Raw genomic sequence first — 57671 nt, 5'->3', positions numbered from 1 at the left:
ATAATCCGCGTCGTGCAGTTCCGGCAACGCTTTACCATCAAGGCGAATGTAGACTGGGCCAACGTGTTCCAGCGCGTAGTCAATAATCTGGCGGCATTCAATCGGGCACGATGGCGCATAGATTTCAATGTTGCCAAAACCGCGCAGCACGGCGATGTCGTCAATACTGTGGTGGGTGCTGGCGAGCGGCCCATAACTGGCCCCGGCATTGAGGCCAAACAGTTTTACGTTGCTGTTGTTGTAGCAGACGTCGACTTTGATCTGTTCATTGGCGCGGGAAATTAAAAACGGTGCCGCGTTGCAGGTCACGGCAATTTTTCCGCCCATCGACAGGCCGACCGCGGTGCCCACCAGCGTCTGCTCTGCAATCCCGACGTTCACCAGTCGGTCGGGAAACTGTTTCATAAACGGGGATATTTTTGCCGTGGAAGTTGAGTCTGCAACCACCGGTACCAGGTCTACGCCGCGCTCCACGGCGTCAATAAAGGCATTCACCATTACGGTTGCCAGATGTTCGCTATTACTCATCTTTCAGTTCCTCCAGCGCCAGTTCGATTTCGTCACCTTTCGGTATCCGGTGGTGCCATTCCGCGCGCCCCTGAATAAAGGAGATGCCCGCGCCTTTGGTGGTGTTGGCAATCACGACGTGCGGTTTGCCGTGCGGCTGTAACCCTTCGAGTGTGGCGACCACATCAGCCATATCGTTGCCACGGCACTCGGTGACTTCCATGCCGAACGCACGCCATTTCTCATCCAGCGGGTCGGTATTGAGAATGTCTTTGGTCGAGCCTGCGAGTTGCAGATTGTTTTTGTCGTTAATAATGATCAGGTTATCGAGCTGGTAATGCGCCGCGACTAACGCCGCTTCCCAGTTGCTGCCTTCTGCCAGCTCGCCATCGCCGGTCACCACAAAGACGCGACGTTTGCTGTTGTTGCGTTTGGCGGCAAGCGCAATGCCAACGGCGACCGGCAGACCGTGCCCGAGCGCGCCAGTGTTCAGCTCCACACCTGGCGTTTTGTGTTTCACCGGGTGGCCGGGCAGGTGAGAGTCGGCATGCTGATAAGTCGGCAGCCACTCCACGGGAATAAACCCGGCTTCAGCCAGCACGCAGTAATAACCGCCAACCGCATGGCCTTTGGACTGAATGTAGATGTCACGTTCGTCGCTGTTGATAAGCTGTGGCGAACAATTCAGTATCCGGAAGTACAGGGCGGTTAAGATTTCCACCTGCGATAAATCGGCCCCGGTATGGCCGCCGGCCGGGCTATTGGCATTGAGCAGGACGATGCGGCGACGGACGGCGCGTGCTCTCTTTTCAAGATCCGTAACTGACAGTGCGAACGGATTCATAGTGTTACCTCTTGCATTAAAAATCATAGATGAATAATTATTCCGTGCGGGTAAAAAAATACCCGCCATTCAGGATCTGTGACGCGCTACACCTTCCCGCTACTTTCCATGATCGCTTTCTGGGCCACGACCGCCGCTTTTTGCTGCATGCGGTTTTGCATCTGGTCGATGATGACCGCCACAATAATCACGATGCCCTTGATGACCATTTGCCAGAATTCACTCACGCCCATCATCACCAGGCCGTCAGCGAGGAAGCCAATCACGAATGCGCCGACGAGGGTGCCAAGAATGGTGCCGCGCCCGCCTGCCAGCGACGTTCCGCCGAGCACAACCGCAGCGATGGCGTTCATCTCAAATGCCGTGCCGTTTGCCGGGTGGCTGGCAACCAGTTGAGCGGAAACCACGATCCCGGCAATAGCGGCGCAAAAACCGGACAACGTGTAGACCCAAATTTTCACCTGGCGAACTTTGACACCTGAAAGTTCAGCAGCGCGTTCGTTATCACCAATCGCATAAACATGGCGGCCAAAGGGCAGGCGGCGAGCCACATAAGCAATGGCGACGGCGAGCACAATCATCATCCAGATCGCCCACGGGATACCGAACAAATTGCCGGAGCCAATCAGGTCGAAACCGGTGTTGCCAAGCTGTGGGTTGCCGGAAAGTCCGGGGAAGGTTTCACCACCCGAGGTCAACATGGCGGCCCCGCGCAGCACGTACATGGTGCCGAGGGTGCAGATAAACGGTGCGACGTTATAGCGGGTGATAATCCAGCCATTTCCCGCGCCAATCAGCCCGCCAATCAGTAATACCAGCGGCACAATCACCCACACGCTTGGGAAAATGGCGATGCCGAACATCGGCAGCACAATGCCTTTGGTGATAAGCCAACCGGCAATCATGCCGCACAGGCCGAGGGTTGCGCCAATCGACAGGTCAATGCCAGCCGTGATGATCACAAAGGTGATGCCGAGCGCCAGGAAGGCGTTGATAGCAATGTGTTTAATCATGATCACCATGCTGCCCATGGCGAGGAAGTCCGGCACCATGATGGCGAAGAAGCCGACTATCAAAAACAGCGCAATAAAAGTGCGGAGTTTAAGCAGTAACAGCAGCAGATTTTCCCGCGAGCTAAACGGCGAGCCTGGTCTGGCGTTGAGCGCGACAGTATCATTCGTTTTCATATCAGAACCCTTGTGCACTAGCGGAAACCAATGCCGATTCTTCGGCGTGTTCGCGGGGAATATCAGCGGTAATTTTCCCGCCTGACATCACCAGAATGCGGTCGGAAACCGCCATGATCTCTTTGAGATCGGAGGTGGAAAACACCACCGCAATCCCTTGCTCCGATAGCTGAACCATCATGCGGAACACGTCGGCTTTCGCGCCCACGTCGATCCCACGAGTTGGTTCATCGAGCAGCAGCAATTTCGGGTTGGTCAGCAGCGAGCGGCCAATCACCACTTTTTGCTGGTTCCCACCGCTCAGCGCCTGAATTTCCACTTCCGGTGATGAAACTTTAATCGAGAGGTTGCCAATGGTGCTGGCAACCACCGCCGTTTCATCGGCCTGCGAAATCGCAAAACCACGCTGTAAACGCCGCCATAAACTGGCAATCGTCAGGTTGCTGGCGACCGACGATATCGGGAAAATTCCGGTACGTTTGCGGTCTTCAGGCACCAGACTCATTCCCATGCGAATGCGTTCGGCGGTGGCAAGGCGCGGCGGCACCGGTTTGCTGTCGAGCCATAATTTGCCCAGATAATTGCGCTGCGTGCCCAACAGGCATTCAAACAACTCCGTGCGCCCGGCGCCCATCAACCCATAGATGCCGACGATTTCGCCCGCGCGTACCTGAAAACTGACGTCGTTCACCACCGTGTTTCCTGCCGAATTGACGCAGGTGATATGTTCGGCTTCCAGAATCGCGGCACCAAAATCACGCCCGGGTTTCAGGAAACTGGACACCGGCTCGCTGCCTAACATTTCGCGCACAATCCACGGCACGTCGATATCACTGACCTGCGCTTCGGCCTGGAATTTGCCATCTCGCAGAATGGTAATCACATCGCCAATCGCCATTAACTCTTCCAGACGGTGGGAGATATAAATAATGGTGACGCCCTGGCGGGTGAGTTCGCGAATCACCCGGAAAAGAATATCCACTTCGGTTTTGCTTAACGCCGAGGTCGGTTCATCAAGAATTAAGATGTCCGCGTCTTCAGCCAGCGCTTTGGCGATTTCGACCAGTTGCTGTTGACCGACTTTCAGGTTTGCGACTATCTCTTTCGGGGAAATCGGCTGATCCAGGCGCTGGAGCAATTCCGCGCTGCGTGCCTGCTGCTTGGCTTCATCAATTGGTGACAAACCGTGTTGCAGTTCACGCCCGAGAAAAATGTTCTCGGCAACCGTCAGGTTTTCGAACAGGTTTAACTCCTGGTGAACCATGCCGATGCCATGCGCGGCGGCCTGGCGGGTGCTGTTAAACTGCACAACTTCACCATTCAGGCGCATTTCACCGAGGCTCGGTTGTTGAACGCCCGCCAGAATCTTCATCAGCGTTGATTTACCCGCGCCATTCTCACCGATGATGACATTCACTTTGCCGCGCCAGACGTTGTAATCAATGTTGTCCAGCGCCACGGTGCCGGGGAACAGCATCGAAATACCACGGGTGCGCAGAATGATAGGATCTTGCGACATTATGGTTGCCCCCGTTCCAGTGAAATTGCCGCCGCGTCACTCAGTGCGCCATTGCGCATTGTCACCGCCATCACTACGGTGACGGGTTGCTGCTGCCAGCTTTCATCGACTTTCGGCAGGTGTTTTGCTGCTTCGCGGTTATAGGCTTTTGACAGCTGCGCGAACTGCACCTGGTTAGTGAAATCTTCGAACTTGTAGCCGGTCGCATCGCGGATTGCGTTGCCGCGAATCATCGGCCCAACTTGCACCTGCAGTGGTTGGTCATTGACGGTCACGGTCAACGTGCGTTCGCGTTCGTTATCCAGGGAAACGCTGTCGACTTTGCCTTGAACTTTGACGAATACACTTTCGTTGTTGGCGTTGGCAGCGCGGGTTTTCAGGGCAGTACTATCCAGTGCATGGCTCTGCGCGGGAGTCAGTACTTTGCTGTTCCAGGTTTGTTGCGCTATCTGCGCGGGTGTCTGGTTTGCGAAACTCGCTTTCGCATTCGGATCGGGAGGAATAATCGGTTGCCCGTTTTCATCCAGATCCACCACCCGGCAGGCAGTGAGCAACAGGGCACTGCAACATAACCAGCCAATACCCCATTGTTTGAGCGACATACAGCCTCCTGGACTACTTAGCCAGCTTGAAGGTTTTCAGCTGATTGGCATTGCTATCGTCAATTAACACGCAGTCCATCAACTGTTTTTCCTGTAGCTGTGGTTTGCCGTTTTTCAGGAAATAATCTGCTTGCACCACCGCCATTTGCGCTTGCTCCCAACCCGGTTGCAGCACGGTGGCTTTGATATTGCTCTTGGCGATAATCGAGTCGCGCACATAGTCGCTACCGTCAAAACCCACCACGATGACATTGGTCTTGCCAGCTGCTTTTAAGGCGGCTTCTGCACCCAGGGCCATAGTGTCGTTACCCGAAATCACACCGACGATGTCAGGTTGAGTTTGTAAGATGGATTCCATGCGGGTGAAGGCTTCGGTCTGACTCCAGTTTGCGGTTTGCTGGGCCACCATTTTCATATCCGGGTAGTCGTCGAGAATGTCGTGATAGCCCTGCGAACGCACGTGGGCGTTGGTGTCTGACTGGCGGCCCAGCAATTCAACGTATTTGCCTTTGCCGTTGAGCAATTTGGCAAACTTCTCGGCACCCAACTGCGCGCCCTGGTAGTTATTGGAAACAATCTGCGCCACGGCGACGCCAGTTTTGTTGATTTCACGATCGATAAGGAAAGTAGGGACTCCAGCGGCTTTGGCTTTTTCTAATGGGCCGACGGTGGCATCCGCTCCCGCGTTATCCAGAATGATGGCTTTTGCTTTGCGGGCAATAGCGGTTTCAATCAGTTGGTTTTGTTTATTCACATCATCATCGTGCGACGCGACCAACGTTGTGTAGCCCAGCTCTTTTGCCTTCGCCATCGCGCCATCGGCTTCAGCTTTAAAGAATGGGTTGTCATGCGATGGGGTAATAATGGCAATCAGCCCATTATCAGCGGCATAGAGACTGGCAGATGAAGCAAGCAGAGCGGCAACGAGTGAGGTCTTCAGTAGGGTACGTTTCATTTTTATCTCCACATTGAATATATATTCAAGCATGATTTATTATTCAATGTAACGATATGCCCCACTCATGGTTCTGTCCATGTGGAATTGATCAAAATGATAAAAAGGCGAATGTGATCACAAATTGTACAAATTAACGGCAAAAGGAATGCTGTCTTGTTATTTATGCAGGCTTGAATAAAAATATCAGGTAGAGAATCAGGAGGCGCATATGTCAAAGCAGGATGAACAACGTTTGTTGGTCAAGATTGCGACGCTCTACTTTGTAGAAGGGATGAAGCAGTCAGAAATCGCCGGGTTATTGCACCTGTCGCAGTCATTTGTCTCACGCGCCATCACACGCTGCCAGAAAGAGGGCGTGGTAAAAATCAGTGTTATCCAGCCCGCCAATATTTTTCTCTCGCTCGAACAGGCGCTGGAGAAAAAGTACGGTATTCGCCAGGCGATTGTGGTGGATGTCGACGAATCAGCTCCAGCCTCGCAAATCAAACACGCGATTGGCAGTGCGGCGGCGCATTATGTGGAAACACGTTTGCGGCCAAACGATCTGGTGGGGATTTCATCCTGGAGTTCCACCATTCGCGCGATGGTTGATGAGCTGCACCCGCAAAGTATTAAAGCGCGTGGCGTGATTCAACTTCTCGGAGGCGTGGGGCCGAACGGCAACGTGCAGGCGACGATTCTGACGCAAAATCTCGCCGCGCAACTCGACTGCCCGGCCTGGCTGCTGCCGTCGCAAAGCATCGAGCATTCTGTTGAAGAACGCGCAAAACTGGTCGCCAGCGACGATGTCGCCGAAGTAGTGAATAAATTCGCCGAAGTGGACGTGGCTATTCTGGGTATCGGTGAGCTTGAACCGTCGCAATTGCTGAAAAATTCGGGCAACTATTATGGCGAAGCAATGCTGAAAACCCTCGCCGAACGCGGTGCGGTGGGGGATATCTGCCTGCATTATTTCAATGCGCAGGGCGAGCCGGTTTTGAGCAAAGAAGAAGATCCGGTTATCGGCATGGAACTGAGCCAGGTTCACGACTGCCCGCATGTGGTGGCACTTGCAGGCGGGAATGACAAAGCCAATGCCATTCGTGGTGCGCTGCACGGCGGTTATATCGACGTGCTGATAACTGACTATCCGACAGCCCGCCAACTGCTCTAATTCTCACATCATGACCGTTTTCTGCTGAAGATTCTTAAAACGGTCATTTTTCTCCTCTCCAGCTATAACCAAACGGCTTCTTTTCCGTTGTTTTTATTGAGATCCATCACAGTTCATGACCATTTTGGCTGACTGGCTGTTTGTGATACCTAAGGTGTTTACATTGATTTCACATAAGCGAAACATAAAAACAGCAAACACAGAGGAACCGGTCATGACAGCACCTGTACAACACCCGATGTATATTGATGGTCAATTTGTTCAGTGGCAGGGCGATCAGTGGATTGATGTGATTAACCCTGCAACAGAAGAACTGATTTCTCGCATTCCTGACGGTGACGCAAAGCACGCCCGTGATGCGATTGACGCGGCGGAAAAAGCGCAGGATGGTTGGGAATCTTTGCCCGCCATTGAGCGCGCAGGGTGGCTGCGTAAAATTTCTGCCGGGATTCGTGAACGTGCAAAAACCATCAGCGCATTGATTGTTGCCGAAGGCGGGAAAACCCAGCAACTGGCTGAAGTGGAAGTGGCCTTCACCGCAGATTATCTCGATTACATGGCGGAATGGGCGCGCCGTTACGAAGGTGAAATTCTGCAAAGTGACCGCCCTGGGGAAAACATTCTGGTGTTCAAACGTGCTTTAGGCGTGACTACCGGGATTTTGCCGTGGAACTTCCCGTTCTTCCTGATTGCGCGCAAACTCGCACCAGCGCTGATTACCGGCAACACCATTGTTATCAAACCGAGCGAATTTACGCCAAACAACGCCATCGCTTTTGCGGAGATTGTCCATGATATCGGGCTGCCAAAAGGGGTGTTTAACCTGGTGCTGGGGCGCGGTGAAACGGTAGGGCAAGAACTGGCGGGTAACCCGAAAGTCGCGATGGTCAGCATGACCGGGAGCGTTGGCGCGGGTGAAAAAATCATGGCGGCGGCGGCTAAAAACATCACCAAAGTGTGCCTTGAGCTGGGCGGCAAAGCGCCAGCCATTGTGATGGACGATGCTGACCTTAATATCGCGGTGAAATCGATTGTTGATTCACGCATGATCAACACCGGGCAGGTGTGCAACTGTGCGGAACGTGTGTACGTGCAAAAAGGCATTTACGACGAATTTATTACCCGTCTAAGCGAAGCGTTTAAACAGGTGAGTTTTGGGAATACTGGCGAGCGCAATGATGTGTCGATGGGGCCACTAATTAACGCCGCAGCGCTGGAACGCGTCGAGCAGAAAGTGGCGCGTGCGGTCAGCGAAGGCGCACGAGTGGTGCTGGGTGGTAAAGCGCCGGAAGGCAAAGGGTATTTCTACCCGCCAACGCTGCTGGTGGATGTGCGCCAGGATATGGCAATCATGCATGACGAAACTTTCGGCCCGGTGCTGCCCGTCACCACCTTTGAAACGCTGGAACAAGCGCTTGAGATGGCAAATGATAGCGATTACGGCCTGACGTCTTCGATTTACACGCGTGATTTAAATGTCGCGATGAAGGCCATTAAGGGCCTTAAGTTCGGCGAAACCTACATCAACCGTGAAAACTTTGAAGCAATGCAGGGCTTCCATGCCGGGTGGCGTAAATCAGGTATTGGGGGTGCCGATGGTCGCCACGGTTTGAATGAATATCTGCAAACACAGGTGGTCTATTTGAAGGTGTAGTTTTGTTTTTTTGCAGGGAAGTCGCGGCTTCCCTGAGCTTTTCCCCTCCATTTTCTCCCATCATGCAATCCAGATCACATTTCATCTCATGCAGCAGATTTCTACAGGAAACATAGCGTGATAGTGAAGTCGCTTTTTTAGCCATCGGCCTATATTAACCAGACGGAATAAGCACCGATGGAGATCACTGAATATGTCCGGACTTTATTATGGCGTCGCGTATTACGATGAATATATACGTGAAGATCGGCTGGGAAAAGATATTGAAATGATGCTGGCAGCAGGTATCAATGTTGTCCGAATCGCTGAGTCAACCTGGAGCACGCTAGAACCAGTAGAAAAGCAATATAACTTTTACCACATTGACCGTGTGCTGGATGCTATGCATCACGCGGGGATTTCCGTCATTATCGGTACACCAACCTATGCCGTGCCTTATTGGCTGGCTAAGAAACATCCTGACATTTTGCTGACTTCCCCACAGGGACATGAAATTTATGGTCGCCGTCAGATCATGGATATTATGGACTCGCATTTTCTTGGCTATGCAGAAAATATTATTCGCGTCTTGCTGGAGCATGTTTGCCATCATCCAGCGGTTATTGGTTACCAAGTAGATAATGAAACCAAGCATTATGACAATGTTGGTGAGGCTATTCAGTGCGCATTTAAACAATCGCTGAAAAAGCGTTATCCCGATATCCGCCAGTTAAATGATGCGTTTGGCTTGGAATACTGGAGTAACCGTATTAATAGCTGGGACGACTTCCCGCCGATTCACGGCACCATTAATGCGAGCCTTGGCTGTGCCTTTGCGCATTTTCGCCGCAAAAAGGTGGCTGAGTATTTAGCCTGGCAAGCCGATATCGTGCGGGAATATGCACAACCGCAGCAGTTTGTGACGCAGAACTTCGATTTTGAATGGCGCGGTTGGTCGTTTGGCATGCAGCCGCAAGTCGATCATTTTGCCGCGGCCAAAGCCTTGAGCGTGGCAAGTATTGACGTTTACCACCCAACGCAAGACAAGCTGACAGGCCGTGAAATTGCCTTTAGCGGCGATGTGGCAAGGAACCTGAAAGGCGGACAAAACTATTATGTGATGGAAACTCAGGCACAGGGTTTTGCTAAATGGACGCCGTATCCTGGCCAATTACGCTTGCAGGCATTCAGCCATATCGCCAGCGGAGCCAGCATGGTGGCGTACTGGCACTGGCATTCTATTCACAACTCTTATGAAACTTACTGGAAAGGGTTGCTGAGCCACGATTTTTCCTCTGGCCCCACCTACCAGGAAGCCGCGACCATTGGCCACGATATGGCCCGTTTATCAGCCACACTTGACGAATTTAGTGTTGTAAACGAAGTGGCAATTCTGGTGAGCAACAACGCAATGGAAGCCATGAACTGGTTCCGGCCAGACATACCGCAGACTGAGCTGAACAATCATGGGCATTACGTTTATAACGACATTCTGCGCCGCTTCTGGGACGCGCTGTTTGACCGAAATGTGGGCGTGGACATCATCAATTCAATTGATGCGGAAACCTCTAAATATCGTGTGATTGTGATCCCGGCGCTTTATTCGGCCTCCGATGCAGAACTGGAAGCTATAAATCAGTATGTTGAAAGCGGCGGCCGAGTGCTGGTTGGTTTCAAAACGGGCTTTTGTGATGAAGATGTCAAAGTCCGTAGCGTTACTCAGCCGGGCGTGATTAGCCAATGTTGTGGTGTGAGTTACAGCCAGTTCACCATCCCGGAAAATGTCGGTCTTAAAGGCTTAAATTGCCAGCCGGACGAAACTGCAGAAATGTGGATGGAGCTGTTAACACCGGCAACCGCAAGCACCGAAGTGTTGCTGCGTTATCAGCATCCACAATGGGGAGATTACGCGGCGGCAACTCTTGCTGATTATGGCCTTGGGCAGGCGTTGTATGTGGGTTTCCTACCGTCAAAAGAGCTGATCTTTAGCCTGTTTTCTCAACTGACTGCGGCAACTTCAAACAGCCGTTGGCCAGTGATTGTGCGCAACGGCGTAAACAAAAAGGGTGACGCTATACAGTTTGTTTTCAACTATAGCGACACAACGCAACGCATTGTGATGAAAGACGATGTTACTGAACCGCTTGATAGTTGCTGTTTACGAGCAGGAGAAACAGCAACTATTGATGCGTGGGGCATGCGCATTTTTGTTAAAAAAGGCTGATTTCGAGGAGGTGGCAGATGTGTTTTACCTTTGATGCGTATTTGGTGGCTGGATTTACGCCGGTCATCGTTAACGGTCCGCATGATATTCCCATTGACCGCCCGAATGGGATGGAAGGGTTTATCATCAACATTACGGTCAATGGTAAAGCTTGGGTGAGAAGCGCAGAAGGTAAAACGCTGATTTGTGGGAAAAACGATGTGCTGATTTTCCCGCCAGGTGTTGCGCACCATTACGGGCGACACGAATCGAGCGACTGTTGGGATCACTTCTGGATTTACTTCATCCCGCGCCCTTACTGGACTGAATGGTTGCGCTGGCAAAAATCTGAAGACGAAATTGGCAAAATGACGCTGGAAAACGATGCGCAAGGTGACATGTTCAAGGGGTTATTTAGCGAAACGATCTGCTGGTTTTCTGAAAGTAATGCGCTTTCAGAAGCGATGGCGATGAACGTGCTGGAGCGCATTATTCTTTCTTGCTATCGCTTACAGGCTGAAAGCCTGAATAAAACTCAGGATCATCGAGTAAAAGAAATCTGCCAGTATCTGGATAATCATTTGGCGGAAGATGAAAGCCTGGCAGATCTCGCTGCACGAGTTTGTTTATCTCCATCGCGTTTATCACATTTATTCCGCCGGGATACCGGAAAAACGATTAATGAATGGAAAGAAAATCAACGGGTATATCGGGCAAAAAACATGCTGCAAAATACTACGCTGCCGGTTGCGGACATTGCACTATTAAATGGTTACGCTGATGCCTTTTATTTCTCGCGAATATTCCGTCGCCATAGTGGCATGTCGCCCAGCGGATACCGAAAGAATTATGTGAAACAGCCGTTGGGCGAGGTTATTGCATCCGATGGACAATCATAGAATTAATTTAATTCCGTAAACAACTCTAAAATGGGTTAATTAAAAATGAATAGTGAAACCAAGGTTAATGGCGGCTGGGTTGCGTCTGTTATAAATGAACAGCAACCAAAGGCGCCGGTATTATTAGGTGTAGCGGTAGGCGTTGGGGCACTTTTATGGCTTGGACCATTTATGGGAATTAACTCGGTGCTTAATCCCGCAAAATTAAGCCACATTATTGGGCAAGGTTCTGAGGTGAATAATTTTCTCGCACTGCTTGGAACGCTGGGCGCAATAACATCAACCATAACCACGATTATTATCGGCGCCTTGTCAGATTTGACGCGCTCAAGATGGGGACGCAGAACGCCGTGGATACTCGTCGGTTCGGTAATGACCGCAGCCGTGATGGTGGGGTTAGGCACGATTAACTCACCGGAACAACTGGGGATTTTCATCACACTGTGGTGTCTGCTGCAAACGTTTATCAACTTTGTGGTGGCACCGCTTTTGGCGGTGATTGCTGACCAAATCGCCCCCAAACATCGCGGATTAATCTCTTCTATTTATGCCGCTGGTTTTATTGTTGGGCAATATGGCGGCCCGGTGGTGGGCGGTTTGTTCCTGAGCGATGTCGATCCGCAACTGATCAACACCGGTTATTACGTGCTGGCAGTGGCGATGCTGCTTTCCGGCCCGATTGCGGCGCTGCTGATAAAAGAAAAATCGAGCCTGGGTATGCCGCGCCAGCGCATTAATAAAGCTAACTTTGTGCAGTATTTTGTGTTCCCGCTGAAAAACGCCCGCGATTTCTATTTGGCGCTGTTTGGCAAAATGCTGGTGACCATCACGATCACTGCTTTCAGCGTGTATCAGCTGTTCTTTTTGACCAGCGGAATGGGGCTGAATAATTCGTCTGCCGGGCATTATATTTCGCTGATGGGTATCGCAACGATGGTAACTGCGCTCATTTTTGCGCCGATTTCCGGCCCAATCTCCGACAAACTGTGTACCCGCAAAAAGCCCGTATTTCTCGCCGCCTTATTAATTGCCGCTGGTACAGTGATCCCCTTTTTCTACGGCCAGCCAGCCGCGATGATTTGCTACGGCGTGGTTGCGGGAATCGGTTCGGGCATATTCTTCTCGGTTGACCAGGCGCTGAATCTGGAAGTTTTGCCAAACTCGGAAAACTCAGCAAAAGATCTGGGTATTCTGAATTTTGCTAATACCGGAGCGCAGATCCTTGGCCCGGTGTTAGGCGCGGTATTGTTCAATCTGGTAGGGCAGCAATATCTGCCGGTTTTACCAATTCTTTCAGTTATTGCCCTCGGTGGTGGTTGTTTAGTTATGATGATCAAGACGGTTGATTAGTTTTCCCCATGTCGGATTAGCGGCAGCGACATCCGACAATTTCTCATTTATATAAATGATAATCATTTACTTTTTATGGTGAAAATGATAATTAATATCAACAACAGAATTTCTACTCTTTTGCTAACGTTTTGTTAGCTAAAGAAATTCACCTGCTGTTGATAAGGATATTTATGTCTGCTTTACCACAAACCCGCCTGCGTGCATTGCCTGCTTTAATGCTCACCAGCCTGCTGTTTTCCAGTTCACTGTTTGCTGATACCTCATTCACGGTCGAAAGAAAACCCGTTGGCAAAGGTGTGTACGAAATGGCCTATAGCGCAGACCAATCCGCGCTGTACGTTGCTACTTCGCAAAGCCGTAAACTGGATAAAGGCGGGGTGGTTTACCGCCTTGACCCGGCAACGCTCGAAGTGACTCAGGCTATTCATAACAACCTGAAGCCGTTCGGCGTGGCGTTCAACAAAACCACCGGTACGTTGTTCCTTGGCAACACCACCAGCAGCGCGGTGACGGCAATCAACAGCAAAACAGGTGATGTGATTAAATCACTGGTGGTGGATGAGACTAAACGAACTGAAACTGTGCGCCCGCTAATGCCGCGCCAGTTAGTGGTTAACGAAGCCACCAACACGCTGTATATGGGTGGGTTGGGTGAGTCCAGCGTACTGTGGGTGATTGATGGCGATAAGCTCACGCTGCGCGATACCATTAAAGATCTGGGCAAAATGGCGACAGGGCTGGCTATTGATGAGAAATCATCGCGTATTTATATGACCAATGCCGACAACGAATTTATTGTTATCGACAGCAAAACCAACAAGGTTATCTCGCGCACAAAACTGGATACCGAAGGCGAGCATTTTTATCTGAATATTGCGCTGGATACCGCCAACAACCGTGCGTTTGTCAGCGATTCCAAGACACCGCAGCTACTGGTTGTGGATACCCAAACCAGCAAAGTGCTGAATAAAGTGGATGTGCCGCTGGGTCTGGATGTGCTGTTTAACCCGGTGCGCAACGAGATTTACGTGACGCATCGCAAAGCAGGCAAAGTCAGCGTGATTGATGCGAAAAGCTACAAAGTGCTGGAAACCATCGACACGCCTGCATTGCCAAATAGCCTGGCGTTGTCACCAGATGGGCAGCAGCTGTTTGTCAGCGTGAAGCAACCGGGTAGCCGTGAGAAAGAACCGACCAGCCCGGATGATGTTGTGCGTATTAGCTTTAAGTAATACCTTTCTTAACACGAGTTGCAGCGGTGTTGGCTATGTTCCCTTGTCGCCTGGCTGCAACTCGAATTATTCAGAAGCGGGCAACGCCTTAATCCAGTTCATCAATAATTCCGGCCAGCTGGCGGCAGGCAAACCGGCTGCACCGCGAATCCCAAACCCATGTTTACCTTCCTGGAAAAGATGCATTTCCACCGGAACGTGCTGGGCGCGTAAGGCCGAGAACATCACCAGGCTGTTATCAACTGGCACAGAAGGGTCATCCACCGCATGAACGATAAACGTTGGCGGCGTCTGGGCCGTCACATTTTGCTCCGGTGAATATTTCTTTATCTGCTCAGGCGTGGGTTTCTCACCAATCAAGGCTTTACGCGACCCGGGATGGGCGATGCTTTCCTGCATGGTGATCACCGGATATATCAGTGCCATAAAGTCAGGGCGCGCACTGAGTTTGTCTGTTTCATCCGTTACTGGGTAAACGGACTCGTTGTAACGCGTTCCCAGGCTTGCTGCGACATGGCCGCCCGCCGAAAACCCCAGTACCCCAATGCGGTGTGGATCGATTTTCCACTTTTCAGCATCGGCACGCAGGGTACGAATAGCTCGTTGAGCATCGACCAGTGGCGTGTCTGAACCTTCCGCATGTCCATCAGCCGGCATACGGTAAGTCATCACAAATAGGGTGTAGCCGTGGGCATTGAAAATGGGGGCCAGATCGCTGCCTTCTTTGTCCAGAACCACGCGTTGGTAGGAGCCGCCAGGCGTGACTAACAACGCCACACCGTTGGGTTTTTTAGGCAAATAAGCAGTGATGGTTGGGGTACGAATACCTGTTACCGCGCGGTCAGCCAGCCCGCCATCCTTGCGTCTGTCGACCGTTTCTTGTTTAACCAGACTGTTTTTTGCACCCGGTGCTTCACCCTGGGGCCAGACAGGAAATTCAGGTAGTGCCAGTGCGGCACCACTCATAGACAGCAATATTGACGTTGCGAGTAGAGAGCGACCTAACATAACCTTTCCTTTTTCGAATGATTAACTGAGATATAACATGCCGTTAATAAGAAAAAGGCGAGGTGGTGCTCATTTATGAATCAAGAGGCCGATTAAGTTGAAATGTTGTTTTGAAATGATGCTCGCGCTTATCTTCACTCCATTATTGAGAGGAAGATAAGCGCGAAACAGAGCGGTTACTCGCTGTCAGCCTTTTCCGCTTTTCCTGCCATCTGAGCCAGGAAGTCGTAGCGTTTTTGCAGATCTACAGCGGCATCTTTCCATAACTGTTCGGCAACTTCTGGCTGCTGTGCATTCAGGCGGCGGAAACGTTGCTCTTTCATCAACGTATCAGCCAATGCATCCGACGGTGGGCGAGAGTCGAGTGCCAGCGGCAGTTTGCCTTCATCGGCACGACGCGGGTCGAAGCGATATAGCGGCCAGAAGCCGGTCGCCGTCAACTGGCGCATCTGATCGTGACTGAGCGCCAGGTCATAACCGTGCTCTTCACATGGGCTGTAGGCGATAATTAGCGATGGGCCCGGATAGGCTTCCGCTTCCTGAATCGCTTTCACCGTCTGGTTAAGCTGCGCGCCGAGCGAAATCTGCGCCACATAAACATGCCCGTACATCATCATGCTGACGCCGAGATCTTTACGTGCTTTACGCTTGCCGTGTTCGCCGAACTTGGTCACCGCGCCCAGCGGCGTGGCTTTCGACGCCTGGCCGCCGGTGTTGGAATAACACTGGGTATCGAGCACCAGAATGTTGACGTTTTCGGTCAGGCTTAACACGTGATCGAGGCCGCCAAAACCGATGTCATACGCCCAGCCGTCGCCGCCGATTAGCCAGATTGATTTTTCGACCATCGCGTCGGCGTCGGTGATTAACTGGCGCGCGTCCGGATCGTCGATATTTGCCAGATGCTGGCGCAGGGCAGCAACCTGCTCGCGGCGCACTTCTGGAGTGGCCTCGGCGTGAAGCTGTTCGTTCAGTTCAGCAGGCAGTTTGTCGGCAAACTTACCGACCAGACGCATCACGCGGGCGCGATGTTGATCGACGGTCAGACGGAAACCTAAACCAAATTCGGCATTGTCTTCAAACAGTGAGTTCGCCCAGGCCGGACCGCGCCCATTGGCATCGGTGGTGTACGGTGTTGAAGGCAAGTTACCGCCATAAATTGACGAGCAACCTGTGGCGTTGGCAATTAACATGCGATCGCCGTAAAGCTGGGTCAGCAGTTTGATATACGGTGTTTCGCCACAACCAGAACAGGCGCCGGAGTATTCGAACAGCGGCGTCAGCAGCTGAGAAGTACGAATATCAATGCGTTCGAGGCTGGTGCGATCCATTTCTGGCAGCTTGAGGAAGAAATCGTAATTCTCTTTTTCTTCTTCAACGTGCTCAAGGCGCGACATCATATTGATGGCCTTGATTTCCGGGTTCTGGCGGTCTTTCGCCGGGCAAACTTCGACGCACAAATTACAGCCGGTGCAATCTTCCGGTGCCACTTGCAGTACGTATTTCTGCCCGCGCATATCGCGGGATTTCACATCCAGAGATTGCAAGGCGGAAGGGGCGTTTTCCATCGCTTCTGGCTGCACCACTTTGGCGCGAATCGCCGAGTGCGGGCAGGCGGCAACGCAGTGGTTACACTGGGTACAAATGTCCGGCTTCCAGATAGGAATTTCTTCGGCGATGTTGCGTTTTTCCCACTGCGTGGTGCCCATCGGCCAGGTGCCGTCTGGCGGCAACGCAGAAACTGGCAACGCGTCGCCAAGCCCAGCGAGCATCGCGGCGGTGACGGTTTTGACGAAATCCGGTGCCGCATCGGAAACAACTGGCGGGCGCATCGGGCTGGATTCGTTCACTTCCTGCAAGGTCACTTCGGCAAGCGACTCACGGGCTAAGGCTAAAGCCTGCCAGTTGCGCTCCACCAGTTCCTGACCTTTGCTGCTGTAACTTTTAGCAATCGCACCTTGCAGTTCCGCCAGCGCGCTGTCGCCCGGCAGAATATTGGTGAGGTGGAAGAATGCCATCTGCATAACGGTGTTGATACGCGCACCAAGCTGGCATTCACGGGCGATTTTAGCCGCGTTCACCACGAAGAAACGCGCCTTTTTCTGGTTCAGAACTGCCTGCACTTCTTGTGGCAGGCGGTGCCACACTTCGTCCGCGCTATAAGGCGTGTTGAGCAGGAAAATACCGCCCGGTTTCAGGCGCTCGGTCATCTGATACTTGTCGATAAACTGCAACTGGTGGCAGCCAACAAAGTCTGCTTTATCAATCAGGTAGGTTGAGTTAATCGGCTGCTCGCTGACGCGCAGGTGAGAGACAGTCAGGCCACCGGCTTTTTTCGAGTCATAGACGAAATAACCCTGGGTGAAGAACGGCGTTGAGTTACCGATGATTTTGATGTTGTTTTTGGTGGCTGACACGCTGCCGTCGCTGCCCAGGCCGTAAAACAGTGCTTCGAGTTTGGCGCGGTTCGGCAGAGTGTTTTCTGGCAATGGCAGGGATAAATTAGTGACGTCGTCGTAAATCCCGACCGTAAAGCGTGGGCGCGGTTTAGCTTCTTTCAGTTCGTTAAATACCGCCAGCACACAATCCGGACCAAATTCTTTTGAAGAGAGGCCGTAACGCCCGCCAATCACGCGCGGCAACGTTTCACGCTCGCCACGGTTAAATGCTTCGGCAAGTGAAGTCATCACGTCGAGATACAACGGCTCTGCCAGCGCACCGGGTTCTTTGGTGCGGTCGAGCACGGCAATCTGGCGCGCGCTTTCTGGCAGCACTTCTAATAGATGGTCGGCGGAGAAAGGGCGGAACAGGCGAACTTTCAGCACGCCGACTTTCTCGCCGCGCGTCAGTAATTCGTCGACGACTTCTTCACATGTCCCGATGGCAGAGCCCATCAGGATAATCACGCGTTCGGCTTGCGGGTGGCCGTAGTATTCAAACGGGCGATACTGGCGGCCTGTGGTGGCGGCGAAGCTGTTCATCGCCTGCTCAACGTGCTCGTACACCGCGTCGTACCAAAGGTTGCTGGCTTCCCGTGACTGGAAATAGGTATCCGGATTAGCGGAGGTGCCCCGGATCACCGGATGCTCAGGATTTAGCGCACGGGCGCGGTGCTCATCAATCTCTTTTTGCGGCAGCAGTTCCAGAATGGTGCTGTCGGCCATCGGGACAATTTTATTGATTTCATGTGATGTGCGGAAACCATCGAAGAAATGAATAAATGGCACGCGACTCTTTAGGGTAGCGATATGCGAAATCAGCGCGAAGTCTTGTGCTTCCTGAACGCTGCTGGCGCACAACATAGCGCAGCCGGTCTGGCGAATCGCCATCACGTCCGAGTGATCACCAAAAATAGAGAGCGCGTGGGTTGCAACAGTACGCGCCGCGACATGTAGCACAAACGGTGTCAGTTGACCTGCCAGTTTGTAGAGTGTCGGGATCATCAGCAGTAAACCCTGCGATGAAGTAAATGATGTGGAAAGCGCGCCGGTTTGCAAAGCGCCGTGAACGGCGGCGATGGCGCCTGCTTCGGACTGCATTTCTACGACGCGTGGCGTATCGCCCCACACGTTTTTGCGATCGTCCCCCGACCATGCATCAGCAAGCTCTGCCATGGTTGAACTGGGAGTAATCGGGTAGATGGCAATTACTTCACTGGCGCGAAACGCCACTGACGCGACTGCACCATTGCCGTCGATTGTGATCATGGAGACACCCTTACATTGCGCAATAAATACTGAAAAAGACCCGCATGCCTGCGCGAGTCGAAGAATAATCTTTTAATTCTAGCAAAGCTCACAGGAGGTGATTTTCGCTTTTGTGTCTTGTGTTGAACCTTGATTGAAGTCGTGAAAAGGGGTAGGTGGTTATGTTTTGCGCAATAAAGTGATCTCTATTGCAAAATCACACACATTTTATGGCTTTACGGCCTCGACGCAACGCAACGCCTGCGCTTATGATTCTTAGGTTTTGCAACGTTCAGGGGGAGAAGAGTAATGCGAGCTGCGTTTTTAGCGGGATTTGCCGTACTGTTATTGTCGGCATGTAGTAGTGAACCACCTCAACAAGCCACTGCAGCTCACGTACCGCCTGGTATGCGCGCAGCAATGTCGAATCAGGGGCAGGCGAGTTGTGCAATGATTGGTGGGACGTTGAGTGTTGCTCGTCAGCTTGATGGTTCGGCAATCGGAATGTGCGCGATGCCGAACGGCAAACGCTGTAGTGAAAATGCGCTTGCCGCCGGAACTTGTGGGGCGTACTAGCCTAATCAGTTGACCAGATCGGCCAGTTTATAAACTAAAGTATGCTGGCTGGTTTTGAGCGTCAGTTGTTGCGGAGCTAAGTCAACTTTTGCGCCCGTAGTCAGCATGTCGTTAATCATGTGATCCAGCCCGTTAAGCTGCGGTTCCGCGCACATCATCATGGTCATTCCCAGACCTTTCGCTTTCAGCGTATCGCCTTCAAGCGTCGCCTGGCCCATAAAGCGGTTACACATGCTGCCTGCAATGTGCATGTTCTCACCGAAACTCAGTTCCGGTGTGCGATCAATGCCGGTTAACGGCTTGCCGTCAACGCTTTGCAGAACATAACGATGGTGTTGCAGATCTTGCGCGGTGACAGAGGATTTGTCGTTCGATTGGGCGCAACCGGCCAGTACCATTGCAGCCAGAGCAATTGAAGCTAATTTTTTCATCTTCTTTTCCCTAAGTTATTCAGTTCATCAATGAGTTGCTGGGGATTGTAGCAAATTTATGGATTCATCCACTGGGTATAATCTTAAAAATGGCGGATGACGTTGCGCCATCCGCCATTGATTAGCTCACCTGATTAACACAAGGCTCGCCGTTCTCTAACTGACGCAAATTTTCCAGCGTCGTTTCGGAAATGCTGGTTAACGCTTCCGCAGTCAGGAATGCCTGGTGGCCGGTAAACAGCACGTTATGGCAGGCCGACAGGCGGCGGAACACGTCATCCTGAATCACATCGTTAGATTTATCTTCAAAGAACAGATCGCGTTCGTTCTCGTAAACGTCCATTCCCAGTGCACCAATTTTTTGGTTCTTCAGTGCATCAATAGCGGCTTGGGAATCAATCAAAGCGCCACGACTGGTGTTGATAATCATCACGCCATCTTTCATCTGTGCAAATGCAGCCTGGTCAAGTAAATGATAGTTCTCAGGCGTCAGAGGGCAGTGCAGTGAAATAACATCTGACTGTGCGAACAGCGTTGGCAAATCGACATATTCCACACCCAGTTCAAGTGCGGCTGCACTTGGGTACGGATCGAACGCCAGCAAGCGCATCCCGAAGCCTTTCAAAATTCTCAGCGCGGCAATACCAATCTTACCGGTGCCAATCACACCGGCAGTTTTGCCGTACATGGTGAAGCCAGTCAGCCCTTCCAGAGAGAAGTTCGCATCGCGGGTACGCTGATAAGCGCGGTGAATACGACGGTTCAGGCACATCATCATGCCGAGTGCATGTTCTGCTACGGCTTCTGGTGAATAAGCTGGAACTCGCACCACCGGCAGGCCTAACTCTTTAGCAGCGTCGAGATCGACGTTGTTAAAGCCCGCGCAGCGCAATGCGATGAACTTCACACCATGCCTTTTGAGCTCTTCGAGAACAGGGCGGCTACCGTCGTCATTCACGAAGATACAAACACCATCGCAACCATGAGCAGTTTTGGCTGTTTTTTCGGTTAGCAGGAAGTCGAAAAATTCAAGATCAAAGCCATATTCATTGTTAACCTGCTCCAGATACTTTTTGTCGTACTGTTTTGTGCTATACACTGCCAGTTTCATGAGACTTATCTCCAGAATAATATTGATGTAAAATTATCACGCTTAAAATATTCTTACAAATATTAAAATTTATTTTCAAGCATGAAATTCTACTGCTAACTCAAGGTTGGCTACGCTTATACCAGGCACGACCTTCACGCCCGGTCCAAATAATGCAAGAATGATCGCATATGTTGTTTAAATGGGCACATAATTGTCGCAGAATCAGGATATTAACCACCCATGAAGGGTAAATATAAAGCCATTATTGCGTTGGTATTGATACTCATTCTACTACCGTTAACGCTTCTGATGACTATAGCCCATTGGCTGCCAACGCTTGCCGGTATCTGGCTGCCGCAAGGGACACGCATTGCTATGGAAGCCAGCCCACGATTTACGCGTGGTGCGATAATCGTTCCTGATTTGCGTTATCTTGCCGGGGATTGCGAGCTGGCGACGATAAAAGATGCCACTCTTAGCCACCCCAAACGCTGGCGCATTCATCTTGATACGCTCAATCTTAACGTTGATTGCCTGAGTAAAATTCCTCTCGACGAATCTGGCCCAGCCGCACCGCGTACTTTGGCCGAGTGGCAATCACTGCTGCCTGAAAGCCTGCTCACTATAGATAGGGTCAATGTAACGCCCTTTCAACAGTTCTCCGGCGGTTTACGTTTAACGTTAACGCCGCAGCAGCAAACGGTTCACTACCAAGGCCCATCGCTCAGCGTTGATGCGCAGCTAAACGGTCAAATGCTCAATCTGCAAAAGTTAAAGATTCAGGCTTTTGCTGGTATGGACCCGCTGGAACTTGTCGGCACCATTACCTTACCTCCGCTTACCGATAAACTGCCTGAACAGGGGTATCTCGCAACTAAATTACGTATTCCACAAGAGCCTGAACTGGTCGATGTCGTTCTGAACTGGAACGATGATCAGGGTTCATTTTCACTGAAGAAGCCTGCTGCGGCTGAGGCATTGTTGACGCTGCCATGGACCATCAGTGAGAACATTTTTGAAGTCAATGGTGGGCAGTGGTTCTGGCCCTATGCCGGGTTCCCGCTGCGAGGTGGCATTGCTTTACGGGTTGATGACTGGAAGCAGGGGCTGGAAAAGGCCTTAATCAGCGGGCGTATGAACGTCGTCACGCAGGGTAGTGCCGGGAAAGCCAACGCGGTGTTAAATATTGGCCCCGGTAAGCTCAGCATGATCAACAGCTCCTTACCGGTGCAATTAACCGGTGAAGCAAAACAAGATGGCATGGTGTTTTACGCAGTGCTGCCGGGTGAAATTAGCGGGGCGATTGCCGATCCAAAATTGTTGTTCCGTCCAGGCGCTCTACTGCGATCACGTGGGCGAGTCATCGACTCCATCGATGTCGATGAAATTCGTTGGCCACTGGCGGGAGTCAGTGTCACGCAACGCGGTGTCGATGGTCGGTTGCAGGCAATTGTTCGCGCACACGAAAACCAGATGGGTAATTTCGAGCTGCATCTGGATGGTAAAGCGGATGACTTTTTGCCAGATGCTGGGTTATGGCGATGGAAGTATTGGGGCAAGGGTGAGTTTACCCCGATGCAGGCTAAGTGGGATGTGCGTGGGCAAGGAGTGTGGCGCGATAGCGTGATTGAACTTAGCTCGCTTTCTACCGGCTTTGACAAGCTTGAGTATGGCTCAATGCTGGTCACTGAACCACGCTTGAAACTGGAGAGGCCTCTTCACTGGCAGCGTGCACAAACAGCTCCAACTTTTGATGGCGCGTTTATCCTCAATGCGGGAGAAACGACTTTCAGCGGTGGCAGTACGTTACCGCCGTCAACATTAACCTTTAGCGTGACGGGCGAAGACCCTTCTTCATTCCAGTATAAAGGTGACCTCCACGCAGGGAGTATTGGCCCGGTACGTGTGAATGGCCGCTGGGATGGTGTGCGCCTGCGCGGTAATGCGTGGTGGCCACAGCAAGGTTTAACTGTGTTCCAGTCGCTTATCCCCGCTGACTGGAAAATGACTTTAAAAGATGGCTCGCTCTATTCACAGGTTGCTTTTTCCGCAGCCGCAGGGCAAGGGTTTGAGGCCGGCGGCCATGGTGTGGTGAAAAATGGCAGCGTCTGGTTGCCGGATAACCAAATTAATGGTGTTGATTTTGTGCTGCCATTCCGCTTTAGCGACAGCACCTGGCGATTAGGGACTGATGGTCCGGTCACATTGCGGATAGCCGAAGTTAAAAATCAGATTGCCGCGACAAATGTCACGGCCGATCTTGAAGGTTGGTATCCATGGAGTGAAAAGCAGCCGTTGATGCTCAGTAACGTTAATGTGGATCTTCTGGGTGGAAAATTACGAATGCAGCAGTTGCGCATGCCGCAACGCGATGCAGCCTTGCTACGCTTAGAAAATATCTCGTCGAGCGAATTGATTACTGCGGTCAATCCCAAGCAGTTCACTATGTCCGGGCGTGTGAATGGTGCCTTGCCGCTGTGGCTTAACCATCCACAATGGATCATTAAAGGTGGCTGGCTGACAAACCCTGGCCCACTGACATTGCGGCTGGATAAAGATATGGCTGATGCCATTGTTGAGAACAATATTGCTGCAGGTGTTGCGGTTAACTGGCTGCGTTATATGGAGATTTCTCATTCCTGGACAGATATCAATTTAGATAACCTTGGCGTGCTAACTTTGCGGGCGAATGTGCAGGGCACAAGCCAGGTTGAAGGGAAAAGGAATGAAGTGCGGCTGAACTACAGCCATCAGGAAAACCTCTTTACGCTTTGGCGCAGCCTGCGTTTTGGGGACAATTTGCAAACCTGGCTTGAGCAACATACCGAACTGCCGGATGTGCGCTGCCAGGCTCGCGATAAAGCTTGTGAGGAAACACAATGAAAATCGTCATCGCTATGCTCCTGGTGACAGGGATTGCCGGGTTAACGGGATGCACGCCGCGTATTGAAGTCGCGGCGCCAAAAGAACCTATCACCATTAATATGAACGTGAAAATCGAGCATGAGATTCATATTAAAGTCGATAAAGACGTTGAAACGTTGCTTAAAAACCGCAGCGATTTGTTTGGTCAGGAGTGAAGCTCATGAACAAAATCGTTAAGAGTGTTTTACTGGCAAGCATATTACTTAGCCAACAGGCATTGGCGTTAACTCTGTCTGAAGCACGCCAGCAAGGGCGTGTGGGGGAGACACTAAGCGGTTATGTTGCGCCAATCAAACAAGATAAAGAGACGCTGGCGTTGGTGAAAAGCATTAACGAAGCGCGTGCGGAAAATTATCAGAAACTGGCAGACAGCAACAATATCTCAGCAAACCAGGTCGCGGAATTGGCCGGGCAGAAGCTGGTGGCTCGCGCACAACCGGGCGAATTCGTACGCGGCATTAACGGCCAATGGATGAAAAAATAACTCGTGACACAAGGCGCTGGGCTACACTGAAGTTGCTTTGATGACACGGATTGTACACGCATGTATTAGCGATACCGTTGTTCTGAAGTCCGCTCATTTACCTGTATGCGTGAAATAGTATAGGGACAAAAAGCCACTCTTTTCTTCCGTACTATGGATACAGATATGAGTACTGGATGAGGAACAACTAATGAAAAAGATTATTTTGACCATGGTGCTATCTCTGGTTACCACAGCGGCGTTCGCGCAATTAACGATGAACTCTGGAGCAAGTAATACGGGCTCAGGCAGTTCATCGAGCAGCAGTCAACAAACGGGAACCGTCGACTTAATAGGCAGTGATACAGTTGCCGGCCTTGGGACTAGCGATACCGTAGCTGGTCTTAGTGGGAGCGATTCGCAGACTATCAACCCTACATCTTCATCATCATCGCCAATGCCGGCTTTTGGGCACACGGGCAACCTCAGGCAACCTGGTTCAATCCGTCATTAAGGAATAAGTGGATCAGTTGTTGTATAGCATCAAACGGTTACCAACCAGAGGTCTTAATGCTGGTCTCGTTTAGGTGCTATTAACATATATTTATATAGCATCCGAAATAAAAAGCTTATTTTCTCAGCAGCTTAATTTAAAACCAGTGATTGGTTTTTATTCTATTTAAAATATTCACCTTATATTTTTTAAGTACATTCTCGATTAAGAATACAGCCTCCTCATGAACGGTCGTATCCGTTAGGTAGGATTTACGTGACAGTACCTCGTTGCATCTCATACTGAGATTGGGCGTATCGAATTATTTAGCTGCAAAAATGCAAATAAGTGAAGCTAATGACTGCGCAAATGCAAATGCACAGCACAAGTATCTGATGCGTAGATAATGCACTGATTTTCATAAAATAAGTACAAGATAAAAACATTAGGACAACATACAGACATTCACAAAATAAAATATTGAGTAGGGAGTAAAAAGAACCTATATTGACGGCGTTTTTTACATGGTGCTCAGTTTTTCTACATTCATTAATTCAACTGCCAAATTAACGAACCGGCAGCTGTGGGAGAGATATGATGACGGATAAAGTCCGTATTGATAGTTTAGGTGCTAATTCATTCAATGGTAACAATGAAACCTATTTGGCGCGTCAAGCTGAATTTGAATCGAATGTCAGAAGTTATCCACGTAAATTGCCTTTAGCAATTGCGCAGGCCAACGGTGTTTGGATCACTGATGTTGAGAATAATCAATATCTTGATTGCCTGGCCGGTGCGGGTACGCTTGCTCTTGGGCATAACCATCCTGACGTGCTGCAAAGCATCCAAAATGTCATTACCAGCGGCTTGCCGTTACATACACTGGATCTTACAACACCGTTGAAAGATCAGTTCTCGGAATATCTTCTCTCTTTATTGCCAGGTCAGGGTAAAGAATATTGCCTGCAATTCACCGGTCCATCCGGTGCGGATGCAGTTGAAGCTGCGCTGAAACTGGCTAAGAAAGTTACCGGTCGTTCAGGCATCATCAGCTTCTCTGGCGGCTATCACGGCATGACTCATGGCGCACTTTCCGTAACAGGTAACCTGTCACCGAAAGAAGCAGTTGATGGCATGATGCCTGAAGTTCAGTTTATGCCTTATCCGCACCTGTACCGCTGCCCGCTGGGTATTGGCGGTGAAGCTGGCGTGAAAGCATTAACTTACTACTTCGAAAACCTGATCAACGACGTTGAGAGTGGCGTGCGCAAACCTGCGGCCGTCATTCTGGAAGCGGTTCAGGGTGAAGGTGGCGTGAACCCAGCTCCTGTTGAGTGGCTGCAGCGCATTCGCAAAGTCACCAAAGAACACGGCATTCTGCTGATCATCGATGAAGTTCAGGCTGGCTTCTGCCGTACCGGTAAATTGTTCGCCTTCGAACATGCGGGTATCGAGCCGGACATCATTGTTATGTCTAAAGCGGTTGGTGGTGGTTTGCCACTGGCTGTTCTGGGCATTAAGAAAGAGTTTGACGCATGGTCACCTGGCCACCACACCGGTACTTTCCGTGGTAACCAACTGGCGATGGCAACCGGTCTGACAACTCTGAAGCATCTGACTGAAAACAAGATTGCTGACAAAGTTGCAGCACAGGGCGAGTGGCTGAAAGGCAAACTGGCTGAGCTGCAAAAACGTTACCCGGTCATTGGCCAGGTTCGTGGTCTTGGCTTAATGATCGGTATCGAAATCGTTAAACCAAACGAAGCCAAAGATCATATGGGTTGCTACCCAGCTGATGCTGAGTTGTCCGCATTGCTGCAGAAGAACTGCTTCAAAGCAGGGTTGATTCTGGAGCGCGGTGGCCGTAATGGCGTCGTGTTGCGTCTGCTACCATCTTTGCTTATCACTAATGATGAGCTGGCTATTTTCCTCGATAAGTTTGAGCAGGCGCTGTTAGCGGCTGGCATCAAGCCTGTTTGAGTGGAGTTAATGACCTCGATGTCTGAATTAAATCCTATCCTGGCAGGCTCAGCGCAAAGCACTGAAGCCTACCAGCAGGCCATTGCACAGACCAGCGCGGCTGTTGTGCAGTGGTTGCAGCAACCTGAGATGTATCAGGGTAAATCTGTTGCTGAACTGCGTGAACGCATTCAACTGGATTTTAATCCTCAGGGCCTGGGCAACCAGGTCGCTATTGAGCGTGCGATCGAATACTTCTTAAAAGACAGCCTGTCGGTGCATCACCCGCAGTGTGTCGCGCACTTGCATTGCCCAAGTCTGGTTATCAGCCAGGCTGCAGAAGTATTGATCAACGCCACAAACCAGAGCATGGACTCATGGGATCAAAGCCCGTCTGCGACCATCATTGAGATGAAGCTGATTGAATGGCTGCGTGCTCAAGTGGGTTATCAGGCAGGCGATGCTGGCGTGTTCACCAGTGGTGGCACCCAGAGCAACCTGATGGGCCTGATGTTGGCTCGTGACGCGTTCTTTGCGCGCCAGGGCCACTCCATCCAGCAAGATGGCCTGGTAGGCAACCTGAAAAAGATTAAAGTCCTGTGTTCTGAAAACGCACACTTCTCAGTGCAGAAGAACATGGCTTTAATGGGCCTCGGTTACCAGTCAGTGACGTTGGTGAAAACCGATGAATTCGCGCGTATGGATATTAACGATCTGCGCGAGAAACTGGCACAGGCTCAGGCAAACGACGAACAGATCCTGGCGATTGTTGCAACAGCGGGTACTACCGATGCTGGCGCAATTGATCCGCTGCGTGAAATCGCCACCCTGGCAGCAGAGCACCAGATTTGGGTGCATGTTGATGCAGCGTGGGGCGGTGCGTTGTTGATGTCCGAGAAATATCGCGACTATCTGGACGGTATTGAGTTAGTGGACTCCATCACCCTGGACTTCCACAAACAATACTTCCAGACCATCAGCTGTGGTGCTTTCTTGCTGAAAGAAGCGCGCCACTACGAGTTGATGCGCTATCAGGCGGCTTATCTGAACTCTGAGTTCGATGAAGCCGCTGGCGTGCCAAACCTGGTGTCTAAATCTTTGCAGACGACTCGCCGTTTCGACGCACTGAAACTGTGGATGGGTCTGGAAGCATTAGGTCAGAAGCAATACGCCGCGATCATCGATCATGGTGTGACACTTGCACAAGAAGTTGCGCAGTACGTTACTGAAGAGCCGTCTCTTGAATTGGTGATGAAACCACAACTGGCGAGCGTTCTGTTCCGTTTCCGTCCTGAGCAAATGGCCTCTACTAGCGACGCAGAAATTGCACTGCTGAACCAGAAAATTGGTGATGCATTGCTGGACTCTGGCCGCGCAAACGTAGGTGTGACTGAGCATAACGGCGTCACTTGCCTGAAGCTGACTCTGCTCAATCCGACCGTTACGCTTGAGGATATTAAAGTCCTGCTGGCGTTGGTTGAGAAAACAGCCCAGCAATTAATTGGCTAATTAAGTTCCCCAGGAGAGGCGGTTATAAACCGCCTCTCTTATTTCCCATTTCTTATTTATTCCCCATTAATATTTATCTCAATATAATCCGTTCCGTGAATGCATTTCTTGTAATGCATAGGTATAAAGTATTTATTGATGTGTTAATTAAATGCAATTCATTGATTTAATGTGCTTATTTTTGTTTATCAATATCAAATAACACTAATTGCAAAACAATTTTCACACAGTTAACATTGCTTAAATTACCTCCCTCGCATAATGAACGTATACAGCGCCCATTCACTAGTTGTGCCTGCGTTTCACGGATGATAACATTTTGATTATCCTGACAACTTTAACTATTTATATTCTAAATCTCTGTTATCCAGAATATGACTGGCATGGACTGCGAAAACGCATATTCCTTTGGTGGGTAATGAATACTTTGTTCGCTTTTGCATTACTTTATACTGAATGGTTTGGGCTTTCTTTTTTAGTCTCGTCGTTCTTATTGATCTTTATTTTGTTGTAGAAATAAAAAAACGGCAAACATAAAGTTTGCCGTTTTCAAAAATTAATATCTAAAAATTACGCAGTAACGATGCTATCAATTGCCGCTTTCGCGTCAGTTTGCGCTTTAGTCGCTACTTCAGGGCCGTATGCAATACCTTCAGCGAACACATAGTTCACATCGGTAATACCGATAAAGCCTAAGAAAATGTTCAGATACGGAACCAGCAGATCGGTAGGAGTATCTTTATGAATACCGCCACGACTGGTCAGAACCACAGCACGTTTGCCGGTTACCAAACCTTCTGGGCCTTTTTCGGTGTAACGGAAAGTCACGCCAGCACGGGCTACCAGGTCGAAATAGTTCTTCAACTGTGTTGGAATGTTGAAGTTGTACATTGGTGCGTTGATAACAATTACGTCGTGAGCTTTCAGCTCGGCGATCAGTTCATCAGACAGCGCCAGAGCTTCTTGCTGACGTGGTGACAGTGGCGCATCGCTTGGACGCAGTGCGCCAACTAGCTCGCCATCCAATACTGGGATTGGGTTTGCAGCTAAATCACGCACGGTGATTTCATCTGCGCTATGCTCTTCACGCCATTGTTCAACAAAATAGTCGGACAGCTGATTTGACTGAGAGTAACCTGCCAGGATGCTGGACTTCAGGACTAATACTTTGCTCATGGGTGATTCCTTTGTTGTGTTCATTCGGGACTGATTGCCCGTTGCTGTGGTGTAGATTATTCACAATCCGCTTGCAGTGATAGCGCAATATATCGAACTCAATGTTCGATTTTATTGAACAAGGCGTCAAAAGGTGTGATGTGCTAATCTAGCGCTAATTGACGATACAGACTTACCAGGCAGTGCGCTGCCCAGATGATTACGTAATGGAAAACATAAAACCCTCACTGTCCTCATTATTCTCTCGCCTTGATGGCTTAATGCTACGCGACAGACAACGCTTCTCGCGCCGTTTACATGGCGCGAAGAAGGTGAAAAATCCTGAATCGCAGCAGGCTGTGCTTGATTCACTTGCGCAAGAGATTGACTCCGCCGCCGGTAAGGTCCTGCTGCGTGAAGCCTCGCGCCCAAAAATTACTTACCCAGAAAATCTGCCTGTAAGTCAGAAAAAGCAGGACATTTTCGATGCCATTCGTGACCATCAGGTGGTTATCGTGGCGGGTGAAACCGGCTCAGGTAAAACCACGCAGTTGCCAAAAATCTGCATGGAACTGGGGCGCGGGTTAACAGGGCTGATTGGTCATACGCAGCCTCGTCGACTGGCGGCGCGAACCGTTGCCAACCGTATTGCGGAAGAACTGCAAACAGAGCCGGGAGGCTGTGTTGGTTATAAGGTGCGTTTTACTGACCACATCAGTGAAAACACCATGGTCAAACTGATGACCGACGGCATCCTGCTGGCGGAAATTCAGCAAGATCGCCTGCTGATGCAGTACGACACCATCATCATCGATGAAGCGCACGAACGTAGTCTGAACATCGATTTCCTGCTGGGTTATTTGCGTGAGTTATTACCGCGTCGCCCGGATCTGAAAATCATCATCACTTCTGCGACCATCGATCCGCAGCGCTTCTCGCGCCATTTCAATAATGCGCCAATCATCGAAGTGTCTGGCCGTACTTACCCGGTAGAAGTGCGTTATCGCCCGATAGTTGAAGATGCTGACGATACCGATCGCGACCAGCTACAGGCTATTTTCGATGCGGTAGATGAACTCGGCCACGAAAGTGCCGGAGATATTCTGATTTTCATGAGCGGCGAGCGCGAAATCCGTGACACCGCTGATGCGCTCAACAAGCTGAATCTGCCGCACACCGAAGTGCTGCCGCTGTATGCACGTTTATCGAATAGCGAGCAAAACCGCGTCTTCCAGTCGCATGTTGGGCGTCGAATTGTGCTGGCAACAAACGTTGCTGAAACATCGCTCACCGTGCCGGGCATTAAATACGTCATTGACCCAGGTACGGCGCGTATTAGCCGCTATAGCTACCGTACCAAAGTCCAGCGTTTGCCTATTGAGCCGGTTTCGCAAGCTTCTGCCAACCAGCGTAAAGGCCGCTGTGGGCGTGTCTCTGACGGGATCTGTATTCGTCTTTATTCCGAAGACGATTTCCTGTCGCGCCCGGAATTTACCGACCCGGAAATTCTGCGTACCAACCTGGCGTCCGTTATCTTGCAGATGACTTCGCTTGGCCTTGGCGATATTGCCGCATTCCCGTTTGTGGAAGCGCCGGATAAACGCAATATTCAGGACGGCGTTCGCCTGCTTGAAGAGCTTGGTGCTATCACCAGCGATGCCGATCTCAGCGTTTATAAACTGACAACATCAGGCCGCCAGCTGGCGCAGTTACCTGTCGATCCGCGCCTTGCGCGAATGGTTCTGGAAGCGCAGAAATTTGGCTGCGTGCGCGAAGTGATGATTATCACCGCCGGCTTGTCGATTCAGGACCCGCGCGAGCGCCCGATGGACAAACAGCAGGCGTCGGATGAAAAACATCGTCGCTTCCAGGACAAAGAATCTGATTTCCTTAGCTTTGTGAACCTGTGGAACTACCTCGGCGAACAGCAAAAAGAGTTGTCATCGAACCAGTTCCGCCGCCAGTGCAAGCTCGATTACCTGAACTACCTGCGTGTGCGCGAATGGCAGGATATCTACACCCAATTGCGCCAGGTAGTGAAAGAACTTGGCTTGCCAATTAACAGCGAACCTGCGGATTTCCGCTCCGTTCACTGTGCGTTATTGACCGGTTTGCTTTCCCATATCGGCCAGAAAGATGCCGATAAACAGGAATACACCGGCGCGCGTAATGCTCGCTTCTCTATCTTCCCAGGCTCCGGTTTATTCAAAAAACCGCCAAAATGGACGATGGTTGCTGAACTGGTGGAAACCAGCCGCCTGTGGGGGCGCATTGCCGCTCGTATCGACCCGGAATGGGTTGAGCCGCTGGCGCAACACTTATTAAAACGCTCATACAGCGAACCGCACTGGGAGAAATCGCAGGGTGCGGTGATGGCGACAGAAAAAGTCACGCTGTACGGCTTGCCGATTGTTGCTGCCCGCAACGTGAATTACAGCCAGGTTGACCCGGCACTTTGCCGTGAGCTGTTTATTCGCCACGCGTTGGTGGAAGGTGACTGGCAGACCCGCCATGCGTTCTTCCGCGACAACCTCAGGCTGCGTAATGAAATTGAAGAACTTGAACACAAATCCCGTCGCCGCGACATTCTGGTGGACGACGACACGATGTTTGAGTTTTACGACCAGCGCATTGCCCACGATGTGATTTCTGCACGCCACTTTGATAACTGGTGGAAACAGGCCAGCAAAGAGACGCCGGACCTGCTCAATTTCGAAAAGAGCATGTTGATTAAAGAGGGTGCGGAACAGGTCAGCAAACTCGACTACCCGAACTTCTGGCATCAGGGCAATCTCAAGCTGCGCCTGACTTACCAGTTTGAACCGGGCGCGGATGCCGATGGTGTGACGGTGCATATTCCGCTGCCGCTATTAAACCAGGTCGAAGAGGCCGGGTTTGAGTGGCAAATTCCGGGCGTGCGCCGTGAACTGGTGATTGCGCTGATTAAATCGCTGCCAAAACCGGTACGCCGTAACTTTGTGCCTGCGCCAAACTACGCCGAAGCGTTTTTAGGCCGTGCCACGCCGCTGGAACTGCCGTTGCTGGAAAGTTTAGAGCGTGAGTTCCGCCGTATGTCGGGCATTACTATCGACCGCGAAGACTGGCATTGGGATCAGGTGCCCGATCACCTGAAAATGACTTTCCGTATCGTCGATGAAAACAATAAGAAACTCAAAGAGGGTAAAGACCTCAGTGAGTTGAAAGGTGGGCTGAAAGAGAAAGTCCAGCAAACGCTCTCGGCGGTTGCCGATGACGGTATTGAACAAAGCGGTTTGCATATCTGGAGTTTTGGCTCGCTTCCGGAAAGCTACGAGCAGAAACGCGGTAACTATCGCATGAAGGCCTTCCCGGCGCTGGTGGATGAAAAAGAGAGCGTGGCAATCAAACTATTTGATAACCCGCTTGAGCAGCAACAGGCAATGTGGCGTGGTTTGCGCCGTTTGCTGCTGCTTAACATCCCATCGCCGATTAAATACCTGCATGAAAAGCTGCCGAACAGAGCCAAACTCGGCCTGTACTTTAACCCGTACGGCAAGGTGCTGGATTTGATTGACGACTGCATTTCTTGTGGCGTCGATAAACTTATCGCGCAGGCGGGCGGCCCGGTGTGGAGTGAAGAGGGCTTTGCCGCGCTGCACGAAAAAGTGCGCGCGGAACTTAACGACACCGTGGTGGAAATTGCGAAGCAGGTCGAACAGATCCTGACTGCAGTTTTCAACATTAACAAACGGCTGAAAGGGCGCGTGGATATGACCATGGCGCTGGGTCTGTCGGATGTAAAAGCCCAAATGAGCGGGCTGGTTTATCGCGGTTTTGTCACCGGAAACGGCTACAAACGTTTGGGCGATACGCTGCGTTACCTGAATGCCATTGAGAAACGCCTCGAGAAAATGGCGGTCGATCCGCATCGTGACCGCGTGCAAATGCTGAAAGTGGAACACGTGCAGCAAACCTGGCAGCAGTGGCTGAACAAACTGCCGCCAGCACGCCGGGTTGACGAAGACGTGCAGGAGATCCGCTGGATGATCGAAGAGCTGCGTGTGAGCTTCTTTGCGCAGCAATTGGGGACGCCTTATCCGATTTCTGATAAGCGTATTTTGCAGGCGATGGAACAGATTACGGCGTAAGCCCAACTCCGCTTCTATACTCCATGAGCGGTCAAATTCTGACCGCTCCACTGGGGTCCTCTCATGAAACGATTAGCCGATAAAGTTGCCATTGTTACCGGAGCCAGTTCTGGCATCGGATATGTCACCGCCAAACTGTTCGCCGCTGAAGGCGCAAAAGTGGTCGTTGGTGCCAGACGTGAAGCCGAACTTGCTCAACTGGTTGATGAAATCATAGCTGCGGGAGGCGAGGCCGTCGCCGTAACGGGCGATGTGCGCGAAGAAGCCTACGCTAAAGCGCTGGTGGAAAAAGCGGTGCAAACATGGGGGCGTCTTGATATCGCCTTCAACAATGCGGGGACGTTAGGTGAAAACGGCCCGAGTACTGAAGTCTCAGCGGAAGGGTTTGCCAATGCGGTTGCCATCAACCTAACTGGATCTTTCCTCGGAGCTAAACACCAGATTGCCGAAATGCTCAAACACGGCGGTGGCTCGGTGATCTTTACGTCTACGTTCGTCGGCTATTCCTTCGCATTCCCACAAGTCGCCTCATATGCCGCCAGCAAAGCCGGGTTAATTGGGCTGACGCAGGCGTTAGCAACGGAATTTGGCCCGCAGAATATTCGCGTGAATTCAGTTTTGCCGGGCGCCGTAGATACCGATATGTATCGTGATATGAATGATACGGCGGAATCGCAGGCATTCATTACCGGGTTGCACGCGCTCAAACGGGTAGGTAAACCGGAAGAAATCGCGCGAGCGGTACTTTGGCTCGCGTCTGATGAATCGTCATTTGTGACGGGTACCGCTTCACTGGTGGATGGCGGCGCGTCAATTAACGGGGTTTAGATGTTTGTCGGGCGGGAAAAACTACCCGCTCGAGTCAGATTAATTAGCTAACAGTAGATATGGCTTTAATGTTTAGTTGTGATTGCAAAATTCTTTAAAACGTTGCGAAAAAGCTCGTTGTTGAAAAATTACTTCATCGATTGTTAATAATTATATTTTTATTTCCAGTCCAAGATATGAATGTGATACTATTTTAACCTGCTCAGAAGTATATATTATTTACATTCGAAACCATTTCAAATGGGTGAGTTTATGACAGCCTAATATTATTGGGTTTATTAACAATCGCTCAACATCAATTGTTATGTTAAGGTTTAACTGTGGAACGGTATTCATATTTTTTTCCCGCTATATCTATAATTATTTTTGTTATTGTCTTTTTTATTTTTCTTTTACTAAAGAAAACAAAATCTCTAAAAGCAACGAAGGATATTCTTTCCGGATATGAATCACGATTTAGAAATATCCTGGATGCTGAGAAAGAAGCAGCTACAATTGTGTCTACTGCAGATACAGAAGCTAAGAGGATCATCAGTTCTGCTGAGGCTGAGGCTGAAATAATACTTAGCAATGTTAAAGAAATATTAATTAACGCGGATAAAAAAGTTGCTGATGATTTAGGTGAATGTAATAAAAAAATCGATGCCCTGAATTTACAGGCAGCAAATATTGTCAGTGATGCCAGAATTACCGCAGCTAAACTTAATGATGAATCGCGACAAAGTGTAAATAGAATCACGGATAAAGTCATAGCGGCTGAAAATGATCTCGAAGGATTGAAAAAATCCTATAGAGAGAAGAAAATAATTTATGATGATTTAAAGAGTGCTATTACAATTTATCAAGATAGTTATGATTTACAAGAAATGGGATTTTATGATCCTCATTTTGACTTTGACTGCTCGGAAAAATTCATTGCAGAAATTAAAGCAAACAGAGAAAAACAAAAATCCTTACTTAAGGATAAAACAAGTTCAGGAGCTATATATTGCCCAACCGAATGGACAGTTGGTGGTTCTAAGCGTGAAGGTCAGAAAATGACGACCAGAGGTATAGACTTGACCGCCAGAGCTTTTAACGGTGCTTGCGATGCTGCGATTTCCAGTTGTACCTTTAAGAATATAGCGCTAATTGAAGACCGTATAAAAAAGACGTTTGAAAAAATCAATAAGCTCAATGAAGTAAACCAAATTTACATTACGCCAAAATTCCTTAGTATAAAACTTGAGGAATTGAATCTAACCTATGAGTTTAAAGAGAAAAAACAACTTGAAAAAGAAGAGCAAAGGGAGTTGCGAGCCCAGATTGCTGAAGAAAAACGTGCGCAAATAGAAATAGAAAAAGCAATAAGAGAAGCAGAAGAAGAAGAACGTCGGACTACAGCTGCACTGAATAAAGCCAGAAAAGAAATGGAAGCTAAATTGGCAACGGCTACAGCTGCTCAGGCTGAAAAGTATAATAGTAAAATTACTGACCTTGAAGAAGCATTAGCTGAAGCAAAACTTAAAGGTGAAAGAGCACTAAGCATGGCACAGCAGACTAAACGCGGCCATGTCTACATCATTTCTAATATCGGCTCATTTGGTGAAGAAATTTATAAGATTGGTATGACCCGCCGGCTGGACCCTCAAGACCGTGTAGATGAGCTAGGATCGGCATCAGTACCATTCCTCTTTGATGTTCATGCGATGATTAAAAGTGATGATGCTCCAGCACTTGAGTCGGCTTTACATCAAATGTTTGATAAAAAGCGCGTGAATGCTATTAATCGCCGTAAAGAGTTTTTCAATGTTTCGCTTAAGGATGTAAAAGAGGCTGTTTATAAATTAGCAGGAGATAGTGCTGATTTTATTGAAACAGCAACCGCTCAGCATTACTACGAAACTATAGCTCTTCGTAAGCAAGAAAGTTCGGAAAAAATAGCAGTAGCTAAACAATCCGGCCTTAAAGCTCTAGAATTTACGGAGACACTGTAATGTATTTTTTATTAGCTGTCATAGTTTTTGTATACGTGATTTATTATTGTTTTGGAGGCTTTCAAGAAGCTTCCAAAAAGAATGCAAGATACAAGGTTAAGAGTGCCAAGCAAAATTCACCTCGGAAAATTAAAGTCTCCAAACCAAAACCTAATGATATGACGTTCAAGTAAACTATATCAATATTTGGGGTTAAAGCTTTCGAGAACTAATTACTAATATTCTCACTTATAAATAAAGGGTTTCTATGCCAGACTTAAGTAAAGTACCAGCAAAAAAATTAAAATTAGAAGATTTAATTCATTCGCTTAACGCTGCTTTGTTCGCAGCGCAGGATCTTGATGGTGAAGTGTTTTTTATTGAGGATTACGGTAGTACAAGTATTAATCTATATTACGGCGATTATGATGAAGAGGAAACCTTCCAGGAAGGAGCACAAGTTAGAGAGTTCGGTTTTGATAATAAGAATGATGTTAAGGACTGGTTAGCATCAGAATATGCCTTACTCGAAATCAATTTAGTGACCACCTGGTATCTTGAGCGTATCAGCCGAAAAGCAGAAGCAAGTAAACGTAAATCAATGGATATCTTAAAATAAGAAATCAATAGTCATCTAGTGGGCATATTTTCTATAAAGATGATGTAAGGTGGGTGAGGGGTAACAAGCGGATGCATTGCACCCGCTTATCCAATCCACAAAACCCGTTTCTTGCTGGTTTATTTCGCGTCTGGCAACGCATAAGCAATGATGTAATCACCACGGTCAGGAGACTGACGTGCGCCGCCTGCGTTAATCACAATGTATTGCTTGCCGGTCTTTGGTGACACATAGGTCATCGGCCCAGATTGGCTACCAACTGGCAGACGGGATTTCCAGATTTCCTTGCCGTTTGCAGTATCAAACGCGCGTAGATAGAAATCCTGCGTACCTGCGAAGAACAACAGGCCCGACTGAGTCGACAGCGATGCACCAAGCGTAGGCATGCCAATTGGAATCGGTAAATGCATACGAATCCCCAGTGGCCCGGTATCTTGTACCGTCCCCACCGGAACCTGCCAGACAACTTTCCCTGACTTCAGATCAACGGCCGACATCGTGCCAAACGGTGGTTTCTGGCATGGAATACCCAGTGGTGAGAGGAAACGCTCACGCATTGCGCCGAACGGCGTGCCGTCCATTGGAACGATACCCATCTCGATACCGCTGGCGTTTTTCGCCACATTGGCACGAGGCACCATGTAGTTTGCAAGACCCAGACGCATATCATTGACGAACATCAGGCTGTTATTCGGGTCAACAGAAACGCTGCCCCAATTCATCCCACCCAGCGAGCCTGGATATTGCAAAGAGCGGTCAAGACCCGGCGGCGTGTAGACACCTTCGTGGCGCATGCCTTTGAACTCGATACGACAAATCAGCAGATCGATTGGTGTCGCACCCCACATATCCGATTCAGTCAGGGTTTCGTTGCCAATCATGGGCATCCCGACCGAATACGGCTGGGTTTTCGAATAACGCTCACCTTCGATATTACCCTGTGGCACAGGGCGTTCTTCTACCTTCGCTACCGGCTCGCCAGTCTCGCGGTTGAGCATGAAAATCATGCCCTGTTTGGAGGTCTGAACAATCACTGGCGTAGTGCTGCCTTTACCATCGGGTAAATCATAAAGCAGTGGCTGTGATGGTAAATCGAAGTCCCACAAATCGTGGTGCGTAGTCTGGAAATGCCAGCGCACTTTGCCCGTTGTTGCTTCAACTGCAACAATAGATGAGCTGTATTTATCGTCCTGTGCAGTACGCGTTCCACCAAAGAAATCAGGTGTGGCGTTACCAGTAGGCAGGTAAATCAGACCGAGTTTTGCATCATAAGACATGGCAGACCAGACGTTTGGTGTGCCGCGTGTATAAGTCTGGCCTTCAGGTGGCAACCCTGTGATAGCCGGATTACCCGGATCCCATGCCCATGCCAGTTTACCGGTGTGAACGTCATAAGCGCGTACCACACCCGGAGGCTCACCGGTGGAGAAGTTATCTGCCACACGGCCACCAACTACCACCACGTTACCGGCAACAAGAGGTGTAGAGGTTTGCTGGTAATAGCCCGGTTTAACTTCACCCATGCCAGCTTTCAGGTCGACCGTACCGTGGTCGCCAAAGTCTTCGCACAACTTACCGTTATCAGCGTTGATCGCAATTAAGCGCGCATCGGTAGTAGGCAGGAAAAGACGGCGAGGGCATGCAGCGGGCTGCGCTGGTTCGGCAAGAGTAGCGGCAGCTTGTTGAGTCGTTTCTTCGAAATAACCTAAACCACGGCAGCGCTGCCAGTTCGGTGCTGTAGCTTTACTGTCATAGCGCCATTTTTCTTTACCGGAGTCGACATCCAACGCCAGCACCTTGCTGTACGGTGTGCAGACAAAAAGTGTGTCTCCAACCTGTAATGGGGTGTTCTGGTCTTCTGCGCCCGAACCGTTGCTTTGGGGAATATCACCCGTATGCGCGGTCCAGGCTACTTGCAACTCCGAGACATTACCCTTGTTGATTTGATCAAGGGCGGCAAAACGGTCGCCGTGGGTGGTATTGCCCCAGTGCTTCCAGTCTTTTTGTACTTCATCAGGTGCGACGGGTTTTACCGGGACCTCTTCATTGGCGGCAACTTGCACCTGCGGCACAAACATCCAGCCTGCGCTTACCAACATACAAACTGCGAGCAAAGCCGCAATACCATATGCCGGCCCTTTTTTTACCGGAACCGTGCTTTGGGCAGTGCGTAAAATGGGCCATGCAATGGCAGCAAGGAAGGCGAGCACCGCAAAGGTAAACAGGCGCGAGAACAGCGGCCAGAAGTCCCAACCGGCATCGCTAATTGCCCAAAATATTGAGCAGACGAATGCCAGGCCATAGAGCACCAGCCCGGCGATTTTCTTCTTGATAATCAAAATGGCAGAAATGAGCATCACAATGCCCATCAGCAAGAAATACCAACTGCCGCCCAGGGCAACTAAATAAGCCCCACCAATACCGATCGCGAGGCCAATAAGTGCCATTAGCCCGCCAAGAACCCACAGCAGCCCAAGTGCCAGGCCGCGCGGGGGAGTAAGATTTGCCATAACATTCTCCTGTTGAAGCGTGTTCCTTCAGCTTCATATGCAACAACGTCTCCTTGTTGCAGGAGATCGCATGATTTGTACCTTTTGGTGTAAACAAAAACGCATGTGGTGACTGTATTTAGCGTTATCTCGAAAGTGAATTACGCATAACGAACCAAATGGTTAATGTTGGGGTATCATAATCTTCCGTTATGATATTGCAAAGTTGTTAATGAGAAATCGCGCATTTATTGCGAATTGGTAGCGGGATGGGTTGGGAGGTCGGGTAACGTGGGCTACCCGACAAATGCAGAGAGGAACTGCTTGTTTAAGCTATACTCAGGCTTTCAACGGGAGCAGTACGGCAAATTTTAACCGGTACTGATTTCGATGTTGGCGTCCCGGTGCCGTCGCCGACGCTGCTCAGAGGAACCAATGGGTTCGTTTCAGGGTAATAGGCTGCCAGATTGCCGCGCGGGATGTTGTAAGGCACGATTTTAAAACCGCTGACTTTGCGTGTGATGCCATCGTTCCATATCGTTTCGATATCTACCAGATCACCCTCGTGCAACTCAAGTGCCGCAAGATCTTCCGGGTTAATAAATAACACTTCACGCTGTCCGTAAACACCACGGTAACGGTCGTCCAACCCGTAAATTGTGGTGTTATATTGATCGTGTGAGCGTAAGGTTTGCAGCGCAAACGGGGCTTTTAAATCACCAAATAATGATTTCGGAAGAGGGGCTGCACTGAATTCCGCTTTCCCCGTTGGGGTATTAAAACGTAATTCGGCCGCCGCGTTACCAAGGTAGAAACCACCTGGTTTTTCACACTGCTGGTTAAAATCTTTAAAGCCTGGAAGGGTGGCCGCAATATGGTCGCGAATCAGATTGTAATCCCCTGACAATGCCAGCCAGTCGAGCTTTTCTTGCCCCAGAACGGTGTTAGCAATCCCACAAACAATGGCGGTTTCTGAACGCTGCGTTACAGCAATCGGTTTCCCGATACCTTCAGATGCGTGCACCATGCTGAATGAGTCTTCAACGGTGATGAACTGCCGCCCACTGGCCTGCATATCTTCTTCAGTACGCCCAAGCGTTGGCAAAATCAGTGACTCTTTGCCGGGTACGACATGGCTGCGGTTAAGTTTGGTGCTGATATGAACCGTCAGGCCGCAACGTTGCAGAGCTTCCTCGGTGCGAGGGCTATCTGGTGCGGCTGCCGCAAGATTGCCACCAAGAGTAATCAGGACTTTGACCTCATCACGTAGCATTGCCGCAATAGCTTCAACGGTGTTATGGCCTTGCGCGCGCGGAGGCTCAAAACCGAAATGAGTTGCAAGGCTATCGAGTAATGCAGCCGATGGTTTTTCATCAATGCCCATCGTGCGGTTGCCTTGTACATTACTGTGACCGCGCACTGGGCACAGGCCCGCACCAGGTTTTCCGAGATGGCCACCCAGAAGTTGCAGGTTAACGATTTCACGTACGGTGTTCAGGGAGTGTTTGTGCTGCGTAATGCCCATCGCCCAGGTGCAAATCACACGTTCGGCCTGCTGCCAGATAGTCGCGGCATCACGCAATTGCTGCTCGCTCAATCCGGATTGATGGGTAATGTGCTCCCAGGACGTGTTGTCGATTTCAGCAAACCATGCTTCCACGCCAAGAGTGTGCTCAGCAATAAAGGTTTCATCGAAAATACCCGTGCCACCGTTCTCAAGTTTCTGACGATGGGTTTCCAGCAGCGCTTTTGCCATACCGCGAATCGCGGCCATATCACCGCCCAAATTCGGCTGGTAATAGTAGCTACTGATTTTACCGGCCAGTGGTGTCATCACTTCTAACGGCTTTTGCGGATCGGCAAAACGCTCAAGACCGCGTTCACGCAGGGTATTGAAGGTCACAATTTGTGCGCCGTTCTCAGCTGCGTGGCGCAAGCTATGCAACATACGCGGGTGGTTAGTACCGGGGTTTTGGCCAAACACAAAAATGGCGTTGGCCTTATCAAAATCATCTAAATGAATGGTGCCTTTACCGACGCCGATACTGCGTTTAAGCCCGCTGCCGCTGGCTTCATGGCACATATTCGAGCAGTCCGGGAAATTATTGGTTCCCATCATGCGACCGAATAATTGGTACAGATAAGACGCTTCGTTACTGGCGCGTCCTGAGGTGTACAGTTCTATCTGGTCGGGATTATCCAATACCTTAATATGCTGACCGATAAGCGCCAGTGCGTCATCCCAGCTAATGGCTTCGTAATGGTCAGTCTGCGGGTTGTAACGCAACGGCTCAGTAAGTCGTCCTTGATATTCAAGGAAATAATCGCTCTGCTGATACAGATTACTGACACTGTGCTTAGCAAAAAACTCGTTATCGATAAAACGGCGAGTTGCTTCCCATGTCACTGCTTTCGCGCCATTTTCGCAGAAGCTAAAAGTACTTTTATTGTCATCGCCCCATGCACAACCTGGGCAGTCAAACCCTTTGGCTTTGTTCATGCGCATCAAGTTGCGCAGGTTTTTTATGGCATGTTTACTGTCGATAACAAAGCGGGTAGTTGCTTCAAGAGAGCCCCAGCCACCGGCTGCAGCGCGATAGGGTTTGATTGCAGATTTAAATTTCATAACGCTTAATTGTTGTCCTTTGAGCGACCGCACGCGGTTACGCCATTTACCGTTACAGTCAGTTTACTCCGGTTTAACCTGAATGTAAGCCTTACTAATTTCAGGGCTAAACTGTGATCTGTATAACTATTCATCGATGATTTGTTAACCCCTCCACAAAACGACAAATTTTTGTTCAATCTTTTGTTTCTCATGGCCGATGACTCTTTTACAGAAACACCTTTTTACAAAAAGAGAAACCAAGGACATGGCAACTACAAAAATCTCCCCACAAGGGGCTGTTCGTTTCTGGCACAACATCCGATTAGTGCCGCTGTTTACATCAATTCTGGTTGGGATTTTAGTGCTGTTCGCTTTATGTGTAGGGCTTGCGAGCTATTTTTTGATCCAGAGCGACAAAGCGCTGCAAGACGTGACCAACGAAATTCAGGTACGGATTGGGCTTTCGGAAAGCTCGACTAATTTGCGTAGTGCGCGACTGAATATCATCCATGCAGGGGCCGCAGGGCGTGTGGCCGACATGGATGATATGAAATTTAATATCGCTGAGGCAGAAAAGCTGATTAAACAAGCGCAGGCCAGCTTCGATATTTATATGGCTCGTGCCGATAAAGTTGAGGCGGGTGAAGCGCTGGATAGCCAGTTGCGCACACGCTTTGATGAATATTTGAATAAAGGTATGGCGCCGATGATGAAATATGCCAAAAACGGCATGTTTGAGGCCATCATCAATCATGAAAATGAAGAAGCCCGCAAGCTGGATGCCGACTACAACAAGGTGTTAGAGCAAGCGGCGCAGATCCGTACCGAGCGCGCAGTTGCACTTCATGAGCAAGCCCAGGCCCGCTCACATTTAAGTGTGATGGTCATGGCATGCGCATTCGCAATCGCGCTGCTCCTGACGATATTTACCTTTGTCGTGTTACGCCGCGTGGTTATTCAACCTCTGCAACAGGCTGCAACGCGTATTGAACTAATCTCCAAAGGCGATTTAACCCAGCCATTGCAATCGTTCGGTAACAGTGAAATCGGCAAACTGAATCAGAACTTGCAGGATATGCAGGTTTCATTGGTGAATACGGTTGGCGAAGTGCGCATGGGGGCCGAGGCGATTTATCAGGGCACCAGCGAGATCTCTGCCGGGAACACCGATTTGTCGGCGCGTACTGAACAGCAAGTGGCGGCACTTGAAGAAACGGCGGCCAGTATGGAGCAGTTAACGGCCACGGTGAAACAGAACGCAGATAACGCCCATCACGCGACCAGGCTTGCCGAAGAAGCCTCCCACAAAGCCGGTGACGGTGGGCGCATTGTCTCAAGTGTTGTGAAAACCATGACCAATATCTCTACCAGTTCGAAGAAAATTTCCGAGATAACTGCGGTCATCAATAGCATTGCTTTCCAGACCAATATTCTGGCACTGAATGCGGCGGTTGAAGCGGCGCGAGCCGGTGAACAAGGGCGCGGGTTTGCTGTGGTAGCGACTGAAGTACGCACTCTGGCACAGCGCAGTGCACAAGCTGCCAAAGAAATTGAGGGGCTTATCAGTGAATCAGTATCGCTCATTGATAGTGGCTCAAGCCAGGTCGCTCATGCAGGCGAAACGATGACGGATATTGTCGGCGCGGTGCGACGTGTCACCAATATCATGCAAGAAATTGCGGCGGCATCGGATGAGCAAAGCCGTGGTATTGAGCAGGTCGGGATCGCGATAAACGAGATGGATAACGTGACACAACAGAATGCAGCACTGGTTGAAGAAGCCACCGCTGCGGCGAATTCTCTTGAGGAGCAGGCGGCGCGACTGACCACCGCCGTAGGAACATTTCGTTTAAGCCATCAGCCCAACGTTGTAAAAACTCAGCCTGAAAAGCCGAAAACCACCGCTAAGGCCGCTAAAACAGTTATAGACGAAGACGATAACTGGGCAACATTTTAGATGATGTGAATCGGTGGATGTCGCTTGCGCTAATCCACCCTATAAACTCCCAGAAAATGCCCCTCGTAGGTTAACACCGTTAGTTTAAGAATGAGATATCCGGGGCGACCACCGGGTTTGGCGTCCCTCCGGGAACCAAATCCCGGCGTTTCCCCTAATTCATTAGCTTAAATGAATGGTGTTACCTCGTAGGTCGGATTAGCTCCGCGACATCCGACGCTAACGTTTACTCGAGTTCCAGCCGGAGATTAAGCGCGGCAATCTCCATCCGCCATTGCTGCTGAAGCGCTGGTTTCTGGTGGCTTTGCTTGCGTGCTAAATCCTGCGCAAGCTTCTCCTCCAGCTCAACCAGGCGTTCCAACCAGCTTTCAGTTTCCGAATGAACCTGAACTGCCGGTGATGACTCGTCTTTCTGTGACGTTGTCACGATATCGACATTGTCATTTGTCAGCTGCGCATATAGCCCCTCAAGTGAGTGCCACTCGCTCAATTCGCCATTATCAATCAACCAGAAGCGGTTACAGCTTTTGGCGATTAATGTCCTGTCGTGTGTGACCAGCAACACGCCACCTTCAAAACTTTGCAGCGTTTCTGCCAGCGCCTCTTTGCCTTCCATATCCAGGTGGTTGGTTGGCTCATCAAGCAGTAACAGCGAATAACGCGCTAGAGTCAGCCCAACAAACAGCAATCGGGATCGTTCGCCACCGCTCAAAGTGCTGACCGTTTGCCCATGGCGTAACCAGGCAAAACCGGCGCTGATCAACGCCATTTTGCGATCGCGCTCAGATAACGGCGCAAAAGGTTCGAGTGCTTCGAGCAAGGTGTCACCGTCACGTAACTGATGAAGTGTCTGGTCGTAATAACCCATCTCTACGCGTGGATGCAGGCGGATTGAGGACTCATCTTGCGACTGCTGATAATGCTGCCACAGCAGGCGTAATAAAGATGATTTTCCGCAACCGTTCTTGCCGATTATTGCCACCCGATCACCACTTTTTATGCGCTGCATAGTCAGGTTAAACAGTGGAGGACAATCCGGTGCCGGACTCACCGACAGGTTTTCCATTTCCAGCAAGCGGTTAGCGGGTAATGCCTCGCCTTTGAGTATCAGTTGCCACAGGTTTGCAGCACTTAACTCGGTTTGGCTGTCCTTAAGTTTGTCGATGCGTTTTTCCATTTGCTTAGCTTTACGGGCGAGGTCTTCGTTGTCATAGACTTTGCCCCAAATTGCCAGACGTTTCGCACTGGCCGCAATGCGGTCAATTTCCTTTTGCTCGGCCTGATGGCGGTGTGCATCGGTACGGTCTCGCTCTTCAAGAGCTGCGCGGGCTGCAGAGCAGGGTAGCTGGAAGAAACTGAGTCCGTGGTCACGCAGGATCCATGTTCCGTTGGTGACGTTATCCAACAGATGTTGATCGTGAGAAACCAGCACAAAGCTGCCGTTCCAGTTACGTAAGAACTGCTCCAGCCACAGTAGTGTGGGCAAATCGAGGTGGTTGCTTGGCTCATCAAGCAGCAAGAGATCCGGCTCGGTGATCAACGCACGCGCCAATAATAAACGTGTGTGTTGCCCGCCGCTTAGTGTTCCGGCGGTGAGTTGCCATGCACTTTCATCAAAACCCATGCTGGCTAAGAGCGCCTGTGCTCGCCAGCCATCGGTATGTTGTTGTGCTTCACTCAGTCTCGCTATCACGGCTTCAAGCAAGGTGAGTGAATGTAAATCTTCAGCCAAATGCTGTTCGACACGCGCCAATAAGCAGTGATGTGCGCGCGTCACGCTGCCACTATTGGGTTCGATTGTGCCATCAAGCAATTTAAGAAGGGTGCTTTTACCACAGCCGTTGTGGCCGATTAAGCCCAGGCGATCGCCTTTTTTAAGCGTAAAGGTGATATCAGCCAGCAGCGGGCCGAAAGCGGTATCAAGTCTAAGGGATTGTGCGGTTAATAATGTGCTCATTGTTGCTTACTCAAGAGTTACAGGCGCGAAAACGCCTCGTCAAATATGGCTGACGATAACCCGGTAAGCCCGAGGGAAGGGATTGCAGTTGGTTGCTTCGCTCAAGCCGGATTATCGCAGTGCGATATCGATAACGCTTGAGCTATGGCGATCACCAAAGGTATGTGAAATAAACAAAATTTCACGAAACAGCAGCATGGGTTCCTCCTTATATATTCAGTTGGTTGATGAATAAACAAATCCTGGCAGAAAACAGAAATAAATACCAGCTACCGATATTTCCCTGGGAGCAATTGCGAAAATGCCGCGCTCCTCATGTTTTTAAAATGATGTTTTATTTAAATTGGCCTTTGGTTTTTCAAATAAAACATTAATAAAAGACAGGGGCTTAACGTATGTCATTACCTCGCTACTCTGCTTTAGCTGTGCTTTGTATCCCTCTGGTACTGCAAGGATGCAGTTCACCAAACCTCACCTCTCACAAGGGACCAGGGAGCAGCACTCGCCCGGTTCTTAGCCAGAGCGAGGCGGCTCATTTTACGGAGCAAAACGTCTTCGCCCGTGGCGGAATAATTGCGATGGCGAAAAATGAGCCGTGGCAACCGGAGGCATTGAATTTAAAAGATATTGATACGCCATGGGTTGTCGGCAAAGACGCGCCGTACCAAACAGTGCAGCAGGCGGTGAATGCCGCATTAAAGGCTGCGAAATCGAACCAGCGCGTTGTGATAAAAATCCTGCCAGGCGTCTATGAAGGCACGGTTTACATTCCGATGAATGCACCGCCAGTCACGCTGTTTGGCGCAGGTGAAAACCCGCAGCAGGTGACGATTCAACTGGCGCTCGACTCAATGATTTCACCGGAAGTCTGGCGCAAAACCGTCAACCCGAGCGGGCAATATCAACCGGGTGATCCGGCCTGGGAGATGTACCAAACCTGTGCTAACAAAACCACGCCGGTGGTCGCCACCACGTGTGCAGCCGTTCTCTGGTCGCAAAATCATGGTTTCCAGCTTGCCAATCTGACGGTGGTTAATTCCCTGCTCGACAGCGTGGATGGTAACGCGCATCAGGGCGTGGCCCTGCGAACCGATGGCGACAAAGTGCAGATTGAAAATGTGCGTTTGATTGGCCGCCAGGATACTTTTTTTGTTAATACCAGCGATGAGAAAAACCGCTACGTAACAGACAGAGTCAGCCGCGTATTCATCAAAGACAGCTACATTGAAGGCGATGTGGATTACGTGTTTGGTCGCGCGAATGCAGTGTTTGATAACGTGCATTTCCATACTGTCTCATCGCGACAGTCGCAGGAAGCCTTTGTGTTGGCACCTAACACGCTGCCGGATAACCCTTACGGGTTCCTGGTGAAAAACAGCCGCTTTACCAGCGATGGCGGTTTCAAAAACGGCTACTTTGCAAAACTTGGACGGGCCTGGGATCAAGGCGCAAAAACGACCGGTTATTTGCCGGGTAAAACCTCGAATAGCCAGGTGGTGGTGATAAACTCAACGATTGATAGTGGTTATGATTCTCTGTCGCCGTGGGGAAGTGCTGCCACGACCGCAAGGCCATTTAACGGTAATAATGCCGCCGACAGAAATTTGAATGATGTAAATTTCAACCGCTTGTGGGAATTTAATAATCACTGAGCGTTTCGGCACAAAATGAAATCATAAGGGCACAAAGAGGTGCGCATGTCGTATGCGCTGTCTCAGTTGCAAACCACCGCGCTGCCGATTGGCGAAATTGCCTCACGCAGCGGGTATCTTTCAAGTTCACGATTTACAGCCCGATTTCAACAGCATTACGGCTGTTTGCCGAAAAACGTACGCCAGAATAGGTTAACGTACGTTTCTTACCGCATCAGAATGGTAACGGTCGCGGCTGTGTTTGCATCGTTATCCAGCGCAGTTCGGTAAACTCACGTACGCCTGCCTGCCCACCAAAACGTCCGTAACCTGAGTCTTTCACACCGCCAAATGGCATCTGCGCTTCATCGTGTACCGTTGGGCTATTGATGTGGCAGATTCCACTTTGAATGCGGCTGGCAATATTCCATGCGCGAGCGGTATCGCGACTGAAAACCGCAGCAGACAGGCCAAGATCGTTGTCATTGGCGATAGCCAGCGCTTCGTCATCACTTTTCGCACGAATAATCCCTTTTACCGGCCCGAAGGATTCTTCGTGGTAAATGCGCATTTCATTAGTGACAAAATCCAGCACTGTAGCGGGCATGAGGGTTGAGTCCGCTTTGCCGCCGGCGACCAGTTTTGCACCTTTTGCCAGCGCGTCATCAATCAAATCATTGCAGCGTGAAACTGTCTGTACATCGACAACTGAACCCAGAACAGTTGGGCCGAGGCGCGGGTCACCGCAGGGTAAACTGGCGGCTTTAGCTGCAAATTTTGCTACAAACTCATCGGCTACCCGTTCGTCAACGATAATGCGCTCGGTTGACATGCAGATTTGCCCTGAATTGGCGAAGGCTCCGAACGCCGCGCAGTTCACCGCCAAATCAATATCAGCATCATGCAGAACCAACAACGGTGCTTTGCCGCCCAGCTCTAAAACCACGGGCTTGAGATAGCGAGCACAAGTTTGCGCAATAATTCTCCCGACGTGCGTTGAACCGGTGAAGTTCACCCGGCGCACGGCGGGATGAGCAATCATCGTCTCCACTATGGTTCCCGCATCTTGTGGCGCATTGGTGACAAAATTGACCACACCCGCCGGGAATCCGGCTTCATTGAGTGCATCAATAATCAAACCATGTGTTGCAGGGGAGATTTCAGAACCCTTCAGTACTACGCAGTTGCCGCAGGCCAGCGGTGTGGCGATAGCCCGCACGCCGAGAATCACCGGTGCATTCCACGGTGCCATTCCCAGCACGACACCCGCAGGTTGGCGTATTGCCATTGCCAGGTTTCCTGGCACATCTGATGGGATAACTTCACCATTGATTTGTGTGGTGAGGGCTGCGGCTTCACGCAGAATCCCGGCGCCTAAATGCACATTAAATTCAGCCCACTGAGCGGTAGCACCTGTTTCGGCCGCCATCGAGGCGACAAATGCGGCTTGTTTGGCTTCCAGCGCATCAGCGGCTTTTAAAAGCAAAGCCCGGCGCTGGTTTGGCGGAGTTTGTGACCAGCCGACAAATGCCAGGCTTGCAGCTTCAACTGCTGCACCAGCGTCAATGGCGGTGGCAGCCGGTGCGATAGTCGCGACGTGCTCATCTAGCGGATTACGGCGTTCAAAAGTTGCCTGGTTTTGTGCATCAACGGGCAGTCCATTAATAAGCATTGAAATAGAGACAGGGGATGTTCCTGGCATGTGACACCTCTTTTGTTATTTAAATGTTAAGGTGTCATCGAGTGTAGTGAGGATTAAATGCTTTTCCCAGCAATTTAACGTGGTTACGGGGAAAGGAATCAGCTCAACTCTCAATCCCTTCGGAATGGGGCACTCCTTCGATTTCTGAGCAGCTTGTCAGTGCGCCATTCGACATAACTCCCTATACTGGGCGATGATGGATTTTTCTCAGGAAGGGGCGAACATGCCATTAACTATCAAAGTATTACTGGAAAATAGGCGGGCTGCTGGGGCAGAGAAATCGTTGCTTGCTAAAGCCGGGCTTAGCCTGTTGATTAAGGATGAAACAACCTCGGTTTTGTTCGATACCGGCCCTGATAATAGTTTTCTGCATAATGCGGCCTTGATGGGCGTTGATCTCACAGCTCTGACTGCAACGGTACTTTCACACGGCCATTATGACCATTGTGGTGGTGTACCCTGGTTGCCCAATAACAGCCGTATTATCTGCCATCCTCAGATAGCCAATGAACGCTTTGCAGCACTAAAACTGGCGGGTTTTAGCAGAAAAATAAAAAAGCTCTCGTTAGACATTGATTATTCTCGCCATCAAATGGAGTACAGCCGCACACCTGTGCCTATCAGCGAGCGTTTTTTGTGGTCGGGGGAAATCAACGTGGATGAACCCAGGGCATACGGAATTATAAGTGGTAACAGCGCTGCTATGGATTACGTTATAGATGAAGGTGTGCTTATTTATAAATCCGACCATGGGCTAGTGATTATTACTGGCTGTGGGCATCGGGGAATTATAAATATTGTGCGCCATTGCCAAAATATCACGGGGATTAAGCAGATCTATGCATTGATTGGCGGTTTCCATCTGCGCAGCGCGTTGCCGCCAGAATTACTGCGAATCAGACGTTTTTTACACCAGCAAAAAATTCAGAAAGTAATGGGTTGCCATTGTACCGGTGCATGGGGACGGTTGTGGTTGCCGGATGTGATCGCTCCTGCAACAGGCGATACTTTTGTTTTGTGATCGCGTGGTAACAAACTCTTTTGCAGGGGGATAAGTGCAGCGCCACCCGACTTAATGTGAATGAGTGCCGGGTGGCGCTATTGATTATTATTTTTACGGAATCTGTTTATCTACCTTTTTCAGCAATCCTTTCAATGCGTCTTTCTGAGCATCGCTGACATCCAGCGGATGGCGATAGCCGATGTTTTCTACCGCGCGGGTATATAGCGCCACTAGCCAGTCATAGACGTAAAGCGTATTGCCGCGCGCAGGTTGTTCACCTAAGCGCACCAGGCGGGTGCTGGCTGTAGCCTGTTTTTGTGGTGCAAACACAGGTGAGCCTTTATTCACCCGACTTGCCGGGCGCAAAGCTGGATCAACGTGGGCATAACCCAACCAGCTAACAAAATCGCCTAATACGGCAGTCACACAGGTGATTTCCTGCGCCATGCTGCCATCACCGTGGCGCAATGCCGACTCTAGCTGTTCAGGTAATTTCAGGCGATAACTGGCGACAATCAACAATTGGCAAAGTGCCTGAAGTTGAGTGTTATCAAGCCCGGAAAGATGAGCAACCTCGTGGCGAGTTGCCAACTGACGCAAATGATTAATCCACAACAGATGTACTACGGTGGCAAAACTGTCGGGGCTGCGCGTTTGCGTTTCGCTGCTGTCTACGTCTGTAAACAGATCGATATCCAGATGGAAACCCGCTGGCTGCTGGCTACGTAATTGCTGGTGGCTTACCCAACGTTGCTGTAAGACATGGCGTTCCGGCAATAAACTTGCCAGCAGTTCGCCATGAAGGGCCGCGTGGGATTGCAGCGCGCGCACCAGACCTTCAGCCTGAGAACGTGCGCGTACCGGTGTGAGGTTTTCGTCTTCAATCATATGGGTGAATAGGGCGCTGACTTCCGCATTCAGCGCGGCCTGCAACATCTCAATACGCAGTGTCCGCTGTGCCGGAACCAGCGCATCGGCAAGCCACTCCAGCAAACGGTGCATATTACGGCTATCCAGCGCTTGCAAAGTCCCCCAACGTTTACCCGGCAGACCTATAACACGTTGCACGCCTTCATCAAGGTTAGCGCCGCTAAAACGGGCATCGCGCGGAGTAATCGCCCAAATCAGACCTGGCGTTGTGGCATTACTGGCCTGGGTTTTATCGACCCAACGCGCCAGCATTTTACCAACTGCATTCACTTCCCGACGCTCGGCTGCCGCATTGCATACCACTAATTTATCGGGCTGTAGATATTGTGCGTAATCATCAAGTTGCGCGAGGGGAATATCGACTACTTCCACCTGTGCCAGGCGTGGCTGGTAGTTGAGCGAAAGCGTGATTTCAGCGCTCAACTGCTGTAAATCCTGCTGAGCCAGGCTGGTCTGTGTCCCGGCTTGTTGATTGACCAGAGGGCAAACCAGCACGTCCGCATTCATTTCTGGTTCATCTGGCGTGGTGGGGATCAAGAAGCCTTCTACCGGAAGCAGGAAGGTATCCACCAGCAGGCTGGCGGGAGCTAAAACCTGATGGGCATAACCTAAATGATTCAACGTCTGTGCAAGATGCTGCCAGTGAGCAGTAATAGTGGCGTTATCTCCCCAGAGTGGTGCCAGCAATGTGGCTTGATCGGTGCAGCTCAGCCACGGCAGGAGCTCGGCCATTTGCTGCCACAGCGTATTATCCAGATGATGTTGGCGGCGAACCACTTGCTGGTAAGTTTGTGCAATATCGGAGAATTGCAGCTGTGTCAGCCCTGGCATCGGTTGTGCCTGGCGGCGAGACTGTAACTCTTTGAGCTTTAATGCGACCACCTCAGGCTGCGCAAAACGGGTAGCACTGTTGGTGTGATACTGGCGAATCATACGTTGGGCAAGCGTACTGGTACTACACAGCGTGATGAGTAACGGATAATGTTCCGCAACCGGCAGTTCACGGCGAGTAAAACGCACGGCAATACCTGGCGCATGCCCGGGGTTAATGTGCGTCAGATAATCCAGCACTTTTCCGCCGAGCATAATCTCGATACGTTCATGATTATCGCCCAGTAGCGTGGTCAATAGGTGATGCTTGCCCGCGATCGAGTGGCCGTATAAGCCAATTGTTAGCGGTTGCTCCGCCTGTAAGTCAAGTTGGTGCTGGCGCTGTTGGAGTGTGGCCAGTTTATGCAACAGCCCATCGGCTTCATTTTCCACCAGGGGAACAGTCTGGCGCGTCTGTTGTACCCAGTCCACTAAAGGGTGCAGCGTTGAGGTTATTGGATTCATTTTTGATACACGCTCCCGCTGTCAATCCAGTAATGGCTGGCTCCGCTGTAGCTTCCTGCCAGGGTATTCAATTTAAAACTGAGCTGGTTAAGTGGCACTTTGCTGCCATCCTGCAACCAGGCTTCCGCCAGCACAAAAGCATCGGCTTCGCGAGTTTGTTGCAGGCGTACATTTAGCACACCTTCACCGGCTATCTCTTTTGCCAACTGTGGTGAGTTTATCGCCAGTGTATACAGCGGCGTGGCAGGCCAGCGGGCATCATCAAGCTGGCGAAAACCGAGGCAAGCATTGCCGCGTAGCGGGAAATGCAGACGGGTATCGAGCGTTGACTTCGGATCGTCGAGATCGATATCGCGATACCAGACGTTTTTCTCAACCAATGTATTGTTGCCATCGAGCATGCCCAGATAGCGCACAGTGGAGTACGCCTGGATGTCAGAGGCTTTGAAATTAAAGCCTGGCAGGCGCAAGTCCATCGCCAGGCTGCACAGCATGGCACCAACAGCGGCAGTAGATTTCGGATTGCCAATACGGCCTTGTTGGCTAAATGGATACCATTCATGAGTCTGATAATTATCCAACCAGACTATGCGGTTCACTGGAACCGGTTGTTGGTAGCGCAATAATGCCTGCACGCCTGGCAAGCAGGCCGGACGCCCGGTGACCAACAGCACATCGCAGCAATAGTGACTTATCACTTCACACAGCGCCTGAAGCGGGGCGGTCAGAGTGAATTGCCCTGCAAGTAACGCCTCTTGTAGTGATGCCAGTTCAACCTGTAATGGCACGCTGAACAGATCAAACGCCGGAGCATCAGCAGGCAGCGCGTGCTGCACAGCCTGTTGAACATAATTAATCACGTTATCTGTTGGGCGTTGGGCCAACAGTTCGCCAAATGTTGCTTCAAGTGTTGCGTGGCGATCGTCGGGATCGCTATTTTCCCAGTAAGACAGCACTGCGTGCCCAAGAGGGATAAACAGTTGCAGCGCGGTTTGTTGGCGCAGCGTACCTCGCGTGTCCATGCGCCCGGACTCACCAAATAACGTGGTCATCAGTCCGGTGGTATCAACCACACCTTCCTGGTGAATTTGTGCCTGTAATGCAGGGAGCACACAGCGCTGGATAACATCCAGCAAAATGTCATCACCTGCGACTTTAAAGCCTTCGCGGAACAGTAAACGCGGAGCAATTTTCACATTGCTGCCGACACCATCATCAAGATGATACTGGGTGATAGCCATATCGGTCGTGCCACCACCGATATCAATGGATGCGACGCGCAGCGTTTTGCCCGGCAGTTCATCAGCGGCTAACTCGCGGTCAGGGCGAGCGAGGCTTTTAAAGAAGTTGCCCGTTTGCCCTGCGTAATTGACCAACGCTTCGTTATACAGCCACACCAGTTGCCCGCAGGTGGCTTCGTCCCACTCCATCTGAACATCGGGGACCGGGATGACACTTTTCTGGAAATCACGCTCGCTGGTGAAACCATCATCTGTCGGGTGCCATTCCATCGCTTTCCACACCAGACCTACTGCTTCCTGCATTCGCTGGCGGAAGATCTCACGCTCCTGTTTTGGCATCGCCGAAGGCAGTGTCAGAATCAGATGGCGTAGCTGACGTGGCGCATTGAGATGCCCCATACTCTGGCGTGAGCCGACGCTGTTAATCTGCATCAGCGCCTGTGCCAACAACTCACACAGCATCAGCGTCATTAACGAACTACGGCTGTACTGTGGCGAAAACACTGGCAGGCGGTCTTCCAGCGGTAAGGAATAGAGCGGCTGCCCGTCGTCATTCATCAGGTTCATCAGGGGATAAGCGGTCGCCAGTGGTTCACGCTGGGTTTTCACACCCATTTGGCTAAAACGCCAATCCTGGTTGGCCGGGGTTTCATCCCATAGATAACGGCGCGGGCTGGAGATCCCGCTTGCGCCATCGGTCCCTAAACGGGCAGAAGCCATGCTGCGAGCTTCATCGCCAACGCGGGCAATCGATGGCCAGACAAACGCATCGTCACGGCCACTTTCCACCGAGAAATGCTGTTTGCCGAATTTAGCTTCAGAGAATTCGAGGCGGCTGGTAAACATCGCTTCGTTGATGGTTTGCGGTTCGCTGAGCGAGCGAATTTGCAGCTCGGCAGTCTGGCGCAGGCCGTCATTGGCTTCGCCGTGGTCTTCAATCAATACGCCACAGGTGTGGGTATTGCCGACATCCAGTACAAGATCGACGGGGATCGCCGGGGCTTGCAGCGTGGCGGTGACAATTTTCACTTCTGGCACCGAAAGCTGTGCGCCGAGCATTTCGATAATATTGAGATAGTGCGCCTGGTACTCGAAGGTTTTCAGCGCGTTGCTGATTTCACGCTCTGTTCTGGATTCGTGGCGGGTGGCGAATTGCGTGAACACTTCACGCAGCCAGCCATCAACCCAGGTTTGATCGATAAAGTCGTTAATCTCTTCGTTGTTCCACGCAAGTGCAAAACGGGCTCCGTTACGGACATCATTTTGCGTGGGGGCCAAATGGGCCGCAGGGTTATCATCGGCCAGGATTTTTGTATCCAGTGCGATGGTAATGCGTACGGTGTTTCCAGCTGAGTCCGGTGTTTCAAGGCAACGAATCTGCACTCGTGCCCAGTTATCCGGGCCGCCCACAAAAGTACGTGGTGGGTTAAAACGCAGGAATGGCAGCGGCAGCCAGGTTTTATCCAGCAGTTTCAGGGAGTGGCCAAGCGTAATCGTGCTTTCCGGTTTCACTACCTCTGGAGCCGAGCCCTGCGAGCCTGGCAGAGTAAATTTGCCAGGTATCACATCGTAATCAAGGCGTAAAAGCGGGCCGTTCGCCGTTTTACGCACAAAGCGCCCGGTATGCGGAGCATTAGGCTGCGGAGCAAGGCCGAAATCCAGAAACTGAATGCCGCTGTCTTTAATGAGCGTCACGCTCGACTTATAGGGATACAGAGTGGCAAACATTGATTAATCACCCACTTTTTTAAATGTCACAGGAACCACGGTGTCCTCCTCGTAGCGCCCACTGCACTCGGCGACATCGTTCTCGCCAGGTTTGCAGGATATTTCCGGCAACGGATAACGTGAGCCATCGCTACAACGCGCATTGCCACGGGTTTTGATCATCAACGTACCGGACTGCATCAGCCCAGAGAATACTTCTGCTTTGCAGACAATATTGTCGCCATGCACCAGCCGCACATTGCCTTTGTTGTTGGCAATTTGATAACGCAGCGTAGGTGGTTTGCCGGTGATGGCATCTTTAACGTTGATGGCCACACGCCAGTTGCCGTTGAGGAATTTAGTCGAGCCAATTTTTAGCGAATCAGCCGGTAAAACCAATGCGCCTTTAGGTATCTCTGCTGCCGGTGTTGTCGTTGTAACAGCAGCAGGTTCTGGTTCCGGCGGTGGGGGTTCAACGACCGCGGCTTGAGTGACAGGCAAAGTTGAAACATGGGCCACCGGTGCTGCCTGAATGGCTGCTGGAGCGATGGTCTGAGGTTTAACTTCCGCTTGTTTCTGAGCTAAAGGTTCGGCATGTGGTGCCGATACCAGATAATAAGAGAGTGGGGCGGCGATACAGGCCATGATGGCGGCTGCAACAGGAAGTAACCAACGCTTCGGCTTTTTCGTGACGGGAGTTTCACGCACGACTTCAGCCTCTGGCGCTGATACCAATGGCTCATCATTTTGAACTGCCACAGGTGTGAGTGCCGCCACGGAATAGAGTGGCTCATCGGGCTCGCTTAACACCACGACAGGTGGCGCAGCAGGCGGCGGTTCTGGCAGGAATTCAATTACCGGCTCGTGTTCTTCAGCAATGCGTAAGCAACCCAGTGGATCAGGACGGGCACTACTATTAAGCGTCACAAAGCCCCAAAAAGTGATGACCGGTTTCCCGTCTACCAGGTAAACATGCTGGCTACCCGGAAACTGCAATGTATTGGCGAGTAACGAGCCAAAAAGCTGGATGGACGTTTTTTCTGCTTGTTGGCAACGCTGAATCAGCGAGGCGATGTTGGCCTGGCAGTTATCGAGATAGCGCAGGGCTTTTTTACGTTGCTCATCACTGGCAGCAGCCCAACTGACAACGCTGCCTTCAAAGGGGGCGTACCAGTCAACACGATCGCCTTCATCGTTTGGTTGAGGTATCGCCAGGCTTTCGACTACCGCTTGCTGTTTGCGTAAGCGTAATGTTTCGCGAATTTGTAGCGCTGAGTCGAACACCGTTTGCCCGTTTTCGCCGAGCGAAAGAAAATCATCTAAGCATCCGCTGCGCAATAATGTTTTTGCCACGTCATCAATCCTGCTGTTTTCAGCTCCGCTTGAGCCATTTTCACACTTTCCATTTTACGGATTCCCGGCACAGGCAAACGGCGGAAGAGATGGCACTTTTTTCTAATTATCGGGCGATTGCACTTAAGTCTTTGGGGCGTTCGCAGGTTTTGTGCTACTGATTAAAGTCATCCCAAAATCAAAAGGGCGTTCAATCAATGTCAGAAACACTACCTTTATTGCTGGTTCAAATGGGCCATCCTCCCACTGATATTCGCGCAGCTGTTGGCGAACAGCCTGACTGGTTTAAAGCCGCGTTAGGTGATGTTGGCCCAATTAAAGTTGTTTGCCCGTTCGAAGGTGAGCCACTGCCAGCAGCGGGTACGTTTAGCGGTGCGGTGATTTCGGGTTCATGGGCGATGGTCACCGACCATGAAGAGTGGAGTGAGCGCACGGCCAACTGGTTGCGTGAGATTATCGGCGCGGGGGTTCCGGTATTAGGTGTCTGTTACGGGCACCAATTGATGGCTTACGCGCTGGGTGGAAAAGTGGATTACCATCCGCAGGGCAGCGAAGTGGGGCAAATTGCAGTCAGCTTGAATGATGCAGCAATTCATGACCCGTTACTTGAAGGTTTGCCAACATCTTTTGATACGTTTTTAAGCCACGAGCAAAGCGTGCTCACGCTACCGTCATGTGCCGTGGTACTTGCAGCATCCAGTCACGATCCGCACCAAATTATCCGCTATTCATCGACTGCACTTTCGGTGCAATTCCACCCAGAATTTAGTGCGCCAGTGATGAATAAAATCATTACCAGCCGTAGTGAAAGAGTGGCGATGAAAGGCAAAGACCGTGATGC

General features: G+C 50.6%; 39 protein-coding genes and 1 pseudogene (2 of these 40 cut by a window edge). 22 read left to right on the top strand and 18 right to left on the bottom strand.

The features are described from left to right. From LVQ79_RS17290 to LVQ79_RS17265, 6 genes are all read right to left on the bottom strand, one after another. Positions 1-528: the 5' portion of a transketolase family protein gene (locus LVQ79_RS17290; protein WP_232865876.1), read on the bottom strand. 417 nt of this gene lie to the left of the window's left edge; the window shows 528 of its 945 coding nt (coding positions 1-528); the start codon lies at positions 526-528; its stop codon lies beyond the left edge, outside the window. Further along, positions 521-1351 carry a transketolase gene (locus LVQ79_RS17285; protein ID WP_064546992.1) on the bottom strand — a complete coding sequence of 277 codons (831 nt, stop codon included), beginning with the start codon at positions 1349-1351 and terminating at the stop codon, positions 521-523. The genes LVQ79_RS17290 and LVQ79_RS17285 overlap by 8 nt, the downstream gene beginning before the upstream one ends. An 86-nt stretch (positions 1352-1437) precedes the next feature. After that, complete coding sequence (locus LVQ79_RS17280) at positions 1438-2538, bottom strand: ABC transporter permease (RefSeq protein WP_232865875.1); 1101 nt, start codon at positions 2536-2538, stop codon at positions 1438-1440. A gap of 1 nt (position 2539) precedes the next feature. Next, entirely contained in the window at positions 2540-4057 is a 1518-nt protein-coding gene (locus LVQ79_RS17275) for a sugar ABC transporter ATP-binding protein (RefSeq protein ID WP_232865874.1), read from the bottom strand. After that, entirely contained in the window at positions 4057-4659 is a 603-nt protein-coding gene (locus tag LVQ79_RS17270) for a DUF2291 family protein (RefSeq protein ID WP_232865873.1), read from the bottom strand. The genes LVQ79_RS17275 and LVQ79_RS17270 overlap by 1 nt, the downstream gene beginning before the upstream one ends. 13 nt (positions 4660-4672) lie before the next feature. Next, positions 4673-5614: a D-ribose ABC transporter substrate-binding protein gene (locus tag LVQ79_RS17265; protein ID WP_232865872.1), complete on the bottom strand. Its 942-nt coding sequence runs from the start codon at positions 5612-5614 to the stop codon at positions 4673-4675. 211 nt (positions 5615-5825) lie between these two features. On the opposite strand from LVQ79_RS17265, the gene LVQ79_RS17260 reads away from it, so the two are divergent. From LVQ79_RS17260 to yncE, 6 genes are all read left to right on the top strand, one after another. After that, entirely contained in the window at positions 5826-6770 is a 945-nt protein-coding gene (locus LVQ79_RS17260; protein WP_232865871.1) for a sugar-binding transcriptional regulator, read from the top strand. A 214-nt stretch (positions 6771-6984) separates the two neighbouring features. Beyond that, a complete protein-coding gene (aldA, locus tag LVQ79_RS17255) occupies positions 6985-8424 on the top strand; it encodes an aldehyde dehydrogenase (RefSeq protein WP_232865870.1) in 1440 nt (479 codons plus the stop codon). A 193-nt stretch (positions 8425-8617) separates the two neighbouring features. Continuing rightward, on the top strand, positions 8618-10627 hold the full coding sequence (locus LVQ79_RS17250) for a beta-galactosidase (protein WP_232865869.1): 2010 nt from the start codon (positions 8618-8620) through the stop codon (positions 10625-10627). Between the two features lie 17 nt (positions 10628-10644). Then, positions 10645-11505 (top strand): arabinose operon transcriptional regulator AraC, encoded by an 861-nt coding sequence (araC, locus tag LVQ79_RS17245; protein ID WP_232865868.1) that lies wholly within the window; start codon positions 10645-10647, stop codon positions 11503-11505. Between the two features lie 45 nt (positions 11506-11550). Further along, positions 11551-12855, top strand: a complete 1305-nt coding sequence (locus LVQ79_RS17240; protein WP_232865867.1) for an MFS transporter — start codon at positions 11551-11553, stop codon at positions 12853-12855. 173 nt (positions 12856-13028) lie between these two features. Beyond that, complete coding sequence (gene yncE, locus LVQ79_RS17235; protein WP_232865866.1) at positions 13029-14090, top strand: 7-bladed beta-propeller protein YncE; 1062 nt, start codon at positions 13029-13031, stop codon at positions 14088-14090. 66 nt (positions 14091-14156) lie between these two features. Here the strand turns inward: yncE and paeX are convergent, their stop codons facing one another. After that, positions 14157-15098, bottom strand: coding sequence for a pectin acetylesterase PaeX (paeX, locus tag LVQ79_RS17230; protein WP_232865865.1), 942 nt, complete (start codon positions 15096-15098; stop codon positions 14157-14159). A gap of 176 nt (positions 15099-15274) precedes the next feature. Beyond that, positions 15275-18805, bottom strand: coding sequence for a pyruvate:ferredoxin (flavodoxin) oxidoreductase (gene nifJ, locus LVQ79_RS17225; protein WP_232865864.1), 3531 nt, complete (start codon positions 18803-18805; stop codon positions 15275-15277). A 288-nt stretch (positions 18806-19093) separates the two neighbouring features. Here nifJ and LVQ79_RS17220 point away from each other — a divergent pair, with 288 nt between their 5' ends. Further along, on the top strand, positions 19094-19360 hold the full coding sequence (locus LVQ79_RS17220; protein WP_151993434.1) for a putative hemolysin: 267 nt from the start codon (positions 19094-19096) through the stop codon (positions 19358-19360). Positions 19361-19365: 5 nt separating this feature from the next. Here LVQ79_RS17220 and hslJ read toward each other — a convergent pair whose 3' ends face one another. After that, complete coding sequence (gene hslJ / locus LVQ79_RS17215) at positions 19366-19791, bottom strand: heat shock protein HslJ (protein WP_232865863.1); 426 nt, start codon at positions 19789-19791, stop codon at positions 19366-19368. Between the two features lie 121 nt (positions 19792-19912). Beyond that, entirely contained in the window at positions 19913-20902 is a 990-nt protein-coding gene (locus LVQ79_RS17210; protein ID WP_064518747.1) for a 2-hydroxyacid dehydrogenase, read from the bottom strand. 222 nt (positions 20903-21124) lie between these two features. Here LVQ79_RS17210 and LVQ79_RS17205 point away from each other — a divergent pair, with 222 nt between their 5' ends. The 6 genes from LVQ79_RS17205 (at position 21125) to LVQ79_RS17180 (ending at position 28233) form a co-directional block, all read left to right on the top strand. Continuing rightward, positions 21125-23767, top strand: coding sequence for a YdbH family protein (locus tag LVQ79_RS17205; RefSeq protein ID WP_232865862.1), 2643 nt, complete (start codon positions 21125-21127; stop codon positions 23765-23767). Beyond that, positions 23764-23964, top strand: a complete 201-nt coding sequence (locus LVQ79_RS17200) for a YnbE family lipoprotein (RefSeq protein ID WP_034455663.1) — start codon at positions 23764-23766, stop codon at positions 23962-23964. Before LVQ79_RS17205 ends, LVQ79_RS17200 begins: the two co-directional genes overlap by 4 nt. Positions 23965-23969: 5 nt before the next feature. Beyond that, positions 23970-24293 carry a YdbL family probable chaperone protein gene (locus tag LVQ79_RS17195; RefSeq protein WP_151993438.1) on the top strand — a complete coding sequence of 108 codons (324 nt, stop codon included), beginning with the start codon at positions 23970-23972 and terminating at the stop codon, positions 24291-24293. A gap of 190 nt (positions 24294-24483) precedes the next feature. After that, positions 24484-24786 (top strand): hypothetical protein, encoded by a 303-nt coding sequence (locus tag LVQ79_RS17190; protein WP_232865861.1) that lies wholly within the window; start codon positions 24484-24486, stop codon positions 24784-24786. Positions 24787-25359: 573 nt separating this feature from the next. Further along, on the top strand, positions 25360-26745 hold the full coding sequence (locus LVQ79_RS17185; RefSeq protein WP_151993440.1) for a diaminobutyrate--2-oxoglutarate transaminase: 1386 nt from the start codon (positions 25360-25362) through the stop codon (positions 26743-26745). An 18-nt stretch (positions 26746-26763) separates the two neighbouring features. Then, positions 26764-28233 (top strand): pyridoxal phosphate-dependent decarboxylase family protein, encoded by a 1470-nt coding sequence (locus tag LVQ79_RS17180; RefSeq protein WP_232865860.1) that lies wholly within the window; start codon positions 26764-26766, stop codon positions 28231-28233. Positions 28234-28803: 570 nt separating this feature from the next. Here the strand turns inward: LVQ79_RS17180 and azoR are convergent. After that, a complete protein-coding gene (azoR, locus tag LVQ79_RS17175) occupies positions 28804-29409 on the bottom strand; it encodes an FMN-dependent NADH-azoreductase (RefSeq protein WP_034455656.1) in 606 nt (201 codons plus the stop codon). A gap of 206 nt (positions 29410-29615) precedes the next feature. Between azoR and hrpA the strand changes: the two genes are divergently transcribed. From hrpA to LVQ79_RS17155, 4 genes are all read left to right on the top strand, one after another. After that, positions 29616-33515: an ATP-dependent RNA helicase HrpA gene (gene hrpA / locus LVQ79_RS17170; RefSeq protein WP_232865859.1), complete on the top strand. Its 3900-nt coding sequence runs from the start codon at positions 29616-29618 to the stop codon at positions 33513-33515. A 63-nt stretch (positions 33516-33578) separates the two neighbouring features. Continuing rightward, complete coding sequence (locus LVQ79_RS17165) at positions 33579-34343, top strand: SDR family oxidoreductase (protein WP_151993444.1); 765 nt, start codon at positions 33579-33581, stop codon at positions 34341-34343. A gap of 320 nt (positions 34344-34663) precedes the next feature. Then, positions 34664-36319 carry an SNIPE associated domain-containing protein gene (locus LVQ79_RS17160; RefSeq protein WP_232865858.1) on the top strand — a complete coding sequence of 552 codons (1656 nt, stop codon included), beginning with the start codon at positions 34664-34666 and terminating at the stop codon, positions 36317-36319. A 247-nt stretch (positions 36320-36566) separates the two neighbouring features. Further along, positions 36567-36917 carry a hypothetical protein gene (locus tag LVQ79_RS17155; protein ID WP_232865857.1) on the top strand — a complete coding sequence of 117 codons (351 nt, stop codon included), beginning with the start codon at positions 36567-36569 and terminating at the stop codon, positions 36915-36917. A gap of 119 nt (positions 36918-37036) precedes the next feature. Here the strand turns inward: LVQ79_RS17155 and LVQ79_RS17150 are convergent, their stop codons facing one another. Together LVQ79_RS17150 and LVQ79_RS17145 are read right to left on the bottom strand one after the other, a co-directional pair. Continuing rightward, the gene (locus LVQ79_RS17150) at positions 37037-39427 is read right to left on the bottom strand and encodes a glucose/quinate/shikimate family membrane-bound PQQ-dependent dehydrogenase (protein WP_232865856.1); all 2391 of its coding nucleotides are present in this window, start codon (positions 39425-39427) and stop codon (positions 37037-37039) included. A 307-nt stretch (positions 39428-39734) separates the two neighbouring features. After that, positions 39735-42032 carry an FdhF/YdeP family oxidoreductase gene (locus LVQ79_RS17145; protein ID WP_232865855.1) on the bottom strand — a complete coding sequence of 766 codons (2298 nt, stop codon included), beginning with the start codon at positions 42030-42032 and terminating at the stop codon, positions 39735-39737. Positions 42033-42279: 247 nt separating this feature from the next. Here LVQ79_RS17145 and LVQ79_RS17140 point away from each other — a divergent pair, with 247 nt between their 5' ends. Next, a complete protein-coding gene (locus LVQ79_RS17140) occupies positions 42280-43971 on the top strand; it encodes a methyl-accepting chemotaxis protein (RefSeq protein ID WP_232865854.1) in 1692 nt (563 codons plus the stop codon). A 226-nt stretch (positions 43972-44197) separates the two neighbouring features. Here the strand turns inward: LVQ79_RS17140 and LVQ79_RS17135 are convergent, their stop codons facing one another. After that, positions 44198-45928, bottom strand: a complete 1731-nt coding sequence (locus LVQ79_RS17135) for an ABC-F family ATP-binding cassette domain-containing protein (RefSeq protein WP_232865853.1) — start codon at positions 45926-45928, stop codon at positions 44198-44200. A gap of 395 nt (positions 45929-46323) precedes the next feature. On the opposite strand from LVQ79_RS17135, the gene LVQ79_RS17130 reads away from it, so the two are divergent. Both LVQ79_RS17130 and LVQ79_RS17125 read left to right on the top strand, forming a co-directional pair. Beyond that, positions 46324-47580, top strand: a complete 1257-nt coding sequence (locus LVQ79_RS17130) for a putative acyl-CoA thioester hydrolase (protein ID WP_232865852.1) — start codon at positions 46324-46326, stop codon at positions 47578-47580. 33 nt (positions 47581-47613) lie between these two features. Continuing rightward, positions 47614-47763, top strand: a pseudogene (locus tag LVQ79_RS17125) (helix-turn-helix domain-containing protein); the annotation flags it as partial. Positions 47764-47794: 31 nt separating this feature from the next. On the opposite strand, the gene LVQ79_RS17120 reads toward LVQ79_RS17125, so the two are convergent. Beyond that, positions 47795-49261: an aldehyde dehydrogenase gene (locus LVQ79_RS17120; protein ID WP_232865851.1), complete on the bottom strand. Its 1467-nt coding sequence runs from the start codon at positions 49259-49261 to the stop codon at positions 47795-47797. Between the two features lie 223 nt (positions 49262-49484). On the opposite strand from LVQ79_RS17120, the gene LVQ79_RS17115 reads away from it, so the two are divergent. Continuing rightward, entirely contained in the window at positions 49485-50282 is a 798-nt protein-coding gene (locus tag LVQ79_RS17115; protein ID WP_232865850.1) for an MBL fold metallo-hydrolase, read from the top strand. 93 nt (positions 50283-50375) lie between these two features. Here LVQ79_RS17115 and LVQ79_RS17110 read toward each other — a convergent pair whose 3' ends face one another. Genes LVQ79_RS17110 through LVQ79_RS17100 form a run of 3 tightly spaced genes read right to left on the bottom strand, consistent with a single transcriptional unit; the run spans position 50376 to position 56830 of the window. Then, entirely contained in the window at positions 50376-52529 is a 2154-nt protein-coding gene (locus tag LVQ79_RS17110; protein ID WP_232865849.1) for a virulence factor SrfC family protein, read from the bottom strand. Further along, positions 52526-55498, bottom strand: coding sequence for a virulence factor SrfB (locus tag LVQ79_RS17105; protein ID WP_232865848.1), 2973 nt, complete (start codon positions 55496-55498; stop codon positions 52526-52528). Before LVQ79_RS17105 ends, LVQ79_RS17110 begins: the two co-directional genes overlap by 4 nt. Before the next feature lie 3 nt (positions 55499-55501). Further along, positions 55502-56830 (bottom strand): SrfA family protein, encoded by a 1329-nt coding sequence (locus LVQ79_RS17100; protein ID WP_232865847.1) that lies wholly within the window; start codon positions 56828-56830, stop codon positions 55502-55504. A 197-nt stretch (positions 56831-57027) separates the two neighbouring features. Between LVQ79_RS17100 and LVQ79_RS17095 the strand changes: the two genes are divergently transcribed. Then, positions 57028-57671, top strand: the 5' portion of a protein-coding gene (locus tag LVQ79_RS17095; protein ID WP_232865846.1) for a glutamine amidotransferase. Its footprint extends 70 nt past the window's final position; 644 of the gene's 714 nt are visible here — the first part of the coding sequence; the start codon lies at positions 57028-57030; the stop codon falls past the right edge of the window.

The sequence above is a fragment of the Buttiauxella cochleicola genome, assembly GCF_021282405.1.
Lineage (GTDB): Bacteria > Pseudomonadota > Gammaproteobacteria > Enterobacterales > Enterobacteriaceae > Buttiauxella > Buttiauxella massiliensis.
Note: the sequence above shows the minus strand (reverse complement) of the source record. Positions and strands in the feature narration are given on the sequence as shown.

Bases quoted from the DNA above. Each gene is read 5' to 3' on its own strand.
- LVQ79_RS17220 (WP_151993434.1), top strand. From the start codon at position 19,094: ATGCGAGCTGCGTTTTTAGCGGGATTTGCCGTACTGTTATTGTCGGCA.
- LVQ79_RS17240 (WP_232865867.1), top strand. From the start codon at position 11,551: ATGAATAGTGAAACCAAGGTTAATGGCGGCTGGGTTGCGTCTGTTATA.
- araC (WP_232865868.1), top strand. From the start codon at position 10,645: ATGTGTTTTACCTTTGATGCGTATTTGGTGGCTGGATTTACGCCGGTC.
- LVQ79_RS17185 (WP_151993440.1), top strand. From the start codon at position 25,360: ATGATGACGGATAAAGTCCGTATTGATAGTTTAGGTGCTAATTCATTC.
- paeX (WP_232865865.1), bottom strand. From the start codon at position 15,098: ATGTTAGGTCGCTCTCTACTCGCAACGTCAATATTGCTGTCTATGAGT.
- LVQ79_RS17140 (WP_232865854.1), top strand. From the start codon at position 42,280: ATGGCAACTACAAAAATCTCCCCACAAGGGGCTGTTCGTTTCTGGCAC.
- LVQ79_RS17250 (WP_232865869.1), top strand. From the start codon at position 8,618: ATGTCCGGACTTTATTATGGCGTCGCGTATTACGATGAATATATACGT.
- yncE (WP_232865866.1), top strand. From the start codon at position 13,029: ATGTCTGCTTTACCACAAACCCGCCTGCGTGCATTGCCTGCTTTAATG.
- LVQ79_RS17150 (WP_232865856.1), bottom strand. From the start codon at position 39,427: ATGGCAAATCTTACTCCCCCGCGCGGCCTGGCACTTGGGCTGCTGTGG.
- LVQ79_RS17280 (WP_232865875.1), bottom strand. From the start codon at position 2,538: ATGAAAACGAATGATACTGTCGCGCTCAACGCCAGACCAGGCTCGCCG.
- LVQ79_RS17120 (WP_232865851.1), bottom strand. From the start codon at position 49,261: ATGCCAGGAACATCCCCTGTCTCTATTTCAATGCTTATTAATGGACTG.
- LVQ79_RS17275 (WP_232865874.1), bottom strand. From the start codon at position 4,057: ATGTCGCAAGATCCTATCATTCTGCGCACCCGTGGTATTTCGATGCTG.
- LVQ79_RS17135 (WP_232865853.1), bottom strand. From the start codon at position 45,928: ATGAGCACATTATTAACCGCACAATCCCTTAGACTTGATACCGCTTTC.
- LVQ79_RS17115 (WP_232865850.1), top strand. From the start codon at position 49,485: ATGCCATTAACTATCAAAGTATTACTGGAAAATAGGCGGGCTGCTGGG.
- LVQ79_RS17105 (WP_232865848.1), bottom strand. From the start codon at position 55,498: ATGTTTGCCACTCTGTATCCCTATAAGTCGAGCGTGACGCTCATTAAA.
- LVQ79_RS17110 (WP_232865849.1), bottom strand. From the start codon at position 52,529: ATGAATCCAATAACCTCAACGCTGCACCCTTTAGTGGACTGGGTACAA.
- LVQ79_RS17180 (WP_232865860.1), top strand. From the start codon at position 26,764: ATGTCTGAATTAAATCCTATCCTGGCAGGCTCAGCGCAAAGCACTGAA.
- LVQ79_RS17285 (WP_064546992.1), bottom strand. From the start codon at position 1,351: ATGAATCCGTTCGCACTGTCAGTTACGGATCTTGAAAAGAGAGCACGC.
- LVQ79_RS17270 (WP_232865873.1), bottom strand. From the start codon at position 4,659: ATGTCGCTCAAACAATGGGGTATTGGCTGGTTATGTTGCAGTGCCCTG.
- LVQ79_RS17200 (WP_034455663.1), top strand. From the start codon at position 23,764: ATGAAAATCGTCATCGCTATGCTCCTGGTGACAGGGATTGCCGGGTTA.
- nifJ (WP_232865864.1), bottom strand. From the start codon at position 18,805: ATGATCACAATCGACGGCAATGGTGCAGTCGCGTCAGTGGCGTTTCGC.
- LVQ79_RS17210 (WP_064518747.1), bottom strand. From the start codon at position 20,902: ATGAAACTGGCAGTGTATAGCACAAAACAGTACGACAAAAAGTATCTG.
- LVQ79_RS17145 (WP_232865855.1), bottom strand. From the start codon at position 42,032: ATGAAATTTAAATCTGCAATCAAACCCTATCGCGCTGCAGCCGGTGGC.
- hrpA (WP_232865859.1), top strand. From the start codon at position 29,616: ATGGAAAACATAAAACCCTCACTGTCCTCATTATTCTCTCGCCTTGAT.
- LVQ79_RS17205 (WP_232865862.1), top strand. From the start codon at position 21,125: ATGAAGGGTAAATATAAAGCCATTATTGCGTTGGTATTGATACTCATT.
- LVQ79_RS17190 (WP_232865861.1), top strand. From the start codon at position 24,484: ATGAAAAAGATTATTTTGACCATGGTGCTATCTCTGGTTACCACAGCG.
- LVQ79_RS17130 (WP_232865852.1), top strand. From the start codon at position 46,324: ATGTCATTACCTCGCTACTCTGCTTTAGCTGTGCTTTGTATCCCTCTG.
- hslJ (WP_232865863.1), bottom strand. From the start codon at position 19,791: ATGAAAAAATTAGCTTCAATTGCTCTGGCTGCAATGGTACTGGCCGGT.
- LVQ79_RS17265 (WP_232865872.1), bottom strand. From the start codon at position 5,614: ATGAAACGTACCCTACTGAAGACCTCACTCGTTGCCGCTCTGCTTGCT.
- LVQ79_RS17165 (WP_151993444.1), top strand. From the start codon at position 33,579: ATGAAACGATTAGCCGATAAAGTTGCCATTGTTACCGGAGCCAGTTCT.
- LVQ79_RS17195 (WP_151993438.1), top strand. From the start codon at position 23,970: ATGAACAAAATCGTTAAGAGTGTTTTACTGGCAAGCATATTACTTAGC.
- LVQ79_RS17155 (WP_232865857.1), top strand. From the start codon at position 36,567: ATGCCAGACTTAAGTAAAGTACCAGCAAAAAAATTAAAATTAGAAGAT.
- aldA (WP_232865870.1), top strand. From the start codon at position 6,985: ATGACAGCACCTGTACAACACCCGATGTATATTGATGGTCAATTTGTT.
- LVQ79_RS17260 (WP_232865871.1), top strand. From the start codon at position 5,826: ATGTCAAAGCAGGATGAACAACGTTTGTTGGTCAAGATTGCGACGCTC.
- azoR (WP_034455656.1), bottom strand. From the start codon at position 29,409: ATGAGCAAAGTATTAGTCCTGAAGTCCAGCATCCTGGCAGGTTACTCT.